The sequence below is a fragment of the Amycolatopsis nivea genome, assembly GCF_004522235.1.
GTDB classification, from domain to species: domain Bacteria; phylum Actinomycetota; class Actinomycetes; order Mycobacteriales; family Pseudonocardiaceae; genus Amycolatopsis; species Amycolatopsis nivea.
Map to the genome: position 1 here is coordinate 55,912 of NZ_SDLT01000028.1, position 57,021 is coordinate 112,932.

The following is a 57,021-nucleotide window of genomic DNA, read 5'->3' on the forward strand; positions in this document are numbered from 1 at the left end:
CCGACGTGCCGCAGCTCTTCCCGCCGGCTGAGCGGTTCTCCTACAACAACGCCGGTTACTGCGTCCTCGGCCGCGTCATCGAGGTGCTGCGCGGCAAGTGCTGGGACGACTGCGTGCGCGACCACCTCTTCGCGCCGCTCGGCCTGACCCATGCGGCGTCCGGTCCGTACGACGCGATCCGTTACCGCGCCGCGATCGGTCACGTCACCCCGCAGCCCGGCGACGACCCGGTGCCCGCGCCGGTCTGGGCGCTCACCCGCTCGAACTCGCCGGCCGGGTCGACGCTCGCGATGCGCCCGCGCGACCTGCTGACCTTCGTCCGGATGCACCTGAACGACGGCAAGGCCGACGACGGCACCCAGGTCTTGCAGCCGGAGTCGCTGCTCGCGATGCGCGAAGCGCAGGTGGACGTGCCTTACCTCGGTATGTCCGACCACTGGGGCCTCGGCTGGATGCTCTTCGACTGGGACGGCGGCAAGGTGATCGGCCATGACGGCGGCACCATCGGCCAGTCGGCCTTCCTGCGCGTGGTTCCGGAGAAGGGCGTGGCGGTCGCGCTGCTGACCAACGGCGGTCAGCCGATGAACGTGTACCAGGAGATCTTCGCGAAGCTGCTGGACGAACTCGCGGGCGTCACTGTTCCGGCACGACCCGAGCCGAACCCCGCGGCCGCTCCGGCCGACTTTTCCCGGTACGTGGGCGAGTACACCTCGATGGTCGCCGACACCGTCGTCAGCGAGGAAGACGGCAAGCTCTGGATGGAACGCACCCCGAAGGGAATCTTCGCCGAGATCGGCGCGCCTTCGGGGAAGGAAGAACTGCTGCCGTGCCAGGGCGACACGTTCGTCGCGAAAACCGAGCAGATGCCAGGTGTCTACCTGGCACACGCATTCGTCGGGGACGACGGCAACGGCCGCGCGCAGTTCCTCCACACTGGACGCGCGGACCGACGGGTCTCCCAGTGAGCGGGATCCGCGAGCGGATCGAGGCCGTCTTCGCCGACGCCGGCGCGGAAGGGTTCCTGCACGCCCGGGAAATCGGCGTGCCGGGTCCGGAAGTGTCGGCGGGCGGGGACGACCCGGTCGTCCTCGCGTCGGTGTTCAAGATCCCGGTGGCACTCGCCTACGCCCGCGAGGTCGCCGCCGGACGGCTGGACGACACCGAACGGACGAAGGTGACCGCGCGGTACCGGATCGGCGGCATCGGCACCGCGGGCTGCGCCGACGACGTCGAGATGAGCTGGCGCGACCTCGCGCACTTCATGCTCACGATGAGCGACAACGCCGCGACCGACGTGCTGTACCACCGGCTCGGCCAGGAAACGGTGGACCGGGTGCTGAACGACCTCGGCCTCGAGCGCACCCGGCTGATCGGCTGCTGCGAGGACCTGTTCGCGTCGGTCGTCTCCGATCTCGGCGGCACGCCGGAGTCCGATCTCGAAGCTCTGCTCGGCGGGGCCACGCCGGAGCAGCTGGACAAGCTGTCGGTCCGGGATCCGGAACGCACCACGTCGTCCACCCCGCGCGAGATCACCGAATTGCTCGAAGCGATCTGGACCGACCGCGCGGGCGAACCCGAAGCGTGCGAACGGGTCCGCACGATCATGGCGCAGCAGATCTGGCCGCACCGGCTGTCGTCGGGCTTCCCGTCCGGCGTCGCGATCGCGGCGAAAACCGGGACGCTGCCCGGAATCCGCAACGAAGCAGGCGTGGTGACCTTGGGGGACGGCCGCCGGTTCGCGGTCGCGGTGTTCACTCGCGCGCATTCTCTCGAAGACCGCCTTCCCGCGGTCGACGCGTCCATCGGCACCGCCGCCCGGCTGGCTGTCGACCACCTCCAGAGCGCGACCCCGTAGGAGAAATCCCATGAAAACTGCCCGGCTCACCGCCGCGATGGCGGGCGTGGTGGCCTTGACCGTGAGCGCGTGCGGGGGATCAGCGCAATCCGGGACGGACCGGACCGCGAACCAGAAACTGGTCGACGGCAAGACCTTCACCTTTGCCCTGCCGACCGATCCGGGAACGCTCGACCCGGCGATCACCGTGTTGTCGGCCGCTCGCAATCTCGACGGGTTCCTCTACGACGCCCTGATCAATCTCGACGCCAAGGGCGAGCCGGAGGCGGCGCTCGCGGAGAAGTGGGAAGCGGATACGACCACCGCTTCGTTCACCCTGCGCAAGGGCGTCACCTGCTCCGACGGCAGTCCGCTGACCGCGGCCGACGTGGCGGCGAACATCAACTTCATCGGCGACCCGGCGAACAAGTCGCCGCTGGCGGGCGTCACGGTGAAGAGCGGCACCAAAGCGGTCGCCGGCGAGGGCACGGTCAAGATCACCAGCGGTGCGCCGGACGCGTTCCTGCTCCGCAACATCGCCGGTCTGCCGATCGTCTGCGCCAAGGGACTGGCCGACCGGAAAACGCTCGCCAAGGGCGAGAACGGCACCGGCATGTTCACCGTGTCCGAGATCGTCCCGAACGACCACTACACGCTGACCCGGCGCAAGGACTACACGTGGGGTCCCGGCCAGTTCGACCCGAAGCAGAAGGGCTTGCCGGACAAGGTCACCATCCGGGTCGTCCCGAACATGACGACGACGTCGAACCTGCTGCTGTCCGGCGAGGTCAACGCCGCCGCGATCACCGGGCAGGACCAGCAGCGGCTGCGCGCGCAGCGGCTGTTCCACGCCGACCTCGTCGTCCCGTTCGGCGAGTTCTTCTTCAACCAGGCGCCCGGCCGGGTCGGCGCCGACCAGGCGATGCGCCGCGCGCTGACCCAGGCCATCGACCTCGCCCAGGTCGCGAAGGTGCTGACCCGGGACGGCAGCGCTCCGGTCAAGGGCATGGTCACCGAGGAGCCGCGGCCGTGCGGCGGCGATTCGGCCACCGGGAAGATCCCCGGCTTCGACGTGGCCGCGGCCAAGGCGGCGCTCGACGCGGCGGGGTGGAAACCGGGACCGGACGGCATCCGCGTGAAGGACGGGAAGCGGCTGGCGCTGACCGCGATCTACGGCACGCAGGCCGGCCCGACGATGGCTCCCGGCGCGGAACTGATGCAGCAGGGCTGGAAGGCCGTCGGCGTCGACGTCACGCTCAAGGGCCTCGACAGCCCGGGCATCAGCCAGGCGCTGTTCGCCACCGGCGAGTGGGACATCTCGATGGCTCCGCTCGGCCTCACCCTGCCCAGCCAGCTCGTGCCGTTCGTGTCCGGCGGGGAACCGCCGCAGGGCACCAACTTCGCGCACATCAAGAACCCGCAGTACGACGCGCTGGTCGCGAAGGCGGCTTCGCAGGCCGGTACGGCGGGCTGCGCGGATTGGACGGCCGCGGAGGCGGCGCTGTTCGAGAAGCAGGACGTCGTCCAGTTCGCGAATTCGGTGGTCCCGACCTTCGGCAGCAACGCGAAGTTCGAGATCGCCAGCGGCTACCTCAAGCCGTCCACCATCCGGATGTACTCCTGATGACCGGCGCCATCGCCGTCGCGGGCCCGAAGGTCAGTCCCTGGCTGACCTTCGGCGCCCGCCGCCTCGGGCGATTCGTGGTGTCGCTGTGGGTGCTGGTGACCATGGCGTTCCTGATGATCCAGCTGATCCCGGGCGATCCGGTGCGCGCCGCGCTCGGCCTGACCGCGCCGATCGAGCTGATCAACGCCCGGCGCGCCGCGCTTGGGCTGGACCATCCGCTGTGGCAGCAGTACCTCGACTATTTCGGCGGCCTGTTCCGCGGTGATTTCGGCACGTCGATGCTGACCGGGCAGCCGGTCTCCGACGTCATCTCCGACCGGCTCCCGGCGACCCTGCAGCTGGCGTTGCCCGCGTTCGTGGTGGTCATCGGGCTGGCGATCCCGATCGGGCTGACGTTCGCCGTGCTGACCCGCGGCGGCCGCCGCCGCGGCGCCGAGCTGGGCTTCACCTCGACCACCGTGCTGTTCGCCGCGATCCCGGAGTTCCTGGTCGCGGTGGCGCTGGTGGCGTTCTTCGCGGTGCAGCTCGGCTGGTTCCCGGTGGCCGGACACGACGGCGCGGGTTCGCTGGTGCTGCCGATCATCGCGCTGGCGCTGGGGCCGACCTCGACGCTGTCCCGGATCGTCCGGGTGGAGACGCTTTCCGTGCTGGGCAACGATTTCGTCCGCACCGCGCGGGCGAAACGGCTTCCCGCGCGGATCGTCTACCTGCGGCACGCGCTGCCGAACGCGCTGACCGCGACCCTGACGCTCGGCGGGCTGATGCTCACCAGCCTCGTCGCGGGCACCGTGCTGGTGGAGAACGTGTTCGCCTGGCCGGGCCTCGGTTCGACGATCTCGCAGTCCATTCTGCAGAAGGATTACCCGCTGGTGCAGGGAATCGTGCTCGTGTACGGCATCGGCGTGCTGCTGGTGAACCTCATCGTGGACCTGCTGCTCGCGGTACTCGATCCGCGTTCGACGATCCGGGAGAACTGAGATGGCGAAACGGCGCGGACAACAGTGGCTGGCCGCCGTGCGCACCCCGCTCGGCGCGTTCGCCGCCGCCCTGCTCGTGCTGGTGATCGCGGTGGCGGTGCTGGGCCCGATCCTGTGGCAGGACGCGGCTTCGGCGATCGACACGAACGCGATCAGCCAGGGCCCGTCGGGCGACCACCTGGTCGGCACCGACGAACTGGGCCGCGACATTTTCTACCGCGCGCTCGTGGCGACCCGGCTTTCGGTGCTGCTGGCGCTGATCGCCGCGGCGCTCGGCGTCGTGACCGGTCTGGTGCTCGGCATGCTGCCCGCGGTGCTGCCGCGTCCGCTCGGCAGGCTGCTGACGGCGTCGATCAACATCGCGGTCGCGTTCCCCGGCCTGTTGCTGGTGTTGTTCTTCGCGGTGATTTTCGGTGTGGGCACCCAAGGCGCGGTGATGGCGATCGGGTTCGCGGTGGCTCCGCAGTTCGCCCGGCTGACCCAGACGTTGTCGGCCTCGGTGGCCGGACGGGACTTCGTGTCCGCCGCCCGCGTCGCCGGGGTGGGCCGGATCCGGTTGCTGTTCCGGCACATCCTGCCGAACATCGGGGAGCCGCTGGCGGTCAACGCCACCATCGGCGCCGGTGGTTCGCTCCTGGCGTTCTCCGGCCTGTCGTTCCTCGGGATCGGCGTGCAGGCCCCGGATTACGACTGGGGACGGCTGCTCAACGAAGGTCTCAACGGCATTTACGTCAACCCGGCGGCGGCGCTCGCGCCCGGCGTGGCGGTGGTCCTCGCGGGGCTCGCGTTCAACCTGTTCGGCGAGACCGTCGCCGGAGTGATCGGAGTGCGGACCCGGTTGCCGCGGTTGACTTCTCGGGTGCTGCGCAAGTCCAAAGTGGACCCGGTTTCCGCGGACGACGCCGTGCTGGTCGTCGAAAATCTGGAAGTCGCGTTCCCCCGGCCGACGGGCTGGACGGTTCCGGTGCGCGGCGTGAGCTTCACCGTGCGGGCGGGCGAGGCGATCGGGGTCGTCGGCGAATCCGGTTCGGGCAAGAGCTTGACCGGGCTCGCGGTGTCGCGGCTGATCGAATCGCCCGGTTCGGTGACTGCGGACCGGCTGGACTTCGCGGGGACGCCCGTGCTCACCACGCCGGAACGCGAATTGCGGACGCTGCTCGGGACGTCGCTGGCGATGGTGTTCCAGGACCCGATGACGTCGTTCAACCCGACCCGGCGCATCGGCCGTCAGCTCGCCGAGGTTTCGCAGCAGCACCAAGGGCTTTCGCGGGTGAAGGCGTTCGAGCGGGCGATCGACCGGCTGCGCGCGGTACGGATTCCGGCGGCGGAACGACGGGCGAAGCAGTACCCGCACGAGTTTTCCGGCGGCATGCGGCAGCGCGCGATGATCGGCATGGGCCTGATGGGCGACCCGCGGTTGATCATCGCCGACGAACCGACGACCGCGCTGGACGTGACCGTGCAACGGCAGTTGTTGCGGTTGCTGGCCCAAACCCGCGCCGAACGGGACACCGCGATCATCCTGATCAGTCACGACATCGCGGTCGTTTCCCAGACCTGCGAACGGATTCTGGTGATGTACGCCGGACGGATCGTGGAGGATCTGCCCGCCGCCGGACCGGACATCACGCCGCGGCATCCGTACACGCGGGCGCTGCTGGCCACGACACTCGACCTGGAGACGGACCCGGACGCGCCGCTCGCGGTGATCCCCGGCCGTCCGCCGGAACCGGACCAGATGCCGTCCGGCTGCGCGTTCGCGAGCCGCTGCCCGGTGGCGACCGACCGGTGCCGCGAGGAGGACCCGGAACTGACTGTGCTCGCGCCGGAACACCGGGTGGCGTGCTGGCATCCGGATGCGGCACTGTCGGAAGAAGCGGGACTCGTCGTGGCGGGAGGGGCGGAATGAGCGAGCTGGTTTTCGATTCGGTCAGCGTCCGGTACGGCGGGCGGCGCGGGCTCACCGCGGTGGACGGCGTGTCGCTGACCGTCCCGGCGGGCAAGGTCGTCGGGCTCGTCGGCGAATCGGGTTCGGGCAAGTCGACGCTCGCGAAGGCGGCCGTCGGATTGTCGCCGGTGAGCGCGGGACGGGTGCTGCTCGGCGGCGTGGACGTGCGGAAGCTGCCGCGCCGGCGTCCGCTGCAGATGGTGTTCCAGGATCCGTATTCCTCGCTCAACCCGAGGATGACCATCGGCGAATCGATCGCCGAAGCGATGCCGCGCGGGACGGACCGCTCGGCGGAGGTCGCCCGGCTGCTCGAACTGGTCAATCTCGACCCCGAACGGGCCGCGCATCTGCCGGGGCAGTTGTCCGGCGGGCAGCGGCAACGCGTCGCGCTCGCCCGGGCGCTCGCGGGTCAGCCGCAGGCGCTGATAGCCGACGAGATCACCTCCGCGCTCGACGTTTCGGTGCAGGGCGCGGTGCTCAACCTCGTGCGTTCGGTGCAGCGGCAGCTCGGTCTGTCGATGCTGTTCATCTCGCACAACCTCGCCGTGATCCGGTATCTCAGCGATTTCGTCGCGGTGATGTACCTCGGCCGGATCGTCGAAGCCGGACCGGCCGAGCAGGTGCTCACCGATCCGCAGCATCCTTACACCCGCGACCTGCTCGACGCCGCCCCCTCGGCGCACAAGTCGCTGTTCGACCAGGAACCCGGCGCGACCGCGGACGCGGAACCGCCGGATCCGCACCATCCGCCTGCCGGGTGCCGGTACCACCCGCGCTGCCCGGTCGGCCCGCTGGTGCGCAGCGACCGCGAGATCTGCCTCCGGGCCGATCCGGCGGAGGACGCCGCACCCCGGCGGCACGCATCGGCCTGCCATTTCCTAATCCGGCCAAAAGAAGGCCGCCCCCCACTCGGCACGTAACCGTTGCTGAGAAGCCATTAGGCCGTGGCTGTGGCCGGATTAGGAACGATCAGCACAGTGCCGAATCCGAGGGCCACGAGCCCGCGATCTCCCAAGGAGCCAGCGTATGACCCGCCGTCTCGGCATCGATGACCTCTACGACCTCGCCGCGCCAAGCCAGCCCGCGCTTTCGCCGGACGGCAGCCGGATCGCCTACGTGGTCCGGACCTCGGACCGGGAGGAGGACCGGAACGTCGACGCACTGTGGACGGTCGGCGCCTCCTCCGGCGAAGCCCGCCAGCTCACGCGCGGCAACGCGGACGCGGCGCCGAAATGGTCCCCGGACGGTTCCCGGCTCGCGTTCCTGCGCGCCCAGGACGGCCCGCCGCAGATCTGGATCCTCCCGGCGGACGGCGGCGAGGCCGAGCAGCTCACCAAGCTGCCGCTCGGCGCGGGCGCACCGGTGTGGAGCCCGGACGGCAGCAAGATCGCGTTCTCCTCGGCGGTCGATCTCGCCGCGGTCGTCGAAGCGCCGCCGGCGAACACGCCGATCGTCGCCGAGCGGCTGGACTACAAGTCCGACGGCCCCGGCCTGCTGAAGACGCTCCGCAGCCACGTGCACGTCCTCGACGTCGCGACCGGCGAAGTCCAGCAGCGCACCTCCGGCGACTGGCACGCGGGCCAGCCCGCCTGGTCGCCCGACAGCAAGCACGTCGCGTTCACCGCGGCCCTGGACGCCGACGCCGACCTCACTTTCCGTTCCGCCGCTTACGTTCTCGACGTCACCGAGCGGAACGCCGAACCGCGCCTGGTCGGCACCGACAAGGGCATGGCGGGCACGGCCGGCTGGACCAAGGACGGCACGGCGCTCCTGGTGGTCGGCCGCACCGACACCGCCACCGGGCACCTCGGCCTGCTGCGCGTCCCGCTGGACGGCGGAGAGACGGTCGACCTGGCCGCCGGCCTCGACCGCAACGTGATGCCCGGCGGCCCCGGCTACCCGGGCGCGCTGCCGCAGCTGACCGAGGCGGGCGACGTCGTGGTGTTCGCGATCCGCGACCGCGGCTGCACGCATCTGTACGAAGTGGACCTTGCCGGTGGCGAGCCTCGCGCGGTGCTGACCGGCGACGGCAACGTAGTGTCCGGAATGGACTTGGTCGGCGACCGGGCCGCGATTGTGCTGGCTACCAACGATTCCTTCGGCGAGGTCGCCGTTGTCGACCGCACCACGGGCAAGGTCGACGTGCGCACGAAGCACGGCGACGCAGTGTCCGAAGCGGAATTGTTCTCCCGTGAATCGCGCGAATTCACCATCAGCGACGGCACCGTCGTGCAGGGCTGGCTCATCCGTGACACCGAACGCACCGGCGCACAGCCGCTGCTGATCGACATCCACGGCGGTCCGCACAACGCCTGGAACGGTGCCGCGGACTCGATTCACCTGTACCACCAAACCCTTGCCGCACGCGGCTGGGCAGTGCTGCTGATCAACCCGCGAGCCAGCGACGGTTACGGCGAAGCGTTCTACACCGCGGCGATCGGCGCGTGGGGCCAGGCGGACGCACCGGACTTCCTCGAACCGATCGACCAGCTCGTCGCCGAAGGCCTCGCCGACCCGGACCGGCTCGCCGTGACGGGTTACAGCTACGGCGGCTTCATGACCTGCTACCTGACCAGCCGTGACGACCGTTTCGCCGCCGCGGTGGCCGGTGGCGTGGTCAGCGACCTGACCAGCCTTGCCGGGACGTCCGACGGCGGACACTTCATGGCCGTCAACGAATTCGCCGGACTCTCGTCGGGACAATACGAGAACTCCTCCCCGCACGCGCAGGTCGAGAACGTCCGTACCCCGACGCTGATCCTGCACGGCGGCGAGGACGTGCGGTGCCCGGTCGGGCAGGCCGAGCAGTGGTTCACCGCACTGCGCGAGCGCGACGTGCCGTCCCGGCTGGTGCTGTACCCGGGCGGCGCACATCTGTTCATTTTGGACGGTCCGCCGTCGCACCGCGTCGACTACAACCGGCGCGTGGTCGACTGGGTCGAGCAGTACGCGGGTTCGCGGGTGCCGATCGAGGCCGCGCACTGGAGCCGCCGCCTGGCGGAACTGGCGCGCAAGCACGACGTTCCCGGTGCGTCGCTGGGAATCCTGCGCGTCGACACTGGCGAGGAGGTATTCGCGACCCACGGCGTGCTGAGCAAGACGACCGAGGTCGAGGTCACCGAGGATTCGCTGTTCCAGATCGGTTCGATCTCCAAGGTGTGGACGTCGACCGTGGTGATGCAGCTCGTGGACGAGGGCCTGCTCGACCTCGACGCCCCGATCGTCGACGTGCTGCCCGAACTGCGGCTGTCCGATCCGGAGGTGACCAAGCGCGTCACCATGCGGCATCTGCTGACGCACACCAGCGGCATCGACGGTGACATCTTCACCGACACCGGCCGCGGCGACGATTGCGTCGAGAAGTTCGTCGACCTGCTGGAGGACGCCGCGCAGAACCATCCCCTCGGCGCGACTTTCTCCTACTGCAACTCAGGTTTCGTCCTCATGGGCCGGGTGATCGAGAAGCTCACCGGGAAAACCTGGGACGCCGCGATGCGGGACAAGCTGTACACGCCGCTCGGCCTCACGCACACCGTCACGCTGCCGGAGGAAGCGCTGCTGTTCCGCGCCGCCGTCGGCCACGACGCGCCGGAGGGCGAAGAACTGGCTCCGGCTCCGGTCTGGCAGCTGCCCCGTTCGGCCGGACCGGCCGGTCTGATCACGTCGCGCACGAAGGACGTTCTCGCCTTCGCCCGCCTGCACCTCACCGGCGGCCTGACCGAGGACGGCACGCGGATCCTGTCGGCGGAATCGGCCGCCGCCATGGCGGACAAGCAGGCCGACGTCCCGGACAAGCACACCCTCGGCGATTCGTGGGGCCTCGGCTGGATCCGCGACGAGTGGGGCGGCCGCCGCATCATCGGCCACGACGGCAATACGATCGGCCAGTCGGCGTTCCTGCGCCTGCTGCCGGACGCGGGCCTCGCGGTCACCCTGCTGACGAACGGCGGCCACGCTCGGGACCTGTACACCGAGCTGTACCGGGAAATCTTCGCCGAACTCGCCGACGTCGCCATGCCGCGCCCGCTCGAACCCCCGGCCACGCCGGTCACGGTGGACGCGAGCCGCCACGTCGGGGTGTACGAACGGGCTGGCGCGCATGTCGAGGTTGTGGAGCGCGAGGGTGGTTTGCGCGTCGTGTACACGACGACCGGACCGCTGGCGGAGCTGACGCCGGACAAGGTCCAGGAATTCGACCTGGAGGCGGTCTCGGACACGCTGTTCCTGCTCCGCATGCCGGGCGGGCAGTTCTGGACGCCGGTGCTGTTCTACACGCTGCCGACGGGGGAGCCGTACATGCACTTCGGCGCGCGGGCGACGCCGAAGGTGTCCTGAGGCTTGAGGGGCCGGGCATTCGCTGCCCGGCCCCTCAACCCTGGTCAGTCCTTGCGGCGCGCCAGGTAACGCACCAGCAGCAACACTAGACACGCCACCGCTATCCCGCCGCCGATATACCGGTAAGTCGCCTCCAACCCAGCGAACTGGCCGATCGAGTTAGCAGCGGCGCCGGCGAGAAAAATCAGCCACAGCAAGGTAGTCACAACAGGGCCGCCGGCGGTGCGGCTTCGGGAAGTCTCCATGCCGAGAACACTATGCAGCGGAGAAGGGCGCAAACAGGCCGTAAGCACCCAACTTCACGGTAGCGCCTGCGCTACCTCTTCCCGTTCAGGTAGGCCAGCACAGCGAGCACCCGCCGGTGTCCGTTGTCCTCCGGCAGCCCCAGTTTCGCGAAGATGTTGCGGATGTGCTTGAGCACCGTTCCGTCGCTGACCACCAGCAGTTCCGCGATCGTGGCGTTGTTGTAGCCCTCCGCCATCAGCCCGAGCACCTCGCGTTCGCGTGCGGTCAGCGCGTCGAGCGGGTCGCGGCGGTGGGCCAGCAGCTGGGTCACCACCTCCGGGTCCATCGCCGTGCCGCCCTCGACCACCCGTTGGAGCGAATCGAGGAACTTGGCGACCTTGCCGACGCGTTCCTTGAGCAGGTACCCGACCGCGCCCTTGCCGTCCGCGAGCAGCTCCGCCGCGTAGCGGGTTTCGACGTGCGCGGAAAGCACCAGCACCGGCAGCCCGGGGTGCAGCTGCCGCGCCTGCACGGCCGCGCGCAGGCCCTCGTCGGTGTGCGTGGGAGGCAGCCGGACGTCGGTGATCACCGCGTCCGGGCGGTCCTCGCGGACGAACGCGAGGAAGTCGTCGGTATGGTCGAAAGCGGCGGCCACCTCGATGCCCGAGGTGTCGAGCAGCAGCACCAAACCTTCTCGCAGCAGGGCGTCGTCCTCGACGATCACGACCCGCATGGCAACTCCACTTCCAGAACAGTCGGTCCACCGGGCGGACTCGTCAGCGTGACCGTCCCGTCGAAAGCTTCGGCGCGTTTCCGGATCCCGGCCAGTCCGCTGCCCTGGGATTCGTCCGCGCCGCCGCGGCCGTCGTCGCGGATTTCGATCCGCACGGTGTCGACGGTGCCGTCGAGCGTAATCGACGCGTGTTCCGCGCCCGAATGCTTGGTCACGTTCGCGAGCGTTTCAGCCACGATGAAGTACACCGCCGCCTCGACCGCGGCCGGGCGGCGCGCGGAGCTGCGAACGTCCACAGTGCACGGAACCGCGCATCGGTCGGCGAGCGCGGTGATCGCGCCGTCGAGCCCGCGGTCGGTCAGCAGCGGCGGGTGGATGCTCCGCACGACCGTGCGCAATTCGGCGAGCGCTTCGGTCGCCGCGTCCTGCGCCTTGCCGAGCAATTCCCGTGCCTTGGCGGGATTTCCTTCGAAAAGCTGATCGGCGATCCCGAGTTGCAGCACGACCGCGGACAGCCGTGCCTGCGTCCCGTCGTGCAGATCGCGTTCGAGACGGCGGAGTTCGGCGCCATGCGCCTCCAGCGCGGCGGCGCGGGTCGCGGTCAGCTCGACGACCCGGTCGGTCAGCGAGGCGCCGGGCCGCGGGCCGAGAAGCGCCCGCGTCGCCAGGGCTTGCCAGCGAGCCAGCGGCGCGGCCCAAAAGGTGAGCGCGATCATGACGATCCCGCTGAAGATGCAGAGCGCGGCCGACGGCCACGAGTTCACCATGAATTCCAGCGAGCTCTGGATCCCGCCGGGCACCAGCCACCAGAACACGCCGGTGAGGATCTGCCGCAGTCCGCCGAGCGGCAGGCCGAACGCGAGCACCCCGACGAGGAAGCCGACCACGGCGTGCACCGCGAGCCACGCGAGATCGCGCAGGCTCGCTGGGTCACGAATGGGCGAAACGTTGGCGTACGGCTCCGCGATCGGCTCGCCGAGCCTGCGCCCGGCGCGGCGGCGTTCGAACCGCAGCGGGTAGCGGAGCAGTTTCAGCGCGACCGGGAGCGCCGGAATCCCGACGCCGATCAAACACGTCGCGAGCACGATGGCCATCGCGAAAAAGAGCAGCATCGCGAGAAACGCGGTCGCGGCTCCCACCAGCAAATAGCGGAGTCCGGACCACCACGAGCGCAGCCACCTTTTCACCCGCACAGTGTCCCATTAGGACCTCCCCACCGGGCGTGGTGGTGCCTGCGCTACCCCCAAGACTCTCGCGCTCGGGATCGTTTCCGCGTCCCCGCCGCCATAGCTTCGTAGAGACAGAAATCTGCTGGTCCGAGGAGCGACACGAACATGAACACAGGCGGAACACACGCCCTGAGGCTGGAAGCGGTGCGCAAGATCTACGGCTCCGGCGACGGCGCGGTCACCGCGCTGGACGGGGTGTCGGTCGGGATCCAGCGAGGCTCGTTCACCGCGGTGATGGGGCCGTCCGGGTCCGGCAAGAGCACCTTCCTGCACTGCGCGGCCGGGCTCGACCGGCCGAGTTCGGGAAAGGTGCTGCTCGGCGAAACCGAGCTCGGCGGACTCCGCGAGCGCGCGCTCACCGAATTGCGCCGGACCCGGATCGGGTTCATTTTCCAGGCCTACAACCTGCTGCCGTCGCTGAACGTGCTGCAGAACATCACCCTGCCGATGCGCCTGGCGGGCAAGAAACCCGACGCGCGCTGGCTGCGCGAGATCGTCGACAGCGTCGGCATCGCGAAGCGGCTCGAGCACCGCCCGGCGGAGCTGTCCGGCGGGCAGCAGCAGCGCGTCGCGATCGCCCGCGCGCTGATCACCCGGCCCGAGGTCGTGCTCGCCGACGAACCGACCGGCGCGCTCGACACCCGCACCGCGCGCCAGGTGCTCGACCTGTTGCGCACCGTGGTCGACCAGATGGGGCAGACCGTGTTGATGGTCACCCACGACCCGGTCGCCGCGTCCGCCGCGCACGGAGTGCTGTTCCTCGCCGACGGCAAGCTCGCCGGCCACCTCGCGCAGCCGACCCCGGAGCGGGTCGCGCAGCGGCTGACGCACCTCGGGGAGTGGTGACCGCCATGTGGTCGTTGGCTTGGCAGACGACGAGGGCCCGGCTGAGCGGGTTCGTCGGCGCGTTCATCGCGATTCTCTGCGGCACCGCGCTCGTCGCGGGCTGCGGCATCCTCATGGAATCCGGTCTCCGGGCCGGAGTCCCGACCGAGCGCTACGCCGACGCGTCGGTGGTGGTCGGCGGGGTGCAGACCACGAAACCGCCGGGATCGGATTTCGGCGAGTCCGAGCAGGTCACCGAACAGACCACGGTGCCGGAGACGCTGGTCAACCGGATCGCGTCGGTGCCAGGGGTGCGCCAGGCGGTGCCGGAGCAGGACTTCCCGGCGAACGTCGTGACGTCCGGCGGCAAGGTGCTCACCGGCCCGAACGGCACCCAGTCGCGCGGGCACAACTGGGACGCGGCCGTGCTGGCCCCGCTCTCCATCCGGGACGGGCACGCGCCCGAGGCGGCGAACGAGGTCGTTCTCGACGCGGAACTGGCCGCCCGCGCCGGAGTTTCGGTCGGTGGCACAGTGCGGATCTCGACCCGGTCCACGCCGATGGAGTTCCGGGTCAGCGGCATCGCCACGCCCCAGTCCGCCAGCGGGCTGAGCAGGCAGTCGGCCCTGTACTTCTCCGCCGCGCGCGCCGCTGATCTTTCCGGGAAGCCCGGGCAGGTCCACGCGATCGGCGTGCTCGCCGCTCCCGGGGTCGCGGCGGGCGATCTGGAAGACCGCGTCAACGCGGCGGTCAAGGGCGAACCCGTCACGGTGACCGCGGGGATGGAACGCAGCACGGTCGAATTCCTCGACGTGAGCCAGACCCGGATGCTCCTGTTCATCCTCGCGGGCGCGTTCGGCGGGTACGCGATCCTGGTCGCGGTGTTCGTCGTGGCGAGCACGCTGGCGCTGGTGATCAACCAGCGACGGCGGGAATTCGCGCTGCTGCGGGCCATCGCCGCCACCCCGAAGCAGATCCGCAAGCTGATCAGCGCCGAAACCATGCTGGTCGCGACGATCGCCGGGGTGCTCGGCGCGGGTCTCGGCGTGGCCGTCGGCTACGGATTGCGCAACTCCTTCGCCGCGGTCGGCGTGATCCCGCAGGACTTCGGCCTCGCGATCGGCCCGCTCCCGCTCGTCGTCGCGTTCCTGCTCGGTTTGGGCGCGGCCCGGCTGGCCGCGTGGTCGGCGGCCCGGCGTCCGTCGTCGATCCGCCCGATCGAAGCGCTCGGCGAGGCGGCCGTCGAACGCCGCGAACTCGGCCGGGCCCGCCTCGTCGTCGGCTGGGTGCTGGTGGCGCTCGGCTTCGGCGGCGCGACGGTCCCGATGTACGTGACCGGACCGGGCGCGCTCGCCGCCTCCTCGATGTCCGCGCTGGTGGTCGTGATCGGGCTTTCGGTGCTCGGGCCGAAGGTGGTCGCCTTCATGACCCGGATCATCGGCCCGCTGTACTCCGGCTTCTCGCGCATCAGTGGTTACCTCGCCGCGGCGAACAACCAGGCCAACGCCCGGCGGCTCGCCTCGGCGGTGACCCCGGTGATGCTGGCGGTCGCGTTCGCGATCTCGATGTTCTACAGCCAGACGTCGTCCGCTGCCGCCACGCGGGAGCAGGCGGTCCGGTCGACGACCGCGGACCACGTCCTGACGAGCACGACCGGTGCGCTGTCCCCGGAGGTCGCCGCGGCGGCGCGGGCCATCCCCGGAGTCGCGGCGGCTACCTCGGTGATCCGCACCGACGTCGTCACCACGATCAAGGAGGACCAGCGGCTGCGCGTCATGAAGTACCCGGCGCAGGGGCTGAACGGCGACCAGGTCCGCGGCGTGCTCGACCTCGGCGTCGTGTCCGGGAATCTGGCCGATCTGCGCGGCGACACCGTCGCGATGAGCAAGAGCGAAGCCGATTGGTACGACAAGAAAATCGGCGACGAGGTCGACTTCTGGTTCGGCGACGGCAGCCCCGCGAAGGTGAAACTGGTCGCGGTCTACACGCACAACCAGGCGTTCGGCGAATACGTGCTGCCCGCCGATCTCGCCCGCGCGCACACCGGGGACCGGATGGACAGTTCCGTTCTGGTGCGCCAAGACCCGAACGCGGACCCGGCCGCGGTGACCGCCGCGTTGCGCGACCTCAGCGCCCGCTACCCGGGCCTCACCGTGACCCCGAGTTCCACGGTTTCCGCGCTGGAAAGCGCTTCGGCCCAGCAGCAGTTCTACCTGAACCTCGTCGCGGTCGGCGTGATCCTCGGCTACGTGGTGATCTCGGTGGCCAACACGCTGGTGATGACCACCGCGCAGCGTTCGCGGGAATTCGCCCTGCTGCGGCTGATCGGCACCACCCGGGGCCAGGTCGTGCGGATGATGCGCCTGGAAGCGTTGACGACCGCGGGCATCGCGGCACTGATCGGCACCGTGGTGGCGGCGATTCCGTTGGCAATTCTCAACCTTGCCCTGCGCGACACTCCGCTCCCGTCCGGAACCCCCGCGGTATTCGGCGGAATCATCGCCGGAGCTTTCTTGCTCAGCCTGGTCTCGCTCGGACTGTCCACTCGGGTCACCTTGCGCGCCAAGCCCATCGACGCCATCGGCCTCCGCGAATAAGAAAGAAGAACCCATGCGCACCACCTCGCTGAAACGGCTTTCGGTGGCGACCCTCACCGCGGCGGGCCTGCTCCTGCCCGCCGCGGCGGACGCCTCGCCGGCTCGTTTCCTCGACCAGTCCACCATTCCCGATTTGCAGCGCGCCATGGACCGCAGGCAACTGACGTCGGAACAGCTGACGCGGGGTTACCTGCGCCGGATCGAAGAACTGAACCCCAAACTGCACGCCGTCGTGCAAACCAATCCGGACGCACTGGCGGCAGCCAAGGAAAGCGACGCCCGCCGCCGGACCCACTCTTCCCGCAGCGCCCTGGAAGGAATTCCAGTGCTGCTAAAGGAAAACACCGACACCGCAGACCGGCAGACCACCACCGCCGGGTCCACCGCGATGCTCGGTTCACGCCCCGCCAAAGACGCGTTCCTGGTCCAGCGCCTACGCGCGGCCGGAGCGGTCGTGCTCGGCAAAGCGAACCTGTCGGAATGGTCGAATTTCCGCTCAGGCGGGCAAATCCCAGGCTGGAGCGGAGTCGCGGGCCAGACCCGCAATCCCTACGCACTGGACCGCAGCCCGTGCGGCTCCTCGAGCGGCTCGGCAGTCGCCGCCGCAGCCGGCCTGGCGACGGTCGCCATCGGCACCGAGACCGACGGTTCGATCGTGTGCCCAGCGGCCGCGACCTCGACCGTCGGCGTGAAAACCAGCCTAGGCGTCGTGAGCCGCAGCGGCGTCGTGCCGATCACCACCCAGCACGACACCCCCGGCCCGATCGCCCGCAACGTCACCGACGCCGCACTCACCCTCGCCGTAATCACCGGTGCCGACCCCGCTGATCCCGCCTCAGTCGCCGCCGCGCCCGCGATTCCCAAGGACCTCCGTCTGGATCGCAACGCCCTGCGCGGCAAGCGAATCGGCATCTGGCGAAAGGGCCACACCGGCATCGATCAGCAGGCGGACCGCGTCTTCGAGTCCACAGTGCACACTCTGCGCTCACTGGGCGCGACGGTCGTCGAGGGTGCGGACGTCGAGGACATTTCCTGGTCGGTCAAACCGGATCTCTTCCCGGCGTTGCTGACCGAGTTCAAACACGACCTGAACGCCTACCTCAGCGCGACCCCCGGCAACCACCCGCGGAACCTGTCCGAGCTGATCGCCTACAACGACCAGCACCGCGACGTCGAAATGCCGCTGTTCGACCAAAGCCTGCTGATCGAAGCGAACAAGGCCGACGGCAACCTGACCGACCAGACCTACCGCCGCCAGCGCGCCGCCGCGACGGGCATCGCACAACGGTCGATCGACGACGTCCTTGCCTCGAAGAGCCTCGACGCAATCATCACCCTGAGCGGCTTGCCTGCTTCGCCGCTGGACCGCCCAGGCGACCCGAAGTTCATGAGCAGCACCCGGAACACCTCCGTCGCGGGCTACCCGAACATCACCGTGCCAGCCGGTTTCGCGGGCCCGCTGCCGGTCGGGGTCTCGTTCCTGGGCACGAAGTATCACGATGCGCAGCTGCTCAACTTCGCCTACGCGTACGAGCAGGCGTCACACGCGCGGCAGGCTCCTCGGTACTTGCCCGCTGCTTAGCCGCCGGGCTCCCGGCTGCGGGAGGAGATCGTGCAGCAGCGGCCGAGATCCGGCCCGAGCGCGCCCCAGTCGCAGCGGGCCAGGCGCGTGATGCCAGCGGTCCGTGAAGGGCTCCTTGAGGGAACCAGATTCCTTCAAGGAGCCCTTCACGGACTTCGGCGAGAGCGAGGGCCGTCCGGCACGTTTCGTCGGCCGGTCCTCCGCAGCGCCCTGGCCGACACCGCCACCTGCTCACCCTCCGCGCACCCGAGCAACCCGATCGAGGCGGCCCAACCCGACGCCGCTCGGACGAGACCGCCCAACCCGCGCCCGCCTGAGCCGAGCCCGCCCGACCCGAGTCGGCCCGAACCTGCCCGACCCGCCCCGAGCCCGCCGAGCCGGGCCCGCCCAACCCGCGCCCGCCTGAGCCGAGCCCGCCCGACCCGAGTCGGCCCGAACCTGCCCGACCCGCCCCGAGCCCGCCGAGCCGGGCCCGCCCAACCCGCGCCCGCCTGAGCCGAGCCCGCCCGACCCGAGTCGGCCCGAACCTGCCCGACCCGCCCCGAGCCCGCCGAGCCGGGCCCGCCCAACCCGCGCCCGCCTGAGCCGAGCCCGCCCGACCCGACCTTGCCCGCCCCGGGCCTCCCTGAGCCGGGCCCGCCCCACTTGAGCCCGCCCGAACCGAGCCCGCCTGAGCCAGCCCCGCAGATGTCCCGCTGATCGGGAGCAACCCCCACAATCCGCCCCGTGCCGCCAAACGGCCCAGCCTCCAGGCAAAACACCCCGCCGCCGTTAGCATTCCGTGACCAACCGCGAACCCGGCGTATCGGGGCCGTCAGTTTCTACCCTGGTCACCGGATTAATCGGGCACTCTCACTCATTCGGGTTAACAACTTCGCTATCTTGGACCCCGTGGTGCACGCAAAGTCACGTTCCGCTCAGCGGGCGAGCCTTCGGCTGGGTGCCGTGGCGGCTGCCACGGTGCTGGGGGCCGGGCTCGCCGGGGCCTACGTCGGCCTGCACCGGACGGCGGAGGCGGAGACGGCCAAGCCGGTGTCGAACGTCGCCGTCGCGCGCAGCGCCGGCGGCAACGCGGGCAACGCCAGCAGCACAGTCAGCGGCGGCACGGGCAACACCGGCGGCAAGTCCTCCGCGCAGCCGTCCGCGCTGCCTGATCATCCGACGCCGTTCAGCGTCAAACTGTCCTCAAAGGACATTCCGGAGAAGGGCGGCGGCGTCCGCGCCGGCGGGTGCAGCGGGTCGCTGATCGCCCCGCAGTGGATCGTCACCGCGGGACACTGCTTCCACGACCTCGACGGCACGCGCGTCAGCGGCAAACCCGACTACACGATGACCGCCGCGATCGGGAAGCTCACCGACTCCGATCCGCGCGGGCACGTGCTGAAGATCGTGGACACGCGCCAGTCCGCGGTGAACGACCTCGCGCTCGCCAAGCTGTCCGAGCCGGTCACCGACATCGAACCGCTCGCGCTGCCGGACGGTCCGCCGGATCCGGGGCAGCACACGACGTTCGTCGGCTGGGGTTCGCTGTCCTCGAAGGTCATCGTGCAGACCGACCACATCAAACGCGGCGACTTCCAGGTCGACGAAGTGCGCAAGAACGAGATCACCCTCGAACCGCTGAAGAAGCGCACCGTCGAGAACAGCCCGTGCCCGGACGACTCGGGTTCGCCGTTCTTCGTGCCGATCAAGGGCAAGAACACGCTGATCGCGGTCGAGAACTTCGGGCCGGACTGCCCTCAGCCCGGCATCGAAACCGCGGCGCGCGTCGACCAGCTCGTCTCGTGGATCCGGGGCGAGATCGGCGCGTAAGCGCTCACCGGGGCAGCAGCGCCGCCAATTCCCGCGCGGCAGCACGCAAAGCGGGCACGAACTCCTCGAGTTGAGCCACGCTTAGCCGGTAAGCCGGTGCCGCGGTGGACAACGCGGCGATCGCAGTCCCGTCCGGAGTCCGGATCGGAACGCCGACCGCACGGATGCCTTCCTCGTGCTCCTCGTCAGCGATCGCGTAACCACGTTCGCGCACCGCCGCGATCTCCGCCGCGAACGCCTCGCGCGAAGTGATCGTGCGCGGGCCCAGCGCGGGCAGTCCAAGCGAAGCGACCAGTTCATCCCGGTTCGGCGCGAACGCGACCAGGCATTTTCCCATCGACGTGCAGTGCAACGGCCCGCGCGCGCCCGGTTCGCCGCGGATCTGCAGCCGCTGCGACCCCTGCACCGAGTGCACGTAAACCTGGTTGTGCCCGTCCAGCACGGCCAGCAGCGTCGGCTCGCCGGTCTCCGCGGACAGCTTCTGCATCACCGGCAGCGCGACACCGGCGAACCCGCGCGCCTGCGACACCGACTGGCCCAGCTCGAACAGCCGCAGCCCCAGCGAATACCGCTTCGACACCGGGTCATTGCGCGCGAATCCCTCGCTCTGCAAGGAGCTGAGCAATCGATGCGTGGTGCTCACCGGATACCCGGCGGCGCGCGCGAGCTCGGACAGCGGCACGCCCTCGGGGTAGCCGCCGAGCAGGGACAGCACCCGCAAAGCCTTGCCGACCATGTCCGTCATCGGACCCCCTTGACGTCCCGCGCGCGGCGACGCACACTGCCTCTCACCGCATTGCGGAATAGCTTTCCATATGACGGAAAGCTCGTCAAGGACTTGGGTCAGCGGCGACAGGAGTACCGGATGAACACCGTCGAGCAGGCGGGCACGCTCGGGAGGCAGCGCTGGCTGCGGCTGATCCCGATCGTCTTCGTCACCTACAGCCTCGCCTACCTCGACCGGTCGAACTTCTCGATCGCGACCGCGGGCGGCATGGCCGAGGAACTGCACCTCACGAGCACGACGTCCGGCCTGATCGCCGCGTCGTTCTTCCTCGGCTACTTCCTGCTGCAGGTCCCGGGCGTGCTCTACGCCGACCGCCGCAGCGTGCGGAGCCTGATCTTCTGGTCGGTGCTCGCGTGGGGAGTCCTGGCGACCGCGCAGGGCCTGCTCAGTTCGGTGCCGGTGCTGATCGTGGTCCGGTTCCTGCTCGGCGCGGTGGAAGCGGCGGTGCTGCCCGCGCTCGTCGTGCTGCTCGCCCGGTGGTTCACGAAGGCCGAACGCGGCCGGGCCAACGCTTTCCTGATCCTGGGCAACCCGGTGACGGTGATGTGGCTGTCGGCGGCGTCCGGGTATCTGATCGAGGCGACGTCCTGGCGCGGCATGTTCATCATCGAGGGAATTCCGGCGCTGATCTGGGCTTTCGTCTTCCGCGCGCAGGTCCGCGACCGGCCCGCCGACACTTCGTGGCTCGACCCGGCCGGCCGTGCCGCGGTCGAAAGCGCGATCGCCGCGGAGCAGGCGCAGCTGCCGGAACCGGCTGAGCGGCCCGTGCGGGAAGTGTTGCGGTCCAAGGCGGTTCTGCTGCTGGCCGCGCAGTATCTGTTGTGGAGCATCGGCGTGTACGGCTTCGTGTTCTGGCTGCCGTCGATCGTCAAGGCGGGCTCGTCGGCCGGGATCGGCGCGACCGGTTTGCTGTCGGCGATCCCGTACGCGTTCGCCGTGGTGGCGATGCTGATCAACTCGCGCGGTTCGGACCGGACCGGGGCGCGGCGGCGGTTCGTGTGGCCGTGGCTGCTCGCCGGCGCGGTCGCGTTCTACGGCTCGTATCTCTTGGGCAAGCAGCAGTTTTGGTGGGCGTTCGTGCTGCTGGCGATCGCCGCGGTCGCCTTGTACGCGCCGTACGGCCCGTTCTTCGCGATGATTTCCGAACTCCTGCCGCAGCGGACCGCCGGGGTGGCGGTAGCCGTGGTCAACGCCGCCGGCGCGCTCGGCGGGTTCCTCGGGACCTACCTGGTCGGCTGGCTCGAATCCGCCACCGGCAGCACGGCTGCCGCGTTCCTGATGCTGGCGGGGACAATGGCCGCAGCCGCGGTGCTGGTGCTCGCGGTTCCGGTGAAGACGAAGGAAAGGCGAGCATGACCGCGCGTGTACTGGTGCCCTGGTCCGACATTTCCGTTCCGGCCGAACTGAACGCGGTCGTCTGGGACGGCCGCGGCACCCCGCCGGACGGCCTCGACGACGTCGAGTTCTACGTCCTGCCCTACGACCAGGGTCCGGCGGCGGCGAAGCTCATCCCGGAATTGCCGTCGCTGCGCGCGGTCCAAACGCTTTCCGCCGGGTACGACAATCTGCTGCCGCTCGTCCCGTCCGGGGTGCAGCTGGCGAACGGCCGGGGCCTGCACGACCTCAGCGTCGCCGAGCACACGCTCGCGCTGATCCTTGCCGCGCAACGGTATTTCCCGCGCTGGTTCGCGCAGCAGCAGAAGGGCTCGTGGGGCCGGGTGCACACGCGCTCGCTCGCCGACTGCCGCGTCCTGCTGGTCGGCTACGGCTCGATCGGCCAAGCCATCGAGCGGTACCTGAAGGCCGGCGAGGCCGAGGTGGTCCGGGTCGCCAGCACCGCGCGCTCCGGCGTGCACGGCATCGACGAACTGCCGGAGCTTCTGCCGACCGCGGACATCGTGGTCCTGGTCCTGCCCGACACTGCGCAGACGCGCGGCCTCTTCGGGGCCAAGGAACTGGCGCTGCTGCCGGACACCGCGCTGGTCGTGAACGTCGGCCGCGGCACTGCTGTGGACACCGACGCGCTCACCGCCGAGGTTTCCGCCGGTCGCCTGCGCGCCGCGCTCGACGTCGTGGACCCGGAACCACTGCCCGCCGACCATCCTCTGTGGACCCTCGACGGCGCGATCATCACCCCGCACATCGCCGGCGGTTCGGACTCGTTCTACCCGCGCGCGAAGCGGCTGGCTGAACGCCAGCTCGCGCACTACGCGAAGGGCGAGCCGCTGGAGAACCTCGTCAACTGAGCACGGACTCGACCGCGGGCTGGTAGGCGGCGATCTGGTCGGGCGTCCAGGAGCCGGAGATGTCGTGCGTGACGGTCCGGTAGACGAGCGCGCGGATCAGCATCTGCCGCCATTCCAGCAGATGCGCCCAGCGGTCGATCAGCCCGGGAGTCGCGCCGTACCAGCACAACGCGTCGGCGACCGCCACCGCGGCGGCCCAGGCCGGGGGACGCCAGTAGACCGCCCAGTCGATCACCGCGGGCGGCTGTCCCGGCGCGAACAGGACGTTCCCGGGAAGGTCTCCGTGCACCGCCTGCGCGGCCGACTCGACCGGACGGCGCGCCTCGAGCAACGGGCGGAGGAGGTCACGGGCGGGCGCCGTGCCTTCGGGCGGCAATTCCGCCCAGGCGACCCGGTCTCCGATAGCCCAGGGGTCAGTGCGGAAATCGAGGAAATCCGGCCGCGGCAGCTGGGCGATCGCTTGATGTAACGCGATCCCGGCCCGAATCGCGTCATCGGGCCGGGAAGTGTCCGGACGGCCGGGCACGAGCCGGCTCGCCTCCCAGCCGAGCGACGGATGACCGCCGGATGAATTCTGGCCGACGGATGTTCCCGCGATCCATTCCCCGTCGCGAGCCTGAAGCGGACGAGCGATCCGGAACTCCGCCGATTCCGCCACCTCGGCGAGCGCCGCCGCCCGCCATCGCGTTTCCGGAGCGAACTCCACCGGTTTCAGCACGATGTCCCCGGCGCGCCAGGTCTCGCCTTTCCCGCCCTCCAACCGAACCGGATCCTCGGCGCAGCCGAACGCGTCCAGCACGTCCGCCGATGGTTGCTTGTTCAACGTTCTGCGCCTTTTCTCTCGGGTTTCCGCAGCTCTTCGCATATCTACCCAGAGCAACGCAAGGGGAGGAACGACTCCCCCTGAAGGTACAGAAGCGCATTCAGGGGACCACCCACAGTGCACATGTGAGCCTTGTGTATGCTTCGCCATCGCTTGACTGGGTGGATTCTTCACCCGAATTGGTGGCCGCCGTGGTCGGGGAGATGTGGTCTCACGCGGTCCGTCGTTCGTGGTTCGGGACTCGATGGGAGAAAGCATGCACGGCAGGTCAATTCTGGTCCGGGGAGGGGCCGCGGCGGCTTCCGCGGCAGCGGCGCTGATGATCGCCGCGCCGGTCGCCCTCGCGGACGACAACGCCCCCACGGCGCGCAGCGGCGCGGCCTCGGGCGAGCTGGTGTACGGCGGCACGTCGGGCTTCGACGTCAACATCGCCGACAAGGGCAAGGTCCAGACGACGCTGTTCAACTTCAAGCTGTCCGACGGCGCCATCTCGAAGATGTACTGCGTGCAGATCGAGGTCGGCGCACGCTTCGGCGAGACCATGGTCGAGCACGCCTGGAACGACTACCCCGACGCGAAGTCGCCGTTCCGCAAGAACAACAAGAACATCAACTGGGTGCTGCACCACAGCTACCCGTCGCAGGACGTCGCCTCCATCGAGAAGGCGCTGAGCGGCAAGGGCGTCGAGCTCCACGACGGTCTGTCCACGAAGGAAGCGCTGACCGCGACCCAGGCCGCGGTGTGGCACTACAGCGACGCGAAGGACCTCGACGCCGAGAACCCGCTGGCCAACGGCTCCCCGGACGAAGCGGCCGACGTTCTCGCGCTGTACAAGTACCTCACCGGCGACGCCAACACCGGCGTCGAGGAGAAGAAGCCGGCGCTGAGCATCACCCCGGCGAAGGCGACCGGCGAAGCGGGCACCAAGATCGGCCCGTTCACCGTCGCCACCACCGGCAGCGTCACCGACTTCACGAGCAAGCTCCCCGAGGGCGTGAAGGTCGTCGGCGAGAATGGCGAGGAGATCAAGTCCTCGGCGATCAAGAACGGCACGAAGCTGTTCCTGGATGTCCCGAAGGACGCGAAGCCCGGCACAGCCGAACTCGCGATCAAGGCTACCGGCGACGTCAACACGGGCCGCCTGTTCGTGGCCAAGAACTACGACAGCAACCCGGCGCAGTCGCTGATCGTGGCACAGTCGCAGAAGAGCGCGGTCGAGGCCGCGGCAACCGGCACCTGGACCGAAACGGGCCCGGTCACCACCGCGCCCGCCACGACCGCCCCCGCGGCCGGCAACAACTCGGGCCAGACCCCGCTGGCGAACACCGGCGTGAACGCCGCCCTGCCCATCGGAATCGGCGCAGCCCTGGTCATCGCGGGCGGCGCGATGATCCTGGTGGTTCGCCGTCGTCGCAGCAACGCCTGATTCAGTCTGCTTGACCCTGCTTTAGCAACGGGCCGGTCCTATTAGGACCGGCCCGTTTTGCTTCCCCGCACGGGAAGTCCGTGAAGGGCTCCTTGGGGGAATCTAATTCCCTCAAGGAGCCCTTCGCGCCCCCGCGGCCGGTGCGTGAGGGCCACCCTCACGACGCGCGTCCGGTCCGTGAGGAACCCCTTCACAGACTTGGGTTCCCTCAGGGAGCCCTTCACGGACGACAAGGTGCCGTGAGGGCCACCCTCACGTCCGCTGATTCCGTCAGGGTTCCCCTCACGACCCGCCGCCGTGCGTGAGGGGCCCCTTCACGGACCCGCCTGCTTCCATCAGTTCGCCAGCGCGCGGGATGCGCCCCAATGTGGCATTGGTTGCATCGCATGCACCGAACGCCACATTGGGTGCGTCAGATGCACCCAATGCCACATTGGGGCGCTCCACGACCCCCACAACCGGCGGCCGCGAACCCATCCTCACCAAGCGCTCAAGCCGCGCGCCCCGCCCGCCAATCCCTGCCGGTGCACTCAAGCCGCGCGCCTCACCGACCAGCTCGCAACCGGTGCACCCAAGCCATGCGCCCTGCCCGCCAATTCGCAGCCGATGCGCTCAAGCCGCGCACCCCACCCACCAGCTCGCAACCGGCGCACCCAAGCCAAGCACCCTGCTCACCAATCCGCAGCCGATGCACCCAACGATCGGTGCACCCACACCACCCCCGCACCCCGATACGAAGCCAAAATGCGGTCTGGGGCGGCTTGTCAAGGCATCTTTCCCGCCTTGACAAGCCACCCCAGACCGTCAGCACAATCAAGCTTCGGGGTGCCCCACCGCACTCCCGACCCGCGATGTGCGAAGCACGAGCCGGGTCAGTTCACACAAGTAACCCCATCAGCAGTAATCTCCGGAGCACCCCCGGCAGGAGGCTCCATAACCGCCGGAGCAGAAGCCGGATGCACTCCAGAATCATCCGAATACTTCTGCCCCAAATAAACCCGGAAATGATCCTTGTCCAAAGAACTATCCGAAGCCACCGCAACCCCGCCAAGCTTCGTCGCGATACCCTCAGCCTGACTACGCTGCCCCCGCCCGTAATAGACAGTAGAAGTCCGCCGAGTAGCACTATTAGTCACAGAACCCCGCTGATACCCAGCAGCAGCAAGCTTGTCCGCCACCCGGTTGGCCAACCCGTCCACCCCAGACGAGTTCCGCACATCCACCACATAAGAAGCCAACGCCGGATCCCCAGCAGCCGAAGACGGCGGCGCAGAGGAAGACGGAGCAGAAGTAGCAGCCCCAGTCTGCTCCCGGACAAACTTCTGCACCTGCTGAGGATCGACCTGCACGGCATCCCCGTCATTAGGCGTCTTCAAAGTAATACTAACCACCGGCACGGTGACGAAGTTGATACTCCCAGCACTCATCCCATGCAGTTGCTGAGCAAACCCGAGCAAATCCCAGTTGGTATCAACAACGACAGCCTTCTTAACCGCCCCGATCAACGCATCCAACTTACCCGGATCCGTCAACGTCCCAGCGGAAAGAATAGTCTTAGCCATACTGGCCATAAAGACCTGCTGCCGCTTGATCCGATCCAAGTCCCCATTGGGCAGTCCATGCCGCTGCCGCACGAACTGCAACGCCTGCGCCCCGGCAACATTCTGCGGTCCGGCAGGAAAATTAGCCCCAGAGTAAGAATCCCGAACCGGAGCCTTAAGGCAAACCGGAACCCCGCCCACAGCCTGGCTGACGTAATAGAACCCAGCCAGATTGACCGCCGCATAGTGCGTAATGGTCAGCCCGGTCAACTGCTGCACAGTCTCGATCGCCGTCTTGGCCCCAGCCTGCGCCGAGTCCGTCTCCAGTTGAGCCCCAGACTCCCCCTGGGCCTTCAGTTCGTTCTTCCGAGCAGTCTGCCCATACGTATAAGCCGAGTTGATCTTGTGCTTCCCGAACTTCCCGGCAAGCTGGACATACGAGTCACGCGGGATCGAGATGGCCGTGGCGTTCCCGCCGCCCGCTGGGATGTGCACGACGATCATCGTGTCGGTCGTGTCGCCGCCGTCCTCGGCGCCGCCCGCGTGCAGTTGGTCGAGTACGTCCTCGGGCAGCGGATTGCCCTCCGCGTCGGTGCGCGTGTCGAGGCCGACCATCAGGATGTTCTGCTCGTCCATCGGCGAGTTCGACCCGGAGCCGATCACATCGGACCTGGTCAGGCCGTCGGTGATCTGGTTCAGCTTCGACCACGCGAACGCGGTGCCGCCGAGGACCAGCAGCGAGACGACGGCCAGGAGCACCTGGGCGACGCGGAGCGCGCTGGAAGTCTTGCGACGCATCGGGGTTCCTCTTCCTGCCACATCCGGTGGTCGAAAGACCCACGGTAGCGGGCGTCTCACCTGGACGGGTTACCGCTTACCCCAAATTACGGAGAGGGCGCCCGGAATGTCGGACCGAGGGTGTATCGCCGCGGGCGGTCCGGCCTCGACTCTCATTCTACAGGGATGTAGTTTTACTACAGCCGTGTAGAAGTAGAAAGAGGTGCCCGATGGCCCGCGTGGTGATCGTGTCCGCCCGGATCGGAGCGGGACACGACGGTGCCGCCAGGGAGCTGGACCGGTGGTTTTCCAGCCGCGGCGCACACGTCGTCCGCGCCGATTTCCTGGACCTGCTGCCGGGAAGACTCGGCGAACTGCTCTGCGGCGCCTACCACCGGCAGCTCAACACCGTGCCGCGCAGCTGGGACTGGCTGCTCAGCGCACTGGGCACCCCCGCGCTGGCCGGAGCCGCCCGCCGGTTCGCCGGCCTCGCCACGCCGCGGCTGCGCGAGCTGCTGGGGGAGCGCACCGATGTCGTCGTCTCGACCTATCCGCTCGCGACGCACGCGGTCGCCCGGCTGCGGCGGTCCAGCGAACTGACCGCCCCGCTGGTCGTCTACCTCACCGACCCGTCGGTGCACCGTCTGTGCGTGAGCCCGGACGCGACGCTCACCGTCGCTCCCAACGAAACCGCAGCCCGCCAAGCCCGAGCGCTCGGAGCCGGTCGCACGCTCGTCTCGCGTCCGCTGGTCGCACCCGCCTTCCGGCCCGCCGCCGGGATCGCCGAACGACTGCGGCTCCGGCTCACCTTCGGACTTCCGCACGACGGCCCGCTCGCGTTGGTCGTGGCCGGATCCTGGGGCGTGGGCCAAATCGGACAGACCGCCGACGACCTTCTCGCGACCGGCCTCGTCGAACCGGTCGTAGTGTGCGGCCGCAACGAAGCGCTGGCGGAACGATTGCGGAAAACCGGACATCGGCACGTTTTCGGCTGGGTCGACCGGATGCCGGAACTGATGCGCGCGTGCGACGTCGTGGTGCAGAACGCGGGCGGACTGACGACGTCGGAGGCGCTCGCGACCGGCCTCCCGGTGCTGACCTACCGCTGCCTGCCCGGCCACGGCCGAGCCAACGCCGCCGTGCTGCACAACGACGGCATCGTCCCGTGGGTTCATTCGCCGAGCGAACTGACCGAGGCGCTCGAATGGTTGCTGCGCCGACCGGTCAAGGCCGCCGGATGATCCGCGGACTCGCCGCGGCAGCCGTCGCGCACGCAGCACCGGCCGCATTGTTCGTACCGCAGCTGCGGACGGCAAGACTCGCCGGACGAGGCGACCCCAGCCGCGTGGCGTTGACCTTCGACGACGGCCCCAACCCGGAGTCCACGCCGCAATTCCTCCGAGCCCTCGAAAAACTGGACATCCGCGCGACCTTCTTCGTACTGGGCCGGGAACTGGCCGCCGCACCGGAACTAGGCCGGGAGATCGCCGCCGCCGGGCACGAGGTCGCAGTCCACGGCTGGGATCACCGCTGCTTTCTGCGCCGCTCCCCGAAGGCCCTGCACGACGAACTGGCACACACCGTCGACCTGATCGAACTCATCACCGGCACGAGACCGCAGTGGATGCGCGCGCCGTACGGAGTGTTCAGCGCGAGCGCCCTGATCTCGGCGCGCGTGCTCAGACTTCAGCCCGTTTTGTGGAGCACCTGGGGATTTGACTGGACCAGTCGCGCCACTCCGCGCTCGGTCGTGCGCACCGTGTGCCGAAGGCTGACCGGCGGCGGCACGATTCTGCTGCACGACTCCGACGTCGTCGCCGCGCCGGGAGCGTGGCGGTCAGCGCTCGGCGCAGTCCCGGTGCTGGTCTCGGAATGCCGGGAGCGCGGGTTCGCCGTGGGTCCCCTGCGCGAGCACGCAAGCGGCGTGCTGCGCGGTCTCGAGTCCGGAGTGGAGATCGGTCGCCGCGTCGAGCGTGCTGGCCGCTGACCAGGCGCACGCACCCAGCACAACCGCCACGGCCACTGCCGCCAGCGGATTCCGTCGCGAACCGGACGACGGGGCGGAAAGCAGCGCACGCACGCGTTGCGGCACCGGCCCACCGGTCGCGGCCAGCGCGAGCGACGGCTGGGACCGGCTGGCCAGTGCGGCCTTCGCGACCGCCGTGGCCACCAGTTTCCGGTCGCCGACGCGATCCGCGGCCGCCTCGTCCGCCCAACGTTCCAGCGCGAACCGGGCAGCCGTGCCGAGCGGACGCAACACCGGGTTGACCGTGGTCGCGACCGTCACGATCGCGGCGAAAACGTGGTGCCGCAGGCGCAAATGCGCGCGTTCGTGGGCCAGCAACGCACGGCGTTCCTGCGGTTCCAGCGCCGCGAGCATCCCGCTGGACACCGCGATCCGGCCGCCGCCGCCCGCCACCGCGAACGCGACCGGTTCCTCGCCCGGCAGCAGCACGAAGCCAGCCTCGCGGGTGTGCGCGTTCAGCTCGGCGTGCACCTTCCGGTGCCAGCGCACGTGTTGCGTCGCCGCTCGCGTCAACGCGACCCCGGCTACGACGAGCGCGACCCCGCTGGCGATCGCCAGCGGCAGGTTCACCGCGTCGGCCCCGCGGAACGCGACCGCGGAGAAATCGCCCAGCTCGCCGACGAACGGCAGCTGCGCGAGCCCCGCCGCCGCGAGGACCGCGAGCGTCGCCGTGCTGCCGACGGCGAGCACCAGCGCGGAACCGGCGAGCAGCCAGCTGCCCAGCCGCGGAGACAACCGGGGCGCGACCCAGCGCGCCACCGGCCAGGACGCCAGCGGCAGCAGCAGCGGAACGAGCAGGTCGAGGTTCACGCCTCAGCCGCCGTTCTGGCGTAGCAGGTCGCGCAGCACGGCCTCGTCCGATTCGGACAGGTTCGACACGAATTTCGCGAGCACGCTGGACCGGTCGGCTTCGGCGTCGAGCACCTTGCTCATCCGGCGGGCGGCGAGCCCGGGTTCGTCGTCGGCGGCGCGGTAGGTGAACGAGCGGCCCTGTTTCTCGCGGGTCGCGACGCCCTTCTCGAACAACCGGGACAGGATCGTCACGACGGTGGTGTAGGCCAGCCCGCCGCCGATCCGTTCCTGCACGCCGGCGGCCGACATCGGCTCGTCGGATTCCCACAGCACCGCGAGCACCTCGGCCTCCAGCTCGCCGGGAGCCCGCCGGGCGCTCTCGCCCCGTCCGTTGCGCATGACCCAAATTCTACCGGTTTGTCGAAGCAGCCCAGTCCACTACTACGTTCATGTAGAATTTCGACAGTTATGTAGTAGTTGGAGGTGGGCATGCTCGACCCGAAGTGGCTGCTGGCCGCGTTCGGCCCGCTCGGCGTCTTCGCGGTGATGTTCGCCGAGACCGGCCTGCTCGTGGGCTTCTTCCTGCCGGGCGATTCGCTGTTGTTCACCGCCGGGGTGCTGGCGGCCTCGTCGAAGCTGCACCTGCCCCTCGCGGCCGTCATCGTCGCCGCGGCAGCCGGCGCACTGCTCGGCGCGCAGGCCGGATTCGTCCTCGGCCGGCGCGGGGGAGGCGCGCTGCTCGTCCGCGTGCGCAGCAAGCACCTGCACGAGGGCGTCGCGCGCGGATCGGCCCTGCTCAGCCGGTACGGGCTGGGCAAGGCGGTGGTGCTGGCGCGGTTCATCCCGGTGGTCCGGACCGTGCTGAACCCGCTCGTCGGCATCGCCGGGATGCCCGCCGCGAAATTCGCGTTGTGGCAGGTGATCGGCGGTCTGTTGTGGACGGTCGGGGTGACGCTCGCCGGGTACGCGCTGGGGGCGTCGGTGCCCAACATCGACACGTACCTGCTGCCGATCATCGCCGTGGTGGTGCTGCTTTCTCTGAGCCCGCTGCTGGTCGAACTCGTCCGCGCGCGCCGGAGCGTGCCGCGATGATCGACGCTGGCCTGTATCGCGACGTCACGGATTTCGCCTGGTCACAGCACTGGCTGGCGGGCATCGCGACGACCTTCAGCGAGTACGGGGTTTTCCTGGTGGCACCGGTGATCCTCGCGCTGCTCTGGCGAGCACGGACGCGTGGACCGGCGGCGCTGGCGGCCGCGGTGTGGGTGCCGATCGCGATCGCGGCGGCGCTCGCCGTGGACACCGTGCTGAAGTCCGTGTTCGCCGAGATCCGGCCGTGCCGCGCGGTTCCGGGCGTGCACACGCTGCTGCCGTGCGATCCGCCCACCGACTACGCGTTTCCCAGCAACCACACGGTCATCGTCGCCGCGTTCGCGGTGGCGTTGCTGCTGGTCAACCGCAAATGGGGACTCTGGGCGCTCGTTTTCGCGGTGCTGATGGGGATTTCGCGGGTATACGTCGGGGCGCACTACCCGCACGACGTGCTCGCGGGGTTCGTGGTCGGCGCCGGAATCGGGGCGCTCGGGCTCGTGGTCCGCGAACCGCTGGCGAAGGTGGCGGTTCGGCTGATTCCAGTCGTATCCGGGAGGAAAACATGACTGACGATCGACCCGTCCGCTGCTCCGACGCCGAACGCGAGCAGACGACGAAAGCCCTGAACAACGCGGCGGGCGAAGGACGGCTGAGCCTGGCCGAGGTGGAGGAACGGGTCACGGTCGTCTACGCGGCGCAATACCGGCACGAGCTGGACGCGGTGGTCGCGGACCTGCCCGCACCTGCGCCGAGGCCCAGCTGGCAGCCACTGCTTCTGCTGGCCGGACACCAATTGGTCACAGACTTCGGAGCCGCGCCGCCGCGGCGGAAGCTGGCGGTCGGAATTCTGCTGATGTTCGCGGTAGCAGCGATGGTTTTCCTTGCCATGCATGGTTTCGCGGACGAAGGAGAGCATTTCGGGCACCGCTAAACTGACGCCATGCAGAGGGGAACGGGCGTCGCGTTGGTCACCGGGAGTTCGCGCGGGATCGGCAGGGCGGTCGCGGAACGGCTGGGTGCCGACGGGTTCTCGGTCGCGGTCAACTATCGCTCCGATCAAGACTCGGCCGAGGCCGTCGTCGCCAAGATCCGCGCGGACGGCGGCCAGGCGGTCGCCCTGCGCGCGGACGTCACCGACGATGCCGCGCTGCGTGGCCTTTTCGACCGCACGGAACAGGAATTCGGCGGTCTCGACGTGGTCGTCGCGAACGTGGGGATCGCCCGGTTCGTGCCGCTCGCCGAGGCCTCCGACGAGATCTACGACCTGATCTTCAGCACCAACCTGCGCCCCACCTTCGTCGCCTTGCGCGAGGCGGCCCGGCGGGTGCGCGACGGCGGCCGGATCGTCGTGATGTCGAGCGGAGTGGTCCAGACAGCCCGGCCCGGCACCGGGATCTACGGCGCCGCGAAGGCCGCCGGAGACCAGTTCGTGCGGGTGCTGGCGAAGGAACTCGGCCCGCGCGGGGTGACGGTGAACAGCGTGCTTCCGGGCGCGGTCCGCACCGAGGCGCTCCTCGCCGACGGGCCGCCGGGCGTGGTCGAGTACAGCGCGAAGCAGACGCCGCTCGGCCGAATCGCTGAACCCGGCGACATCGCGGACATCGTGGGGTTCCTGGCGTCGGACCAGGCCCGCTGGGTCACCGGCCAGACTCTGCACGCCGGCGGCGGGCAGTTCTAATCGCCCGGCCGTTCGGCCAGCAGCTGCGTCCGCACGTCGGTCTTCAGTACCTTTCCGACCTTCGACCGCGGCAGGTCCGGCCAGAGCAAGACCTCCTTCGGAGTCTTCACGCTGCCGAGCAGCTCCTTCACCGTGGCCCGCAGTTCATCAGCGGCAGCGGTACGTCCTTGGTGCAGCTGGACGACCGCGGTCACCTGCTCGCCCCACTTTTCGTGCGGCAAGCCCACCACCGCGCAGTCCTGCACCGCCGGATGCGTCATCAGCGCCTGCTCCACCTCGGCCGAGTAGACGTTGAATCCGCCGGTGATGATCATGTCTTTCGCCCGGTCCACGACGTACAGGAAGTTCTCCTCGTCGAGGTAGCCGATGTCGCCGGTGTGGTGCCAGCCGTGCCTGCTGACTTCCGCGGTGGCGTCGGGGTTCCGGTAGTACCCCGGCATCACGAGCGGTCCGCGCACCACGATCTCGCCGCGTTCGCCGCGCGGCAGGAGGGTTCCGTCTTCGGCCATGATCGCCACCTGTGTCAGCGGCGTCGGACGACCCGCTGAGGTGAAGCGTTCGCGCGCCAGGGAACCGTCCGGATGGAAATGGTCGGCGGGAGCCAGGGTCGAGATCATCATCGGCGCTTCGCTTTGCCCGAACAGCTGTCCGAGCACCGGACCGATCCGGGTGATCGCCTCCTCCAGCCGGGCAGCGGACATCGGCGCGGCCCCGTACCACAGGCATTCCAGCGACCTGAAGTCTATTGTGGACAGTTCCGGACGGTCCAACAACAGGTAAATCAGCGTCGGCGGCAGGAAGGTGTGGGTAATCCGGTGCCGTTCGATCAGTGCGAGGAACCGGCCGAGATCCGGCGACGGCATCACCACGATTTCGCCGCCCAGTGCCAGAACCGGGAAACACAGCACCCCGGCGGCGTGCGTGAGCGGAGCCAGCGCGAGGTAGCGCGGGCGCGGCTGGAACGGGTAGCTCATCAACGTCAGCGCGGACATGGTTTCGACGTTGTGCCCGGTCAGCACCACGCCTTTCGGCCGCCCGGTGGTGCCGCCGGTGCCCACGAGCATCACCGTGTCGTCCGGCGGATCGGCCTGCCACGGCGTGCCGGGCAGCCCGTCGAGCCATTCGGCCAGCGGGATCGCGCCGGGGAACGAGCCGTCGAGGCACACCACCGTGGTCAGCTTCGGCAGCTGATCGGCGATCCGGGAGACGAGCGGCGCGAACGACTCCTGCACGAGCAGGCACGTGCAGTCGAACAGGTCCAGCAGCTCCCGGTTCTCCGCCGCTTCGTTGCGCGGGTTGACCGGGCACCACACCGCCCCTGCCCGGCTGATGCCGAAGACGCACCCGAACGACACCGGGTCGTTGGCGGAGAGGATCGCCACCTTGTCGCCCGGTCGCACGCCGGAACGGGCGAGCGCCCGGGCGACCTGCCAGGACAGCTGCTGGACCTCGCCGTAGGTGAGCGATCCGCCGTCCGTGGTCAAACACGGGGCCGACGGGCCCAGCGAGGCGCCCTTGTCGAGATAGTCGGTCAGTCGCACCGCTCGTCTCCCCGTCTCAGGACTGCACCGTCAGAACCGGATTCGAAACCAGCCCGAACGACCGCAGCACGCCGAGCAGCTCGCGGTGCCCGAACGCCTGGCACGCCGACGCGAACCCGGCGCGCCGCGGGGGTTGCTGCAGCAGCGAATAAGCCGCGTACGCCTGCATCAGCCCGGTCTGCTTGTAGTTGCAGGTCCCGTGGATCACGCAGTGCGCGCGACCGAGCGGGCCGGACGCGTGCACCGAGTCCAGCGACGTATTGATCCGCTGGTTTTCCCTCGGCGGCATTTCGTCCCGGACCGCGGCCGCCTGCTCGTGCAGCACCTTGAGCTTTTCTTCCAGCGGCAGGTCTTTCACCTGCTCCAGGACGGCCGCGACAATCTGCGGCACACCTTGCATCAGTGCCCGGTCGAACACGCCGCCGACCGCTTTCACGTTGGCCACCCGCGGATCGTTCTTGAACCACACCGGATGCGACGTGCCGCCCCACGGCAGCGCGAGCCCGATCTCGTGGTGCCCCGGCACGGCGACGTCTTGCAGTCCGCCGTCGGCAGGCCAGGGCAGGTACTCGTTCTGCTCCAGGTAATACGCGGCGGACAGCGCGGCGTTCACCAGGATGGTCTGTGTGGAAGCGACAGTGGGGTAGCCCTTCCAGAACACCAGGATGTCCAAAGTGTCCAGTCCGGGAGTCTCGAGGCAGAGGTTCGCCGCGATCTCGCCGGTGGTGTACATCTGCGCGATGCCGGGGGAAAGCAGCAGGCCCTTGGCGGCCATGTCCGCGCCGTAGCGCTCTTCGGCGGAGATCAGCCAATCCTGCTCGCCGGTGGTGTCGAGATAGTGCGTCCCGGATTCGAGGCAAGCCTGGACGACCTCGTGGCCGTACTCGCTGAACGGGCCGACGGTGTTGCACACGACCGACGCGTCCTGGAAAAGCTCGGTGAGCGGGCCGGTTTCGTGCGATACCTCGACCACCTCGTGGTCCACGGTGTCGAGGCCGGGAATGTGGTCGAGCGCGGCCTGGACCCGGGCCTTGTCCCGGCCGGCGGCGGTGAACGGAACGTTGTACTCGCGGAGATATTCGCAGATCAGGCGGCCGGTATAGCCGGAGGCGCCGTAAACGACGACGGGCTTGGTCACGACTGGTGTTCCTTTCGCTGGAGGGGATTCACATGCCCATGCCGCCGTCGACCGGGAGGCCGGCGCCGGTGATGAAGCGGGCGGCGTCGGAGGCGAGGAACACCACGGCGTCGGCCATGTCCGCGACCTCGCCGAGTCGTCCGGCCGGGGTCTGCGCGACCACCGCGCCGATCGCGTCCTCGATGCTCGGGAACAGCCCGACGTCGACGACGTCGGCCGCGAGCTGGTTGCCCATCTGCGTCGGAACCAGGCCCGGGTACACGCAGTTGACTCGTACGCCGTAGCCGAGTTTCCCGGACTCCATCGCCGCGACGCGGGTGAGCCGGTCGACCGCCGATTTCGTCGCCGAATAGCCCGCGATGCCGGGGAACGCGATGGTCGCGGCCACCGAGGCGATGTTCACGACCGCGCCGCCGCGTCCGGCTACGCCGCCCGGACGCATGGCGCGGAACGCGTGCTTCACGCCGAGCGAGGTGCCGAGCACGTTGACTTCGAGCATCTTCCGCACGTCGGCCGGGTCGAGGTCGGCGACGAGCCCGGTGATTTCCACGCCCGCGTTGTTCACGACGATGTCGAGCCCGCCGTGCTCGCCGACCACGGCCTCGACAGCCTGCGCCCAGTTGTCGTCGTCGGTGACGTCCAGCCGGACGAATCCGCTGCTGGCCCCGCTCTGCTTGATCGCGTCGGCGGTCTGGCGGCCGAGGTCCTCTTGGACGTCGGCGACGACCACCGCCGCGCCTGCCTTCGCGAGCGCCTCGGCCATGCCCTGGCCAAGGCCCTGCGCGCCGCCGGTGACCAGCGCGGTGCGCCCGGTCAGGTCGTACGAACCCATCGACATCTCCTCCTTGAGACGTGCCGCGAGTGCGGTGTAGGTCACACCGTAGCTAATTTTGGACAGTCGTCAAGATTTTCTTGGACACTCGTCAAGAAATCGTGGCGCGCTAGACTGCCGGGTGTGACACAGGCGAAGGAGCGCATCTCCCGCCGCGCCGTGGACAAGTTCGCCCAGCGCCGCGAGCAGCTGGCCGAGTCCGCGCTGCAGGCACTGGCCGAGCTGGGCTATGCCCGCACGAGCCTGCGCGAAATCGCCCAGAAATCCGACTTCTCGCACGGCGTCCTGCACTACTACTTCGCGGACAAGGTCGAGCTGCTCACCTACGCGGTCCGCAAGTTCGAAGAGGTCTGCGTGACCCGCTACGACGACGTAGTGGCGGAGGCCGGCTCGGCCGAGGAGCTGAAACACGGCTTCGGCGCGGCGATGGCAGGCACGCTGCGGACCGACGCGGCGATGCACCGTCTCTGGTACGACCTGCGCAACCAGAGCCTGTTCGAAGAGTCTTTCCGCGGCGATGTGCTCGACATCGACGAACAGCGCCAGGACATGGTGTGGCGTGTCGTGCGGCGCTACGCCGAGTTCACCGGCCGGCCGGCCCAGGTGTCGCCAGAGGTCGCGTACGCCGCCTTCGACGGCCTGTTCCAGCGCGCTTTGCTGCAGCAACTCGCCGGTCAGGACGCGGCCGCGGACGGCTTGGAGGCCGATGTCGCGGCTCTGCTCACGCACTTCGTCTGACGGTTACCCCTCCGGAGTGGCGATGCCGGGTGCGCCCGCCCGTCCGTGGTTAGGATGCGCTCGGACGGTCACCGGGCGAGAAGGGGTGCGCGAGCGTGCAAGCGGGGGACCTTGAACCGCCTGAGCCGCAGGCCGTTTCCGCACCGTTGACCAGGGCGGCGATCTTCCTGATGGTGCAGGTCGACGCCGGTGCCGAGCAGGTCGCGAAAGACCTTCTCGCCGACCTGGCCGGACTGCAGCGCGCGGTCGGCTTCCGCGCCGCGGGGGCCGGGCTGACCTGCGTCGCCGGGATCTCGTCGGCGGCGTGGGACCGGATCTACGGCGGTCCGCGACCGGCGGAACTGCACGAGCTGCCGGTTTTCTCCGGCGACAAGCACACGAGCGTCCTCACCGCCGAGGCCGACCTGCTGTTCCACCTCCGCGCCGAGCGGCTCGACCTGTGCTTCGAGCTGGAATCGCTGATCATGGACCGGCTGCGCGGTTCGGTGAAGGTGCTCGACGAGGTGCAGGGCTTCCGGTACTTCGACGCGCGCGACGTGCTCGGCTTCGTCGACGGCACGGAGAACCCGACCGGCAACGGCGTCAACCAGGCGGTGCTGGTGGACGACGACGAACCGTTCAACCGCGGCAGCTACGTGGTCGTGCAGAAGTACCTGCACGACATGGCGGCGTGGAACGCGCTCACCACCGAGCAGCAGGAACTGGTGATCGGACGGCGCAAACTGTCCGATGTGGAGATGTCGGACGAGGAAAAGCCCGCCGACGCGCACATCGCGCTCAACGTGATCACCGACGACGAGGGCAACGAACTCGACATCCTGCGCGACAACATGCCGTTCGGCCGTCCGGGGCACGACGAGTTCGGCACCTATTTCATCGGCTACACCAAATCTCCGGCGGTGATCGAGAAAATGCTGGAGAACATGTTCGTCGGGTCGCCGCCGGGCACCTACGACCGGATTCTCGACTTCTCCACGCCTCACACCGGCGCGCTGTTCTACGTGCCGACCGCGGACTTTCTGGAAGATCCGCCGGACGCCCCGCCCGAGCCGGAACCGCCGGCTGCCGCGACGCCCGCCGGGTCGTCGCTGGGCATCGGAAGCCTGCGAAGGAGCACTCGGTCATGAACAACCTGCATCGCGAACTCGCCCCGATCTCCGCCGCCGCGTGGGCGGACCTGGAGGAAGAGGCGAAGCGCACCTTCGCCGAGTTCGCCGCGGCGCGCCGGGTGGTCGACGTCGTCGTCACCGGAGACCCGGCACTCGCCGCGATCGGCACCGGACGCCGCGAGCGTGTCGGCGACAAGTTCGACGGCGTCGCGACGAGCCTGCGCACGGCACAGCGGATCGTGGAACTGCGGGTGCCCTTCACGGTGTCGCGCGAGGAAGTCGATTCGGTCGAGTGGGGCGCGAAAGACGCGGACTGGCAGCCGGTGAAGGACGCCGCGCAGCAGATCGCGTACGCCGAGGACCGGATCGTGGTCGACGGTTTCGCCGAAGCGGGCATCACCGGCATCCGCCCGGCTTCGTCGCTTTCGCCGATCGCCCTGCCGCCGGAAGCCCCGCGCTACCCGAAGGCAATCGGCGACGCGATCGCCGAACTGCGTGACGCGGGCGTGGCCGGTCCGTACACCGTTCTGCTGAGCGACGACGAGTTCACCGCCGCGTACGAGGCGGCGAACCACGGTTATCCGGTGCTGGAACACCTGAAGCAGATCGTGGACGGCGAACTCATCCGCACGCCCGCGATCAGCGGCGCCTGCGTCCTGTCCACCCGCGGCGGCGACTACGAGCTCCACTTCGGACAGGATCTGTCCATCGGGTACTCCAGCCACGACGCGTCCACTGTGGAGCTGTACTTCTACGAGACGCTGACCTTCCTGGTCAACACCGCCGAGGCGGGGATCGGGCTGACCGCCTGAGGCGTTACCTGATCATGCGGTCTTGTTACGCAGCGCGGACATTCGCCGAACCTTCCGGGGATACCCGCTCGCGATAGTTGCGGCGTGCTGCGGAACAAGATCCTGCTCGTGCTGCCCGCGTTCCTCGTCGCCGGGTGCTCCGGTCTCCCGGCGCTCGACGGCGATCCGGACCACGACCCGGCTCAAGGCGGTGCTCCCGAAGGCGTCACGCTGAGGCCGTCCGACACGAGTTACCCGGCCGTCGGAAATCTCGATCCGGCGTTGCGGAAAGCGTTGCAGGAGGCGGCAACGGACGCGCGTCGGCGCAATGTGGACATTCAGATCGCGTCGGGCTGGCGGACGAAGGAGTATCAGCAGAAGCTGCTCGACGCGGGCATCGAAAAGTACGGCAGCCTGGAGAAGGCGCGGAAGTATGTGAACACGCCGGAACAATCGACGCACGTGTCCGGCAAGGCGGTCGACGTCGCCCCCACCCGAGCCGACGACTGGCTCATCCAGCACGGCGCGAAATACGGCCTGTGCCAGGTGTACGCGAACGAGATGTGGCACTTCGAACTGCTGACCACTCCGGGCGGTAAATGCCCGCCCACCCGTACGGACGCCGCCGGTTGACGTCCGTACGGGCGGCTGGGGTCACGGGGCCCAGTAGTTGCCGGACATCACCAGGTAGACCAGCAGTTTGATGGTCTCGCCGTAGTAAGTGTCGTCGTACGGATTGCCCGCCATGTATTTCCACAGCGAATCGGTCCACGCCTGGTCGCCCGCGACCATCGCCGCGACCCCCACCGGATTCGCCGCGACCTCGGACTGGTCACTGGTTTTGGTCGGCGTCCCGTCCAATTTGGTGTGCGGATAAATCTTGGCCGGGTTGGCGCCGGAGTGGCTCTTGTAGCTGGCCGATTCCTTCTTGGCGACCTCGGTCGCGACCTTGCCGCCGTACAGCAGCGCGTCGGTGCCCATGTGCCAAGGCACCCGAACGGAGTTGTAGCCGACGATGTTGTCCGGCTGGTTCTCCAGATGATCCGCGGGCGCGGGCTTCGGGCTGTTGGTGTTCGCGCCGACCACGAAGTCGGACAGCAGATTCGCGTTCGGCGAATACTTGCTGGTGAACTGGGTGATCAGCTGCTCGGTCCGGGTGACGACCTTGTTCCAGTCGTGCGCGGTGTCGTACTTCGCGAACGCCCGCAGGTGGTCGAGCATGAAGTCGGAGGGCCGGGTGTCGTCGTTGCCCGCGTCGTCGGCGATCTTGAGATGCCCGTCGGACGCGACGTCGTACTTGTAGATCTTGGCAAGCCAGTCCTTGGCGGCGGCGCTGTAGCCGCCCCACTGCTTGTCCGCGAGAATCAGCCCGTAGCCGACGTCGAGATCGCCGTCGGTGGCCGAGTCAGGAGTGCCGTCGTCGGCGTACTTGCAGGTCTTGCCGTCGATCACCCACTGGAAGAGCCCCTTGCTGTCCCGGTGGTCCTGGACGAACTTCCACATCCCGTCGAAAATCGTCTTGGCCTGGTCGTCGTAGCCCGCCATCAACGGGACGATGTTCATCCCGTAGCCCTGAGCCTCGGAAACCGTGCCCTTGTTGGGCGCGTCGTCGGTCGCCCAGACGAGGTAACCGCCGCAAGCCTGGCGGAGGTAAGTTTTCTTCCAGGAGTCGTACTGTCTCTTGACCGCGTTGTCCTGCTCAGCCTGACTGACGGAAGGCCGGACACCAGTCTGATAGGTGACGTGCGCCGGAAACGGACGCGCGACGGACGCCGCAGTGGCAGGCCCAGCACCAGCCAACGCAGCAGTAAGCGAAACGGAAGCGGCGGCGAACAACGCCACCTTCCGGGAAGCGGGCATTTTCGGGGTCTCCTTGTTAGTAAACTTTCCTAACTAGGCGGCGTGAGAAAAGCCTGCTGTACCGGGTGTTTGGTGTCAAGATGTCCGGCCCTGAACTCGAAGGTGAACCGGTTCCGTAGCGTTCTGTGAGGGGCTCCTTCACGGCCGCTGATTCCCGTCGCGCCCCGCGGCCGGTCTGTGAGGGGCTCCTTCACGGACCTAGATTCCCTGAAGGAGCCCTTCACGGCTTTTTGGCGTACGTGAGGGTCGCCTGAGGGAATCTGATTCCGTGAGGGTTCCCCTCACGACCCTCGGCTCGGCCGCCGCCCGCTCCGCGCCTGCTCGGGATGCCGCCCCAATGCCACATTGGTTGCGTCAGATGCACCGAACGCCACATTGGGTGCGTCGCATGCACCCAATGCCACATTGGGGCGCTAGCCCCACACGATGAGAAACCGCCGCCGGTGCAGTCAACTGTCGGTGCACCCACACCACCCCCGCACCCCGATACGAAGCTCTCCTGCGGTCTGAGGGTGCTTGTCAAGGCATCTTTCCCGCCTTGACAAGCACCCTCAGACCGTCAGCACAATCAAGCTTCGGGGTGCCCCACCGCAACCCTCATCGAGCGATGTGCGAAGCACGAGCAGTCCCGGCGCTTCCTCCCTGCCCCAACCCAAGACCCATGGAATCATCACCCCCAGCAACACCCCAGCACCAGGGAGCCAGCATGACCACCGGCCGTCCGGCCCAAGCCGAACTCAACAGCGGCGTCCTCCCCGGCAACGTCCGGGCCGACGACTGGATCATGCTCGCCCTGGCAGTCGTCTCCACCGGCATGCTGGCCTGGCTCCTCATCGGCCCGCCCCCGCCCAACATCAGCCAGTGGTTCTTCCTCGCCGACTGCATCATCTGCGGCATCTTCTTCCTGGAACTCCTCCACCGCTGGCGCAAACAAGGCTGGCGCGCCGCCTTCCTGGCCCGCACCTGGTACGAAATCTTCGCGATGATCCCGGTCGCCCACCCGGCCTTCACCGCGAACCATCACGTCATCGGCGTAATCCTGCTGATCATCCGCCTGGGAAGGGCCGCCGACCGCGCGGTGGGGGAGCAGTTCACCTACCGCCTGGTGGACAAACTCTCCGAACCCATAGTCCGCGCCATCAAAAAACCCGTGACCATCGCCGTCCTCGACGAGGTGGTCAAGGTGCTGGAAACCGGGAACTACCCGGAGAACCTCGCCAAGTCCCTGAGCGAAAACAAGACCGAACTCCGCGCCATCATCACCGAAAAGATCTCCGAGGACCCGCAGCTGGGCAGACTGCGCAGGCTGCCGTTCCACGACGAGATCGTCCGCGCCACCGTCGACACGTCCTTCCGGGTCCTGCTGGAAGTCCTTCTGGACCCGCGCATCGACGACTTCTTCTCCTCCGTCGTCCGCGACAACCGCGAGCAGATCCGCCGCGCGGTCGCGCTCGGACTGGCCGATGTGGACGAGTCCCCGGACGAGCAGCTCCTGCGCACCCGCACCCAGCGCACCGCCGCGCACGAGTACGACGCCCAGCATCCGCGGCGTTGATCATCCATTGTGGACATACCTACCGTACGCCGTCGGGTGCGCACTCTCCGTTGCAGCACAGGAGATTCACCGTTGAGGCCGGGCGGCGAACGCGTCAACCGCTGAAAGAGTGCACTGTGGTCGCGCGGCGCGCGCACAGACGCCTGGAGTAGGGTGAGATCTCTCGTTCCGTTGCTGCACAAGGGTTGTGTTGGCGCGAGTACGGGGCGTTCCCGCCGGAGCCGAGGCAGACTGGAGCCGGCGGGGAGGTTGAGCGCGGTTTGGAGTCGTGGACGTGATTGATAGCGGGCAGCAGGTACGCAGGTGTCGCCGGCGGGACTGCACGGAGGATTCCTTGTGGCGCGGACTGTGCTCCGTGCATTGGAACCGCTGGCAGAGCGGCGCGGACGCACTCGAACTTCCAGACGACGACGTTCCCCCGCCGCCCGCGCAGGTCTGGTGGCCGCCGGAGCGTTCGCACGCTCCGCTGAGCAGCCGGGTGCCGGGCTCGTAGCAGCCGTCGGACACGGTCGGCGCGCGCCTCGTTACCGCACGCCACCAGAGAAGTCCGGGCACAGTTTGTGCCCGGACCCGCACGGATCCGGGGAACAAACGCCTTACCGGCGAGAACGCGGGATGTGCGGCTCGTCCGGCGCGGAGAGCATCCGCACCAGCCGAGCCCGCGCCACGCGGTAGAGCAGGTCGCCGTGCTCATCGGGGACGACCCTGCCGTCGAGGTCCCGGCCGGCCGCCCGCACCACCACCTTGATCGCCTCGGCGGGCATCCTGCCCGCGAATTCCCCGGTCAGCCACGTGGTGACCTCGTCAGTCAGCCGGCTTCGCACCGTCATCGGACACTCCAGTCTCCGCTCGCGGGGCCGTTCGGGGCGGCCCCGGCACTGGTCCGACGGCCGCGCCCGGAACCCGTGACGCGAAACCCGAAGAGAAAGTCTTTCCCGGCGGTGCGAATGAACCCGGGAGTAGGTCACCGCAACGCGTTGCGCGCGATCACCTCCGCGTACCACCGTGCGCTGCGCTTCGGCGTGCGCTGCTGAGTGCGGTAATCGACGTGCACGAGGCCGAAGCGTTTCGCGTACCCCTCGGCCCATTCGAAGTTGTCCAGCAGCGACCAGTAGAAGTACCCGCGGAGATCAACTCCGTGGGCCAGAGCGTCGTGCGCGGCCCGCAGATGTGCGTCGAGGAAAGCGATGCGGTCGTCATCGGTGACCTCGCCGTCGCGGATCGGGTCCGGATACGCCGCGCCGTTCTCCGTGACGTACAACGGCACCGGCGGATAGTCCCGATGCACTTGCAACAGGGATTCGGTCAGCCCGCCGGGACGCACCTCCCAGCCGGAATCCGTGCGCGGCGCGGCCGGGTCCGGGACGAAGTGCACCTGGTCGGCTCCCGGCCACTCCCGGCCCGCCGGGATGCTTCCCGGCCGCGCCGATCCGGCCACCCGGTAGCCGCGGTAGTAGTTCACGCCAAGCCAGTCGATCGGCTTGCCGAGCACCGCCTCGTCGCCGTCCTGCACCACGGCGTCGAAGCCGAACCGGGCCAGGTCTTCGCGCAGGTCAGCGGGGTAGCCGCCGCGCAGCAACGGGTCGAGGTACAACCGGTTCTGCAGTCCGTCGATCCGCCGGGCGGCGTCGGCGTCGGCATCGTCGGATGAATCCGCGACGACCGGGTACAGGTTCAGCGTGATCCCGGACGGAGAGCTCGTGTGCTGCCGGAGCACGTCCATCGCCAGCCCGTGTGCCAGCAGCAGGTGATGCGCCGCCGCCACGGCTCCCTCCGGGGACGTCCGGCCGGGCGCGTGAACGCCCGAACCGTAGCCGAGCATCGCCGCGCACCACGGTTCGTTGAGCGTCGACCAGCTGGCCACCCGGTCGCCGAGCCGGGCCGCGATGACCTCGGCGTATTCGGCGAACCGGTACGCGGTGTCGCGCGTGGTCCAGCCGCCGCGATCCTCCAGCGACTGCGGAAGATCCCAGTGATACAGCGTCGCCCACGGCTGGATGCCCGCGGCCAGCAGCCGGTCCACGAGCCGGTCGTAGAAGTCCAGTCCGCGCGGCTCCGGTGTGCCGTGCGGCAGGATTCGCGGCCAGGACAGGGAAAACCGGTACGCGGTGAGCCCGAGCGACTGCATCAGCGCCACGTCGTCGGCGTAGCGGCGGTAGTGGTCGGCCGCCGGGTCGCCGGTGTCGCCGCGGGCCACCGCGCCCGGGCGCGCGGCGAAGGTATCCCAGACGGACGTCTCGCGTCCGTCCACTGTGGTCGATCCTTCGACCTGGAAGGCCGCCGTGGCGGCGCCCCAGACGAACGCGTCCGGGAACGCGAGCACGTCGGGGATCGGCTGTGCGGACATGGTCACCCTTTCACGGCGCCTTGCATGATCCCGGCCACGATCTGGCGGCCGAGCAGGAGGAAGACGATGAGGATCGGAATCGTGGCCAGCGTGGTGCCCGCGAGCACCAGCGAATAGTCGACGTAGTAACCGCTTTGCAGTTTCTCCAGTGCCACCTGCACGGTCGGATTGCCCGCGTCGAGCACCACCAGCGGCCACAGGAAATCGTTCCAGGACGTCATGAACGTGAACATCGCGAGGATCGCGGCGGCCGGGCGGACCGCGGGCAGGCACACGTTCCAGAAGACCCGGATCATGCTGCAGCCGTCCATGCGCGCGGCCTCGATCAGTTCGTACGGCAGAGCGTCCACTGTGTACTGCCGCATCCAGAACACGCCGAACGCGGTGACCAGGTTCGGCACGATCACCGACTGCAGTCCGCCCGCCCAGCCGAGTTTCGACATCGCGATGAACAACGGGATGATGCCGAGCTGGGTTGGCACCGCGAGCGTCACCACGATGAACACGAACAAGCCGTTGCGGCCGCGGAAGCGCAGTTTGGCGAAGGCGAACCCGGCCAGCGACGAGAAGAGCACCGTGGTGAGCGTGACCGTGCCGGACACAATGACGCTGTTGGCCAGCGCCCGCCAGAACGGCACGGTGTCGAACACCCGCGCCGCGTTGGCGAAGAAGTTGCCGCCCGGCAGCAGCGGCGGGATCCGTTCGGTGAGCATTCCGTTGTCGCGGCTGGCGACGAGAAACGACCAGTAGAACGGGAACAGCGAGCCGAGCACGAACACGATCAGCACGCCGTAGGTCGCCCTGCGCGGTTTGCCGAGCCCGGTCATTTTCTCCTCCCCGCGAGCCGTCCGGTGACGAAGTAGTTGACGAGCGCGATCACGATGATGATCAGGAAAAGCACCCAGGCGATCGCGGACGCGTAGCCGAGATTGAAGTTCTCGAAAGCGCTTTGGTACAGATACAGCGTCACCGTCTGGAACTGATGCGTGGAGCCGCCGTTGTTCGACCCGGGCATCGCGTCGAACAGCTTGGGCTCGGTGAAGATCTGCAGCCCGCCGATCGTCGACGTGATGGTGACGAAGATCAGCGTGGGTTTGAGCAGCGGCAGCGTCACGTGGGTGAACCGGCGCACGGTGCCCGCGCCGTCGATCAGCGCGGCCTCGTGCAATTCCTTCGGAATCGCTTGCATGGCAGCGAGAACGATCAGCGCGTTGTACCCGGTCCACCGCCAGTTCACCATGATCGCGATGGCGACATGGCTGGCGAACCGATTGGCCTGCCAGTCCACCGGGGACAGCCCGAACGTCTGGAGCACGCCGTTGACGAGACCGTAGCGCGGCCCGAAAAGGTTCGCGAAAATGATCCCCAGCGCGACCAGGCTCGCCGCGTAGGGCAGCAGGATGCCGACCCGCCAGCCGGTCGCGCCGCGCAACCGGAGACTGAGCACCGCGGCGAGCAGCACCGCGATGATCAGCTGGGGCACGCTGGACAGCAGGAAGATGCTGACCGTGTTTTCCAGCGCGTGCCAGAACTGCGCGTCGGTGAAGAGTTCCTTGAAGTTGTCCAGTCCGATGAAATCGGGATTGTCGTCGCCGGCCTCCCAATGAAACAGCGACACGTAAGCCGTGTACAGCAACGGGAACATGCCCACGATGGCGAACACGATAAAGAACGGTGCCACGTAGAGATAAGGCGAGACCTTGACATCCCAGCGCGCCAGCCGGTCGCGCAGGCCGGGCCGCGGTGCGGCCCGGCCTTCCGGAGCGACCTTGTCGATGACTGTCATCGTCAGCGGGCGAGTTTCTTCGCGCCGTCGACCAGCCGCTGCCAGCCGTCGGCGGCCGAGGCTCCTTGTTCCACCGACTGCAGTGCCGGGCTGGCGACGTTTTCCTGGATCTGACCGTCGTTCGGGCCCTTGTACTGCGGTTTCGCCACCTTCTTCGCCTGCTCGGCGAACAGTTCGCCGATCTTCGCGCCGCCGAAGTACGCGTCGGTGGCGTTCAGCAGCTGCGGGCTTTCCAGTGCCTTCGCCTGGCTCGGGAAGTTGCCCTTGGCCTCGAACGCCTTGATCTGCTGCTCCGGCGCGGTGAGCCAGGCGGCCAGTTCAGCGGCTTCCCGCGGGTGCTTGCTCTGCTTCGGCACGGTCAGATACGAGCCGCCCCAGTTGCCGCCTCCGCCGGGAAACGCCGCGGTGACCGCCCATTTGCCCGCGTTGTCCGGCCCGGCCTGTTCCTTGATCACTCCGAGCATCCACGCCGGGCAGGCCTTTGTCGCGAACGCGCTCTGCTTGAACCCGGAATTCCATTCGTTGCTGAACGCGGTGAGCTTCGCCGATTCGCCCTTCGCGACCGCGTCGGTCACCTTCGCCCAGGCGTCCTTGATGCCCTGGTTGTTCTCCACGGTGAGCTTGTCGTTGGTGTCGAGGTAGCCGACCGGCAGCTGGTTGACCATGGAGTTGAAGTTCTGCGCCGCCGAATCGAACCACGCCTTGCCGGTCTTGGCGGTGTACTGGGCGCCGGCCGCGAAGTAGCTGTCCCACGTGGCGAACAGCGGTTTCACCGCCTGCGGGTCGCTGGGCAGCCCGGCCGCGGCGAGCAGGTCCTTGCGGTAGCACATGGCGAGCGGGCCGATGTCCGTGCCGTAGCCGATGAGCTTGCCGTTCTTGTCTTTGCCCGCGTCGTATTTCCACGAAAGCCACCGGTCCGGCGAAACGCTAGACGGCCCGATCTGGCTCAGGTCGTTGAACTTCGAGGACTTGCTGAGGATGTCCGACAGATGGCCTTCCTCGACGGCCTGCACGTCGGCCAGTCCCGAGCCCGCGGCGAGTTTCGTCATCATGTCCTGGGCGTACGGCCCGCCCTGGCCGGTCTTGCGGTGGGTGATCTTGATGTTCGGGTGCAGCCGCTCGTACTCCGGGATGAGCGCCTCGTAGCCGAACTCCGTGAACGTCGCGAGCGTCAGGTCCACGTGCTCGTTCGGCCCGGCCGCCGCGGGCACGTCGCCGCCGCCACCGCCGCACGCCGCGGCGCTCACCGCGGTCATCGTGATGCCCAGTGCCAGCACCAGGCCCTTCCGGAACGTTGTCACCGTCGTCAACCCCTTGGAAGTCGTTCTGGGAGCGCTCCCAGATGCCGAACGAGTGTGTTGCAGGTAACGAGGGATGTCAAGGCCAGAGTCTCCGGGAGCGCTCCCGGGCGGACCCCGTTAAGCTGACCCGATCGACAGTCAGGGGGTGGGCGGAGTGGTGCCTCGGTCCGAGGACGAGCGGCCGACGCTGGAGGACGTCGCGGCGTTCGCCGGGGTTTCGCGGTCCACCGCGTCGCGGGCGCTGAACGACGACGCGTACGTCAGCGCGCGCTCGCGCGAAAAGGTGCTGGCCGCGGCGCGCGACCTCGGGTATTCGCCGAACCAGGCCGCGCGCTCGCTCGTCACCCGGCGGACCGGCGCGATCGCGGTGGTGCTCTCGGAGCCGGAAGCGCGGCTGCTCGACGACCCGTACCGGACCGCGGTGATGCGCGCGGGCTACCGGGAACTGGCCGACGTGGGCTGTCAGATGGTGCTGCTTTTCAGCGACACCCGGGAGGATCTCGGGCGGACCGTGCGGTTTCTCGAGGGCGGGCACGTCGACGGCGTCCTAGTGTTCGCTCCGCACCGCGCCGATCCGCTGCCCCGGGCGTTGCGGTTGCTGAAGCTGCCCACGGTGTTCGGCGGACCGGCCGCCGATCTGCGCCGGGGCGTGCACCTGGTGGATTTCGACAACGAGGGCGGCGCTCGGCAGGCGGTGACGCACCTGGTGGAGTCCGGCCGTCGCCGGATCGCGACCATCGCGGGCCCGCAGGATCAAGGCGCGCCGATCGACCGGCTCGCCGGCTGGCGCAAGACGCTCTTGGACGCCGGGATCGATCCGTCCGGGCTGGCCGAAGAAGCCGACTTCACCCTGGCTGGCGGCGCGAAAGCGATGGCCACGCTGCTGGAACGGGTGCCCGATCTCGACGCAGTGTTCGTCGGCAGCGACATGATGGCGGTGGGCGCGTTGCGCACGCTGTCGGATGCCGGACGCGACGTGCCCGGCGACGTCGCGGTGGTCAGCTTCGACGACAATGCCGCGCTGGCTCCGGCCATGACCCCGCCGTTGACCTCGGTGCATCAGGATCCGCGCGAGCAGGTCCACGCGATGGTCTCGACGCTGATGCGGCTGCTGGACGGCGAGGACGTCGTGCCGGGCGCGCAGATCCTGCCGGTGTCGCTGGTCGTCCGGGAGTCCAGCGGGTCCAGCTAGCCCGGTTCTTCCGGGACCCCTCCCAGCCGGGTCGTTCTACCTTCCCGGGCATGGGAGCGAACGAGGGGCGCGGCCGGACCGCCGCGGCGCGGGTGCGGGAGGTGTCGACCCCCGAGCTGTACCGGCGCAACCCGTTCCGGCTCGTCGGCCTCACCGCGGTCGCGACCCGGCGCGAGGTGCGGGAGCGGCGACTTCGAGTTCTAGGGGTGCTCGAAGTCGGCGGCGCGGTGCCGGACGGGGTGCCCGCGGACGCGACTGTCGACGAGGTGCGGGCGGCCTTCGACGCGCTCGGCAACACCGAACACCGGTTCGTCGACGAGGTCTTCTGGATCTGGGGCGTGCCAGTCGACTGCGAATGCCCGCTCCAGGTCCACCGCGCGCACGACAACGCGGTCGCTGCGTACGCGGCAGCCCTCGACGCGGAGGACGACCGCACCGACGACCACCCGACTCCCTTGTGGACCGAAGCCGCCCGTTGCTGGACGGTGGTGCTGCGGAGCGAATCCTTCTGGCGGCACCTGAACCACCGCGTCGAGAAGCTAGGCGATCGACGGCTTGACGAATCCACTGTGGACGGCTTACGGACGGCGTTGCCGGACGCGTTGCTCGCGCCGTTGATCGAAGTAGCCACGAGGTCGGCTGAGCCACAGCGGTTCACCGGGTATCTCGCGTTGTTCGAGGCTGATCGGCACGCGGTCGAGGACGCGCGGGCGGCTATTGCCGGCGGGACGTACCGGCGGGTCGAGGCATTGCTCAAAGACCTTCGCGGCGACCTGGACGGCAATCGGGTGCAGGCCGCCGCGGAGCGGGCTGTCAACGAGGTCGAGCCGCTGTTCGACCGGCTCGAAGAGGTGGTCCCGCGAGCGGAATTCCGGCGGACCGCCTCGCTTTCGGAGTCGATCGCGGTGGTGGCGAACAATATCGGGGTCGCACTCGCGGAGGTGCGCGGCGCGTCCGCGAGCCTGATCCGGGACGTGTTCGCGGTCGCCCGGCGATACAGCCTCGATCCGGAGACGTTGGAAGCCGTGGCGCGCAACGAGTTCGCTGCCACGGTGTACGCGCCAGCTCCGCCGCCGGAGCGAGAACCGTCGGCGGCGCGGATTTTCGGGGCGTTGCTGCACGCGTTGGCAGCTTCCGTGTTCCTGGCTTTGAAGCTTCCGGAAGGCGCGCTGCTGGCGGTCATCTTTCTCGGCGCGGTTGCCGGGGCGTTGACGAATTGCCTCCTCGCGGCCCGGCCGTGGATCGAGCCGGGCCGGTACCCGGCTCTGCTGGGGCTGGACTTCGTGATTTACCTGGCGCTCAGTCCGGTTGAGCTGCCGTATTGGCTGGCTGTCGCCGTGGCGGCGGCGCTGTTGTACGTCGCCCCATTCGTTCGGCTGCGGAGGAGATTGTGATGCGAGACCGGCGGGGCGAAGAAGCGCGGCAACGCAAGCAGCACAAGGAATTCCGGATCGCCGAACCTGGCCTCCAGCCAGAAGAACGCGCTCGGCTGCGGGAATTGCTCGACCAGCTCACCGCGGTATTGACCACCAAGGACGACGCGCCGCCACTGTCCGAATCGGACCTGGCCGAGGCGGCGACGGCGTTGTGGCGGGCGCGGCGAAAGCTCGCCGGTGCCGAGGACCGGGTGGCGCGGCAGGCGGGCCGGTTCCTCAGCGCGAGTCAGGACGCGCTCGACGCGGCGGGCGTGCTGGTGCAGGACCACGACCGGATCCCGTTCGGCTCCGGGATGGCGCTCGAGGTGCTGTTGTTCCAGGACGAACCGGACCTGGATGTCGAGCGGGTGGTGGAGACCGTGCGGCCGTCGATTTACCTGACCGGCCGCCGGATCCAAATGGGACAGGTCATCGTCGGGCGCCCGGCCGCCCGGGGGAACGGGGAAACGGATGCGTGACACGATCGATTTCGGGATCGACCTCGGCACCACGAACAGCGCGATCGCGGTGCTCGACGACGGTGCGGTGTCGGTGATCAAGAACAACATGCAGATGGATTACACGCCCTCCGCGGTCTGGTGCCGCCGGCGCGGCGTGATCGAGGTCGGGGCGGGGGCGCGGCGCAGGCTCGAGGACGACCCGGACAGCGTGCAGGTCGAATTCAAGCAGTCGATGGGTTTGCCGGACGCACGGCGGGAATTCCCGAAGGCCGGGGTTAGCATGACGCCGGTGGAACTGTCCGCGGAAGTGCTGCGGTCGCTGCGCAGTTCCGTTGCTCCGCGGGAAATGCCGGACGCGGCGGTGATCACCGTGCCCGCCGCGTTCCTGCTGAACCAGACCGAGGCGACGCAGGAAGCGGCGAAACTGGCCGGGTTCACCGGGAATTGCCCGCTGCTGCAGGAACCGACCGCGGCGGCGTTCGCCTTCGGGTTCCAGAACGAAAGCAAAGGCGCGCACTGGATGGTGTTCGACTTCGGCGGCGGCACGTTCGACTCCGCGGTGGTCAGCACTGCCGAGGGAGAATTGAGCGTGCTGCACCACGCGGGCGACACGCACCTCGGCGGACGCAACATCGACCAAGCGGTACTGGACCACGTGCTGGCTCCGGAGGTGGTGCGACAACTCGGGCTCGCCGATTTCCGCCGGGACAACCCGCGCTGGCGGCGGAACTTCGCCCGGCTGCGCAGTACCGCCGAGACCGCGAAAATCCAGCTTTCCCAAGCGGAACAGACTCAGGTGCTGCTCGACCTCGACCGGGGCGACGGGCAGGAGGAGATGTTCGAGTACACCCTGCGCCGCGAGGAAGTCGATCAGGTCGCGCGGCCGTTTTATCTCCGTGCCGTGCAGTTGTGCCGGACCGCACTGGAGTCGGCAAACCTTCGCCCGGCGGACATCGACCGCTTGCTGCTGGTCGGCGGCCCGACGCTCGCGCCCGGGTTGCGCGAGCTGCTGGCCGATCCGTCGGTCGGGCTCGGCATTCCGCTCGACCACAGCCAGGATCCGAGCACGGTGGTGGCGCGTGGTGCCGCCGCATACGCCGGAACTGTGGCGCGCCCGAGGACGGTGCGCCCGGCGAAACGCGGCGAGTACTCGCTGGAACTGTCCTATCCGGCCACTACCAGCCTGCCGAGCGTGCCTGTGTCCGGCCGCTGCTCGACGGACGGTTCGGCGGACTGGTCGCGGTTCCGGATCGCGCTGAGCGCACCGCAGCGCAGGCCGGTCTACCGGACGTCCGAGGTTTCGCTTTCCGCCGACGGCACTTTCACCGTCGACGCGGTGCTCGACGAGCTGAGCACGAACCGGTTCGAGATCGAGCTGCTCGATCCGACCGGCGCGCGCGTTCCGGTGCAGCCGGACTCGCTCACGATCACCCACCAGCTCAACGAAATGATGGGCCAGACCGTGGTCAACACGGTCGGCCTGACTGAGGCTGATGGTTCCTTTACCCCGATGCTGATGAAGAACGCGCCGCTGCCGGCGGCGAAACGGCAGACGTTCTTCACCACGGCGACGCTGTTGCGCGGCAACACGTCCTCGGTGATCCGGATTCCGGTCGCGGAGGGCGAACGTCGCCGCGGCGAGCGGAACCAGCAGGTGGGGGTCATCGAAATCCGCGCTAAAGACGTGCGGTTCGACCTGCCGCGCGGCAGCGAGGTCGTGATGACTTTCGAGATGGACGATTCGCGGCAGGTGTCCGTGGTGGCCGAGGTTCCGTTACTGGACAACGAGTTCGAGGCGGTCATCGATCTCAAACAGCAGCATGTGCCGGATCCGCAGACGCTGCGGCGGCTGTTGAACGAGCTGGAAGCGCGGCACGAGCAAGTGCGGACGCAGGTCGAGGGGACGCGGTCGGACCGGGCGCGCGGGCTGCTGAACCGGCTGGACGAACAGGGCAGCGTCGCGGCGGTCCGGGACGAGGTGCGCTCCGGCGGCACCGACGAGGGGGCCGCGGTCGCCGCGGAACGGCGGATGCGCGACGTGCAGGCGGATCTCGACGACATCGAGGCGGAGCTGCGCGTACCCGAGGTGCTGGAACGGCTGCGGGACCAGATCGACCACTGCCGCGAGCTGGTCGACCGGGTCGGCGCGGACGAGGACCGGACCGAACTGGCAGAGATCGAACGCCGGTACGCGACCATCGCCGAATCGCACGACGTCGAGGCGGGCGAGCGGCTGTCCGAGCGGGCGCTGGACCTGCAAGTGCTGTTGCTGCGCCGGGACGGTTCGCTGGACCTGGAGGTGTTCAACGCCCTGCGGGCCGCGCGGGACACGATGTCCGACCCGGCCCGCGCGCGGGAGCTGATCCGGGAGGGCGAGCACGTGGTCGCGACGTCGAACTGGGCCGCGCTGCCGGACGTCAACCGCCGGTTGCGCCGTCTGCTCCCCGACGACCGGCCAGGTCAGCCAGGCGGCGGCATTCTGCGCGGGGAGCGGTGATGAGCGGGCTTTCGCAGGCACTGGAACGGGAACTCGTCCTCGCCGAAGGCGCCGACCTCGCCCGACGCGGCGATTACGAGGCCGCCGTCGCACTCCTGGAACCGGATTCGGCGGGCGATCCCGCGCGGCTTGACCTGCTGGCTCGCGTACACGCACAGTCCGGTGATCTCGTCGCGGCAGACGCGGCGTGGGCAGCCGTCCTGGCGTTGCAACCGGACAATTCCGCTGCGGAGGCGGGACGTCGGGTGATCGCGAAAGTCCACTCTGGACGCTTGCAGCGGCGACCGGTTCGCCGGTATCTGCTGACCGCCGGTGCGGTGGTGCTGATCGGCGGCACCATCGCGGGTGGGGTGGTTTTGACTACGCGACAGCCGCCTCCTCCGGTCGTCACCGCGGCCAAGTCGGACGACGGTCTCCGCGCAGAGCTGGATCGTCTCCACGGCCAGGAATCCCGTGACGCCACCGCCGCGAAGGAACGGGAGGAGAGGTTGAAGCAGCTAGCACAAACGCTGGCGGCACCAGGTGTGTCCACAAAGGCTGGTTCGGACGCGGTCACCGTCAGCTTCGACCGCAGCCTGTTCAGTCCTAACGCGACAACTCCGAACGCCGCCGGGCGAGCTGTGTTGACCGATTGGGCTCCAGTCCTCAAAGGACAGTCCATTCGCGTCACCGTGATCGGCCACGGCGTCGCAGTCCCCGGCGGCCCAGCAAGCGGCGGTTCAACGGTCTCCTTGGCGCGCGCGTCCTCCGCGGCCCGAGTGCTGGCCGCGGAGAGCGGATTGCCGTTGACCGCGTTCGCCGTTTCCAGCGCGGATCAAGGCGCGGACTCAGCCCGAACGGTCACACTCGAAGTGCGACCGACCGGCGCATGAACGCCACGTACAACGCGCCAGGCACGATGAGGCCGAGCAACCACGAGATGTCCGCACCGCCAAGCAACGGAGCGATAGGCCCGACGAAAATGCCTTCGACGTTGGCGAACGGGATCTGCACCGCGATGCCGAGCACGTACGCGGCCAGCGCGGGCCAGGCCCAGCGACCGTAGCGGCCGTTCGGGTCGTAGAGCGCGTCCAGGTCGTACTTTTCCTTGCGCAGCAGATAGAAGTCGACCAGGTTGATCGAGCTCCACGGCGTCAGGAAGTACAGCAGAAAATCGAGGAACAATACGAAGTTAGACAGGAACTGCCCGCGTCCGAGGATGGCGATCACCGCGCCGACCACGCCGACGCCTGCGATGTAGCCGATCCGTGTCGCCTGGGAGAGCGCGGCGCGGCGGCCGAAACCGGTCAGTGCGGTCGCGACGGTCATGTAGCCGCCGTAGATGTTCAGCACGTTCACCGTGAACTTGCCGAGCGCGATGGCCAGCAGCAAGGGGATGAGCAGGGCTTCACCGCCGAGGCCGACGACGTACGCGACTTCATGGCCCTTGAACGCCTTCCCGGCAATCGCGTAGGCCAGCGCACCGAACGACATCGCCCACACCGCGCCGAGCACCGTGCCGCCGTAGGTCCACCAGAACGTCGCGCGCACCGACGTCGCCGAGGGCAGGTAGCGCGAGGTGTCGGCGACGTACGGGCCGAAGGTGAGCTGCCACGACGCGGTCAGGGAGACCGCGAGGAGGAACTTCGGGAAGTCCAGGTGCGGCGCGGCGAGCACGGCGCCGAGGTCGTGCCCGCTGATCAGCCGGATCGTCAGGTAGAGGAAGACGATCACGGACAGCGCGGACGCGAGCCAGCCGAACCGGTGGATCAGCCGGTATCCGACGATCGCGATCAGCGCCGAGGCGAGCGCGTAGACCGCGATCGCGGCGTCCGTCGGCAGGTGCGTGATCTGGGCGACGGCCTGGCCGCCGAGCAGTGAACCGCTCGCGAAGTAGCCCAGGTACATCACCACGACCAGCACCAGCGGGAGCGCCGCGCCGTATACCCCGAACTGTGCCCGCGACTGGATCATCTGCGGAATGCCGAGCTTCGGCCCCTGCGCGGCGTGCAGCGCCATCGGAATGCCGCCGAGCGCGTTGCCCGCCACGACCGCGACGATCGCCCACAGCGGATGCACGCCGACCAGCACGGTCAGCGCGCCGGTGACCGCCGACGTGATCTGGGTGTTCGCGGCGAACCACAGGGTGAAGAGGCTGCGCGGGTGCCCGTGCCGCTCGGACTCCGGGACCGGGTCGATCGAGCGTCGCTCCAGTGTGGCCGCCACGTGCCCCTCCTGCGGTTCTTCGGTGAATGCGCTGGACGAACTCAACGTCAGCGCGCCGTTGCGGCCAAGTAGCCGCCGGACGATTCTGTCTCGGATCCCAGACCCTGACCAGCTGTCAGCGTCTGGCAGCGGACTGCCAGCGAAGTGTGCGGCCGGTGTCAGCGACGGCCGCCACTCTTCGGAGGTCACCAGCTCACCAGGGGAGAACAATGCAGACTCCAGTCACCATCATCGGCGCCGGCCTCGGCGGACTGACCTTGGCCCGGGTCCTGTACCTGCACGGGATCCCGGCCGAGGTCTACGAGGCCGAACCGTCGCCGATGTCGCGGTCCCAGGGCGGACTGCTCGACATTCACGACTACAACGGCCAGCTCGCCGTCGAGGCGGCCGGCCTGATGGACGAGTTCCGCGGCCTGATCCTCGAGGGCCGCCAGCAGATGCGGATCCTCGATCCCGACGGCACCGTCCTGCTGGACCACCCCGACGACGGCACCGGCGGCCGTCCCGAACTCCTGCGCGGCGAGCTGCGGCAGATGCTGCTCGACTCGCTCCCCGACGGCACCGTCCGCTGGGGCCGGAAGGTCAGCGGCGTCCGCACGGTCGCCGACGGCCACGAGGTTTCCTTTGCCGACGGGAGTTCGGTCGTCGCGAAACTACTGGTCGGCGCGGACGGGGCGTGGTCGCGGGTACGCCCGCTGCTGTCCGACGCGGTGCCGGAGTACATGGGCCTCGCCTTCGTCGAGACCTACCTCTACGACGCCGAGACCCGGCATCCGGCGGCCGCGGAAGTCGTGGGCGGCGGCGGGATGGGCTCACCCGGACCGGACCGGCGCATCATGGTGCACCGCGAACGCGACGCCCTGCACACCTACGCGATGCTCAACAAGCCCGCGGAGTGGTTCGACGCACTCGACGGCCTCGAGCCCCAGGACGCGCTCGCCCGGATCGCGGCCGAGTTCGCCGACTGGGCCCCGGAAATCCGCGAGCTGATCTCCGGCGGCGACACCCCGCCGATCCTGCGCAGGCACTACACGCTGCCGGGCGTGCACCGCTGGGAGCGGACCCCGGGCGTGACGCTGATCGGCGACGCCGCACACCTGCGCGGCCCGAACGGCGAAGGCGCGAACCTGGCCATGCTCGACGGTTCCGACCTCGCCCAGTTGCTGGCCGCGCATCCCGACGACGCCGAGACCGCGCTGGCTCTGCACGAGGAACGGATGTTCGCCCGCAGCGAGGCGATCGCCGCGGAGTCCGCGGAGATGGTCAAGCGGATCACCGCCAACAACGGCAAGGACACCGCGAAGGTGGTCGCCGAAGGGTTCCGCCGGATGCTCGCCAAGA

48 protein-coding genes and 1 pseudogene (2 of these 49 cut by a window edge) are annotated in these 57,021 nt (G+C 68.8%); 31 read left to right on the forward strand and 18 right to left on the reverse strand.

The window, feature by feature from the left end:
* The 7 genes from EIZ44_RS28720 to EIZ44_RS28750 all read left to right on the forward strand — a co-directional run.
* Positions 1-965 carry the 3' portion of a serine hydrolase gene (locus EIZ44_RS28720; protein ID WP_134732391.1) on the forward strand. The gene continues 421 nt to the left of window position 1, outside the view, so 965 of the gene's 1,386 nt are visible here — the last part of the coding sequence; the start codon falls outside the window, past its left edge; the stop codon is at positions 963-965.
* Positions 962-1,855 (forward strand): serine hydrolase, encoded by an 894-nt coding sequence (locus tag EIZ44_RS28725; protein WP_134732393.1) that lies wholly within the window; start codon positions 962-964, stop codon positions 1,853-1,855. Before EIZ44_RS28720 ends, EIZ44_RS28725 begins: the two co-directional genes overlap by 4 nt.
* 10 nt (positions 1,856-1,865) lie before the next feature.
* Positions 1,866-3,458: an ABC transporter substrate-binding protein gene (locus EIZ44_RS28730; protein ID WP_134732395.1), complete on the forward strand. Its 1,593-nt coding sequence runs from the start codon at positions 1,866-1,868 to the stop codon at positions 3,456-3,458.
* Positions 3,458-4,438 carry an ABC transporter permease gene (locus EIZ44_RS28735; protein WP_134732397.1) on the forward strand — a complete coding sequence of 327 codons (981 nt, stop codon included), beginning with the start codon at positions 3,458-3,460 and terminating at the stop codon, positions 4,436-4,438. The genes EIZ44_RS28730 and EIZ44_RS28735 overlap by 1 nt, the downstream gene beginning before the upstream one ends.
* 1 nt (position 4,439) lies before the next feature.
* Positions 4,440-6,347, forward strand: a complete 1,908-nt coding sequence (locus EIZ44_RS28740; RefSeq protein WP_134732399.1) for a dipeptide/oligopeptide/nickel ABC transporter permease/ATP-binding protein — start codon at positions 4,440-4,442, stop codon at positions 6,345-6,347.
* Positions 6,344-7,306, forward strand: a complete 963-nt coding sequence (locus EIZ44_RS28745; protein ID WP_134732401.1) for an ABC transporter ATP-binding protein — start codon at positions 6,344-6,346, stop codon at positions 7,304-7,306. The genes EIZ44_RS28740 and EIZ44_RS28745 overlap by 4 nt, the downstream gene beginning before the upstream one ends.
* Before the next feature lie 106 nt (positions 7,307-7,412).
* On the forward strand, positions 7,413-10,721 hold the full coding sequence (locus EIZ44_RS28750) for a serine hydrolase (RefSeq protein WP_134732403.1): 3,309 nt from the start codon (positions 7,413-7,415) through the stop codon (positions 10,719-10,721).
* 44 nt (positions 10,722-10,765) lie between these two features.
* Here EIZ44_RS28750 and EIZ44_RS28755 read toward each other — a convergent pair whose 3' ends face one another.
* The 3 genes from EIZ44_RS28755 to EIZ44_RS28765 all read right to left on the reverse strand — a co-directional run bounded on the left by EIZ44_RS28755 (position 10,766) and on the right by EIZ44_RS28765 (position 12,866).
* The gene (locus tag EIZ44_RS28755; RefSeq protein ID WP_134732405.1) at positions 10,766-10,966 is read right to left on the reverse strand and encodes a hypothetical protein; all 201 of its coding nucleotides are present in this window, start codon (positions 10,964-10,966) and stop codon (positions 10,766-10,768) included.
* 71 nt (positions 10,967-11,037) lie between these two features.
* The gene (locus EIZ44_RS28760; protein ID WP_043836645.1) at positions 11,038-11,679 is read right to left on the reverse strand and encodes a response regulator transcription factor; all 642 of its coding nucleotides are present in this window, start codon (positions 11,677-11,679) and stop codon (positions 11,038-11,040) included.
* Complete coding sequence (locus EIZ44_RS28765; RefSeq protein WP_167754307.1) at positions 11,667-12,866, reverse strand: sensor histidine kinase; 1,200 nt, start codon at positions 12,864-12,866, stop codon at positions 11,667-11,669. The genes EIZ44_RS28760 and EIZ44_RS28765 overlap by 13 nt, the downstream gene beginning before the upstream one ends.
* A gap of 147 nt (positions 12,867-13,013) precedes the next feature.
* On the opposite strand from EIZ44_RS28765, the gene EIZ44_RS28770 reads away from it, so the two are divergent.
* The 4 genes from EIZ44_RS28770 (at position 13,014) to EIZ44_RS28785 (ending at position 19,724) form a co-directional block, all read left to right on the forward strand.
* Positions 13,014-13,754 (forward strand): ABC transporter ATP-binding protein, encoded by a 741-nt coding sequence (locus tag EIZ44_RS28770; RefSeq protein WP_037820432.1) that lies wholly within the window; start codon positions 13,014-13,016, stop codon positions 13,752-13,754.
* A gap of 5 nt (positions 13,755-13,759) precedes the next feature.
* Positions 13,760-16,330, forward strand: coding sequence for an FtsX-like permease family protein (locus tag EIZ44_RS28775; protein ID WP_134732483.1), 2,571 nt, complete (start codon positions 13,760-13,762; stop codon positions 16,328-16,330).
* Between the two features lie 13 nt (positions 16,331-16,343).
* Positions 16,344-17,912, forward strand: coding sequence for an amidase (locus EIZ44_RS28780; protein WP_134732409.1), 1,569 nt, complete (start codon positions 16,344-16,346; stop codon positions 17,910-17,912).
* A gap of 945 nt (positions 17,913-18,857) precedes the next feature.
* Entirely contained in the window at positions 18,858-19,724 is an 867-nt protein-coding gene (locus tag EIZ44_RS28785; RefSeq protein WP_167754308.1) for a S1 family peptidase, read from the forward strand.
* A gap of 4 nt (positions 19,725-19,728) precedes the next feature.
* On the opposite strand, the gene EIZ44_RS28790 is transcribed toward EIZ44_RS28785, so the two are convergent.
* Positions 19,729-20,469, reverse strand: a complete 741-nt coding sequence (locus EIZ44_RS28790) for an IclR family transcriptional regulator (protein ID WP_134732411.1) — start codon at positions 20,467-20,469, stop codon at positions 19,729-19,731.
* A 120-nt stretch (positions 20,470-20,589) separates the two neighbouring features.
* Here EIZ44_RS28790 and EIZ44_RS28795 point away from each other — a divergent pair, with 120 nt between their 5' ends.
* Positions 20,590-21,867 (forward strand): MFS transporter, encoded by a 1,278-nt coding sequence (locus tag EIZ44_RS28795; RefSeq protein ID WP_134732413.1) that lies wholly within the window; start codon positions 20,590-20,592, stop codon positions 21,865-21,867.
* Entirely contained in the window at positions 21,864-22,757 is an 894-nt protein-coding gene (locus EIZ44_RS28800; RefSeq protein ID WP_134732415.1) for a 2-hydroxyacid dehydrogenase, read from the forward strand. Before EIZ44_RS28795 ends, EIZ44_RS28800 begins: the two co-directional genes overlap by 4 nt.
* On the opposite strand, the gene EIZ44_RS28805 is transcribed toward EIZ44_RS28800, so the two are convergent.
* Positions 22,750-23,580 (reverse strand): TIGR02569 family protein, encoded by an 831-nt coding sequence (locus EIZ44_RS28805; protein WP_134732417.1) that lies wholly within the window; start codon positions 23,578-23,580, stop codon positions 22,750-22,752. The two genes, EIZ44_RS28800 and EIZ44_RS28805, sit on opposite strands and share 8 nt — an antisense overlap.
* 256 nt (positions 23,581-23,836) lie before the next feature.
* On the opposite strand from EIZ44_RS28805, the gene EIZ44_RS28810 reads away from it, so the two are divergent.
* The gene (locus EIZ44_RS28810) at positions 23,837-25,006 is read left to right on the forward strand and encodes a thioester domain-containing protein (protein WP_167754309.1); all 1,170 of its coding nucleotides are present in this window, start codon (positions 23,837-23,839) and stop codon (positions 25,004-25,006) included.
* Between the two features lie 872 nt (positions 25,007-25,878).
* Here the strand turns inward: EIZ44_RS28810 and EIZ44_RS28820 are convergent.
* Positions 25,879-27,345 carry an LCP family protein gene (locus tag EIZ44_RS28820; RefSeq protein ID WP_134732421.1) on the reverse strand — a complete coding sequence of 489 codons (1,467 nt, stop codon included), beginning with the start codon at positions 27,343-27,345 and terminating at the stop codon, positions 25,879-25,881.
* A gap of 209 nt (positions 27,346-27,554) precedes the next feature.
* Here EIZ44_RS28820 and EIZ44_RS28825 point away from each other — a divergent pair, with 209 nt between their 5' ends.
* Positions 27,555-28,565, forward strand: coding sequence for an MGDG synthase family glycosyltransferase (locus tag EIZ44_RS28825; RefSeq protein ID WP_043828015.1), 1,011 nt, complete (start codon positions 27,555-27,557; stop codon positions 28,563-28,565).
* A pseudogene (locus tag EIZ44_RS45700) lies at positions 28,562-28,999 on the forward strand (polysaccharide deacetylase family protein); the annotation flags it as partial. The gene EIZ44_RS28825 and the pseudogene EIZ44_RS45700, both read left to right, overlap by 4 nt.
* 162 nt (positions 29,000-29,161) lie before the next feature.
* Here EIZ44_RS45700 and EIZ44_RS28835 read toward each other — a convergent pair.
* On the reverse strand, positions 29,162-30,160 hold the full coding sequence (locus EIZ44_RS28835; protein WP_205673341.1) for a M56 family metallopeptidase: 999 nt from the start codon (positions 30,158-30,160) through the stop codon (positions 29,162-29,164).
* Between the two features lie 3 nt (positions 30,161-30,163).
* Positions 30,164-30,541: a BlaI/MecI/CopY family transcriptional regulator gene (locus EIZ44_RS28840; RefSeq protein ID WP_043828018.1), complete on the reverse strand. Its 378-nt coding sequence runs from the start codon at positions 30,539-30,541 to the stop codon at positions 30,164-30,166.
* Between the two features lie 90 nt (positions 30,542-30,631).
* Between EIZ44_RS28840 and EIZ44_RS28845 the strand changes: the two genes are divergently transcribed.
* The 4 genes from EIZ44_RS28845 to EIZ44_RS28860 are packed head-to-tail and all read left to right on the forward strand — an operon-like array spanning position 30,632 to position 32,912.
* Positions 30,632-31,234 carry a DedA family protein gene (locus EIZ44_RS28845; RefSeq protein WP_134732425.1) on the forward strand — a complete coding sequence of 201 codons (603 nt, stop codon included), beginning with the start codon at positions 30,632-30,634 and terminating at the stop codon, positions 31,232-31,234.
* On the forward strand, positions 31,231-31,800 hold the full coding sequence (locus EIZ44_RS28850; RefSeq protein WP_134732427.1) for a phosphatase PAP2 family protein: 570 nt from the start codon (positions 31,231-31,233) through the stop codon (positions 31,798-31,800). The genes EIZ44_RS28845 and EIZ44_RS28850 overlap by 4 nt, the downstream gene beginning before the upstream one ends.
* Complete coding sequence (locus EIZ44_RS28855; protein WP_134667472.1) at positions 31,797-32,165, forward strand: DUF1707 SHOCT-like domain-containing protein; 369 nt, start codon at positions 31,797-31,799, stop codon at positions 32,163-32,165. The genes EIZ44_RS28850 and EIZ44_RS28855 overlap by 4 nt, the downstream gene beginning before the upstream one ends.
* A gap of 9 nt (positions 32,166-32,174) precedes the next feature.
* Entirely contained in the window at positions 32,175-32,912 is a 738-nt protein-coding gene (locus tag EIZ44_RS28860; RefSeq protein ID WP_134732429.1) for an SDR family oxidoreductase, read from the forward strand.
* On the opposite strand, the gene EIZ44_RS28865 is transcribed toward EIZ44_RS28860, so the two are convergent.
* The 3 genes from EIZ44_RS28865 to EIZ44_RS28875 are packed head-to-tail and all read right to left on the reverse strand — an operon-like array spanning position 32,909 to position 36,468.
* A complete protein-coding gene (locus EIZ44_RS28865; RefSeq protein WP_043828027.1) occupies positions 32,909-34,453 on the reverse strand; it encodes an acyl-CoA synthetase in 1,545 nt (514 codons plus the stop codon). The two genes, EIZ44_RS28860 and EIZ44_RS28865, sit on opposite strands and share 4 nt — an antisense overlap.
* Before the next feature lie 16 nt (positions 34,454-34,469).
* A complete protein-coding gene (locus tag EIZ44_RS28870; protein ID WP_134732431.1) occupies positions 34,470-35,591 on the reverse strand; it encodes a DUF5938 domain-containing protein in 1,122 nt (373 codons plus the stop codon).
* 28 nt (positions 35,592-35,619) lie between these two features.
* The gene (locus tag EIZ44_RS28875) at positions 35,620-36,468 is read right to left on the reverse strand and encodes an SDR family NAD(P)-dependent oxidoreductase (RefSeq protein ID WP_240691442.1); all 849 of its coding nucleotides are present in this window, start codon (positions 36,466-36,468) and stop codon (positions 35,620-35,622) included.
* 78 nt (positions 36,469-36,546) lie between these two features.
* Here EIZ44_RS28875 and EIZ44_RS28880 point away from each other — a divergent pair, with 78 nt between their 5' ends.
* From EIZ44_RS28880 to EIZ44_RS28895, 4 genes are all read left to right on the forward strand, one after another.
* Positions 36,547-37,161, forward strand: a complete 615-nt coding sequence (locus EIZ44_RS28880; RefSeq protein WP_043828030.1) for a TetR/AcrR family transcriptional regulator — start codon at positions 36,547-36,549, stop codon at positions 37,159-37,161.
* Positions 37,162-37,256: 95 nt separating this feature from the next.
* Positions 37,257-38,288 carry a Dyp-type peroxidase gene (locus tag EIZ44_RS28885; protein ID WP_037816800.1) on the forward strand — a complete coding sequence of 344 codons (1,032 nt, stop codon included), beginning with the start codon at positions 37,257-37,259 and terminating at the stop codon, positions 38,286-38,288.
* Positions 38,285-39,082: a family 1 encapsulin nanocompartment shell protein gene (locus EIZ44_RS28890; protein WP_037816798.1), complete on the forward strand. Its 798-nt coding sequence runs from the start codon at positions 38,285-38,287 to the stop codon at positions 39,080-39,082. Before EIZ44_RS28885 ends, EIZ44_RS28890 begins: the two co-directional genes overlap by 4 nt.
* 84 nt (positions 39,083-39,166) lie before the next feature.
* The gene (locus tag EIZ44_RS28895; protein WP_134732433.1) at positions 39,167-39,694 is read left to right on the forward strand and encodes a M15 family metallopeptidase; all 528 of its coding nucleotides are present in this window, start codon (positions 39,167-39,169) and stop codon (positions 39,692-39,694) included.
* A 21-nt stretch (positions 39,695-39,715) separates the two neighbouring features.
* Here the strand turns inward: EIZ44_RS28895 and EIZ44_RS28900 are convergent, their stop codons facing one another.
* Positions 39,716-40,921 (reverse strand): glycosyl hydrolase family 8, encoded by a 1,206-nt coding sequence (locus EIZ44_RS28900; protein ID WP_134732435.1) that lies wholly within the window; start codon positions 40,919-40,921, stop codon positions 39,716-39,718.
* 706 nt (positions 40,922-41,627) lie between these two features.
* Between EIZ44_RS28900 and EIZ44_RS28905 the strand changes: the two genes are divergently transcribed.
* The gene (locus EIZ44_RS28905) at positions 41,628-42,476 is read left to right on the forward strand and encodes an ion transporter (protein WP_134732437.1); all 849 of its coding nucleotides are present in this window, start codon (positions 41,628-41,630) and stop codon (positions 42,474-42,476) included.
* Between the two features lie 596 nt (positions 42,477-43,072).
* On the opposite strand, the gene EIZ44_RS28915 is transcribed toward EIZ44_RS28905, so the two are convergent.
* The 5 genes from EIZ44_RS28915 to EIZ44_RS28935 all read right to left on the reverse strand — a co-directional run bounded on the left by EIZ44_RS28915 (position 43,073) and on the right by EIZ44_RS28935 (position 47,865).
* The gene (locus tag EIZ44_RS28915; RefSeq protein WP_134732439.1) at positions 43,073-43,306 is read right to left on the reverse strand and encodes a hypothetical protein; all 234 of its coding nucleotides are present in this window, start codon (positions 43,304-43,306) and stop codon (positions 43,073-43,075) included.
* A 134-nt stretch (positions 43,307-43,440) separates the two neighbouring features.
* The gene (locus EIZ44_RS28920; RefSeq protein ID WP_134732441.1) at positions 43,441-44,823 is read right to left on the reverse strand and encodes a GH1 family beta-glucosidase; all 1,383 of its coding nucleotides are present in this window, start codon (positions 44,821-44,823) and stop codon (positions 43,441-43,443) included.
* Between the two features lie 2 nt (positions 44,824-44,825).
* Positions 44,826-45,650: a carbohydrate ABC transporter permease gene (locus tag EIZ44_RS28925; RefSeq protein WP_134667461.1), complete on the reverse strand. Its 825-nt coding sequence runs from the start codon at positions 45,648-45,650 to the stop codon at positions 44,826-44,828.
* A complete protein-coding gene (locus tag EIZ44_RS28930; protein ID WP_134732443.1) occupies positions 45,647-46,609 on the reverse strand; it encodes a carbohydrate ABC transporter permease in 963 nt (320 codons plus the stop codon). The genes EIZ44_RS28925 and EIZ44_RS28930 overlap by 4 nt, the downstream gene beginning before the upstream one ends.
* A 2-nt stretch (positions 46,610-46,611) precedes the next feature.
* Positions 46,612-47,865: an ABC transporter substrate-binding protein gene (locus EIZ44_RS28935; RefSeq protein ID WP_439098626.1), complete on the reverse strand. Its 1,254-nt coding sequence runs from the start codon at positions 47,863-47,865 to the stop codon at positions 46,612-46,614.
* Between the two features lie 199 nt (positions 47,866-48,064).
* Between EIZ44_RS28935 and EIZ44_RS28940 the strand changes: the two genes are divergently transcribed.
* The 5 genes from EIZ44_RS28940 to EIZ44_RS28960 are packed head-to-tail and all read left to right on the forward strand — an operon-like array spanning position 48,065 to position 54,347.
* Positions 48,065-49,102 (forward strand): LacI family DNA-binding transcriptional regulator, encoded by a 1,038-nt coding sequence (locus tag EIZ44_RS28940; protein WP_167754312.1) that lies wholly within the window; start codon positions 48,065-48,067, stop codon positions 49,100-49,102.
* A 50-nt stretch (positions 49,103-49,152) separates the two neighbouring features.
* Positions 49,153-50,496 (forward strand): hypothetical protein, encoded by a 1,344-nt coding sequence (locus tag EIZ44_RS28945; protein ID WP_134732445.1) that lies wholly within the window; start codon positions 49,153-49,155, stop codon positions 50,494-50,496.
* Positions 50,496-50,996: a hypothetical protein gene (locus tag EIZ44_RS28950; protein WP_134732447.1), complete on the forward strand. Its 501-nt coding sequence runs from the start codon at positions 50,496-50,498 to the stop codon at positions 50,994-50,996. The genes EIZ44_RS28945 and EIZ44_RS28950 overlap by 1 nt, the downstream gene beginning before the upstream one ends.
* On the forward strand, positions 50,989-53,475 hold the full coding sequence (locus EIZ44_RS28955; protein ID WP_134732449.1) for an Hsp70 family protein: 2,487 nt from the start codon (positions 50,989-50,991) through the stop codon (positions 53,473-53,475). The genes EIZ44_RS28950 and EIZ44_RS28955 overlap by 8 nt, the downstream gene beginning before the upstream one ends.
* Positions 53,475-54,347, forward strand: a complete 873-nt coding sequence (locus EIZ44_RS28960; protein WP_134732451.1) for a hypothetical protein — start codon at positions 53,475-53,477, stop codon at positions 54,345-54,347. The genes EIZ44_RS28955 and EIZ44_RS28960 overlap by 1 nt, the downstream gene beginning before the upstream one ends.
* On the opposite strand, the gene EIZ44_RS28965 is transcribed toward EIZ44_RS28960, so the two are convergent.
* A complete protein-coding gene (locus tag EIZ44_RS28965; protein ID WP_134667455.1) occupies positions 54,316-55,680 on the reverse strand; it encodes a purine-cytosine permease family protein in 1,365 nt (454 codons plus the stop codon). The genes EIZ44_RS28960 and EIZ44_RS28965 overlap by 32 nt on opposite strands.
* A 209-nt stretch (positions 55,681-55,889) precedes the next feature.
* Here EIZ44_RS28965 and EIZ44_RS28970 point away from each other — a divergent pair, with 209 nt between their 5' ends.
* Positions 55,890-57,021, forward strand: the 5' portion of a protein-coding gene (locus EIZ44_RS28970) for an FAD-dependent oxidoreductase (RefSeq protein ID WP_134732453.1). Its footprint extends 29 nt past the window's final position; only the first 1,132 of its 1,161 coding nucleotides appear in the window; the start codon lies at positions 55,890-55,892; its stop codon lies off the right edge, out of view.

What these genes read in the sequence shown, in the direction of transcription:
- EIZ44_RS28730 (WP_134732395.1), top strand. Translation starts at nt 1,866, where the DNA reads ATGAAAACTGCCCGGCTCACCGCCGCGATGGCGGGCGTGGTGGCCTTG.
- EIZ44_RS28735 (WP_134732397.1), top strand. Translation starts at nt 3,458, where the DNA reads ATGACCGGCGCCATCGCCGTCGCGGGCCCGAAGGTCAGTCCCTGGCTG.
- EIZ44_RS28740 (WP_134732399.1), top strand. Translation starts at nt 4,440, where the DNA reads ATGGCGAAACGGCGCGGACAACAGTGGCTGGCCGCCGTGCGCACCCCG.
- EIZ44_RS28745 (WP_134732401.1), top strand. Translation starts at nt 6,344, where the DNA reads ATGAGCGAGCTGGTTTTCGATTCGGTCAGCGTCCGGTACGGCGGGCGG.
- EIZ44_RS28750 (WP_134732403.1), top strand. Translation starts at nt 7,413, where the DNA reads ATGACCCGCCGTCTCGGCATCGATGACCTCTACGACCTCGCCGCGCCA.
- EIZ44_RS28755 (WP_134732405.1), bottom strand. Translation starts at nt 10,966, where the DNA reads ATGGAGACTTCCCGAAGCCGCACCGCCGGCGGCCCTGTTGTGACTACC.
- EIZ44_RS28760 (WP_043836645.1), bottom strand. Translation starts at nt 11,679, where the DNA reads ATGCGGGTCGTGATCGTCGAGGACGACGCCCTGCTGCGAGAAGGTTTG.
- EIZ44_RS28770 (WP_037820432.1), top strand. Translation starts at nt 13,014, where the DNA reads ATGAACACAGGCGGAACACACGCCCTGAGGCTGGAAGCGGTGCGCAAG.
- EIZ44_RS28775 (WP_134732483.1), top strand. Translation starts at nt 13,760, where the DNA reads ATGTGGTCGTTGGCTTGGCAGACGACGAGGGCCCGGCTGAGCGGGTTC.
- EIZ44_RS28780 (WP_134732409.1), top strand. Translation starts at nt 16,344, where the DNA reads ATGCGCACCACCTCGCTGAAACGGCTTTCGGTGGCGACCCTCACCGCG.
- EIZ44_RS28790 (WP_134732411.1), bottom strand. Translation starts at nt 20,469, where the DNA reads ATGACGGACATGGTCGGCAAGGCTTTGCGGGTGCTGTCCCTGCTCGGC.
- EIZ44_RS28795 (WP_134732413.1), top strand. Translation starts at nt 20,590, where the DNA reads ATGAACACCGTCGAGCAGGCGGGCACGCTCGGGAGGCAGCGCTGGCTG.
- EIZ44_RS28800 (WP_134732415.1), top strand. Translation starts at nt 21,864, where the DNA reads ATGACCGCGCGTGTACTGGTGCCCTGGTCCGACATTTCCGTTCCGGCC.
- EIZ44_RS28810 (WP_167754309.1), top strand. Translation starts at nt 23,837, where the DNA reads ATGCACGGCAGGTCAATTCTGGTCCGGGGAGGGGCCGCGGCGGCTTCC.
- EIZ44_RS28820 (WP_134732421.1), bottom strand. Translation starts at nt 27,345, where the DNA reads ATGCGTCGCAAGACTTCCAGCGCGCTCCGCGTCGCCCAGGTGCTCCTG.
- EIZ44_RS28825 (WP_043828015.1), top strand. Translation starts at nt 27,555, where the DNA reads ATGGCCCGCGTGGTGATCGTGTCCGCCCGGATCGGAGCGGGACACGAC.
- EIZ44_RS28840 (WP_043828018.1), bottom strand. Translation starts at nt 30,541, where the DNA reads ATGCGCAACGGACGGGGCGAGAGCGCCCGGCGGGCTCCCGGCGAGCTG.
- EIZ44_RS28845 (WP_134732425.1), top strand. Translation starts at nt 30,632, where the DNA reads ATGCTCGACCCGAAGTGGCTGCTGGCCGCGTTCGGCCCGCTCGGCGTC.
- EIZ44_RS28850 (WP_134732427.1), top strand. Translation starts at nt 31,231, where the DNA reads ATGATCGACGCTGGCCTGTATCGCGACGTCACGGATTTCGCCTGGTCA.
- EIZ44_RS28855 (WP_134667472.1), top strand. Translation starts at nt 31,797, where the DNA reads ATGACTGACGATCGACCCGTCCGCTGCTCCGACGCCGAACGCGAGCAG.
- EIZ44_RS28860 (WP_134732429.1), top strand. Translation starts at nt 32,175, where the DNA reads ATGCAGAGGGGAACGGGCGTCGCGTTGGTCACCGGGAGTTCGCGCGGG.
- EIZ44_RS28890 (WP_037816798.1), top strand. Translation starts at nt 38,285, where the DNA reads ATGAACAACCTGCATCGCGAACTCGCCCCGATCTCCGCCGCCGCGTGG.
- EIZ44_RS28900 (WP_134732435.1), bottom strand. Translation starts at nt 40,921, where the DNA reads ATGCCCGCTTCCCGGAAGGTGGCGTTGTTCGCCGCCGCTTCCGTTTCG.
- EIZ44_RS28905 (WP_134732437.1), top strand. Translation starts at nt 41,628, where the DNA reads ATGACCACCGGCCGTCCGGCCCAAGCCGAACTCAACAGCGGCGTCCTC.
- EIZ44_RS28915 (WP_134732439.1), bottom strand. Translation starts at nt 43,306, where the DNA reads ATGACGGTGCGAAGCCGGCTGACTGACGAGGTCACCACGTGGCTGACC.
- EIZ44_RS28920 (WP_134732441.1), bottom strand. Translation starts at nt 44,823, where the DNA reads ATGTCCGCACAGCCGATCCCCGACGTGCTCGCGTTCCCGGACGCGTTC.
- EIZ44_RS28925 (WP_134667461.1), bottom strand. Translation starts at nt 45,650, where the DNA reads ATGACCGGGCTCGGCAAACCGCGCAGGGCGACCTACGGCGTGCTGATC.
- EIZ44_RS28930 (WP_134732443.1), bottom strand. Translation starts at nt 46,609, where the DNA reads ATGACAGTCATCGACAAGGTCGCTCCGGAAGGCCGGGCCGCACCGCGG.
- EIZ44_RS28935 (WP_439098626.1), bottom strand. Translation starts at nt 47,865, where the DNA reads ATGACCGCGGTGAGCGCCGCGGCGTGCGGCGGTGGCGGCGGCGACGTG.
- EIZ44_RS28945 (WP_134732445.1), top strand. Translation starts at nt 49,153, where the DNA reads ATGGGAGCGAACGAGGGGCGCGGCCGGACCGCCGCGGCGCGGGTGCGG.
- EIZ44_RS28950 (WP_134732447.1), top strand. Translation starts at nt 50,496, where the DNA reads ATGCGAGACCGGCGGGGCGAAGAAGCGCGGCAACGCAAGCAGCACAAG.
- EIZ44_RS28955 (WP_134732449.1), top strand. Translation starts at nt 50,989, where the DNA reads ATGCGTGACACGATCGATTTCGGGATCGACCTCGGCACCACGAACAGC.
- EIZ44_RS28960 (WP_134732451.1), top strand. Translation starts at nt 53,475, where the DNA reads ATGAGCGGGCTTTCGCAGGCACTGGAACGGGAACTCGTCCTCGCCGAA.